45 protein-coding genes, 1 tRNA gene and 1 riboswitch are annotated in these 57,671 nt (G+C 58.9%); of the genes, 33 read left to right on the forward strand and 13 right to left on the reverse strand.

The features are described from left to right. The first annotated feature begins 128 nt into the window (after positions 1–128). The 10 genes from DWW03_RS10750 (at position 129) to DWW03_RS10790 (ending at position 5,821) form a co-directional block, all read left to right on the forward strand. Positions 129–542 carry a hypothetical protein gene (locus DWW03_RS10750; RefSeq protein ID WP_147344305.1) on the forward strand — a complete coding sequence of 138 codons (414 nt, stop codon included), beginning with the start codon at positions 129–131 and terminating at the stop codon, positions 540–542. Between the two features lies 1 nt (position 543). Further along, positions 544–897 (forward strand): hypothetical protein, encoded by a 354-nt coding sequence (locus tag DWW03_RS10755; protein WP_118406744.1) that lies wholly within the window; start codon positions 544–546, stop codon positions 895–897. 125 nt (positions 898–1,022) lie between these two features. Continuing rightward, on the forward strand, positions 1,023–1,409 hold the full coding sequence (locus DWW03_RS10760; RefSeq protein ID WP_118406766.1) for a DUF6908 domain-containing protein: 387 nt from the start codon (positions 1,023–1,025) through the stop codon (positions 1,407–1,409). Then, positions 1,406–1,681 (forward strand): hypothetical protein, encoded by a 276-nt coding sequence (locus DWW03_RS10765; RefSeq protein WP_118406745.1) that lies wholly within the window; start codon positions 1,406–1,408, stop codon positions 1,679–1,681. The genes DWW03_RS10760 and DWW03_RS10765 overlap by 4 nt, the downstream gene beginning before the upstream one ends. Positions 1,682–2,268: 587 nt before the next feature. Next, positions 2,269–2,454, forward strand: a complete 186-nt coding sequence (locus tag DWW03_RS10775) for a DUF2158 domain-containing protein (protein ID WP_118406747.1) — start codon at positions 2,269–2,271, stop codon at positions 2,452–2,454. A 42-nt stretch (positions 2,455–2,496) separates the two neighbouring features. Beyond that, entirely contained in the window at positions 2,497–3,669 is a 1,173-nt protein-coding gene (locus DWW03_RS10780; RefSeq protein WP_118406748.1) for a leucine-rich repeat protein, read from the forward strand. Positions 3,670–3,750: 81 nt separating this feature from the next. Then, the gene (locus DWW03_RS16455; protein ID WP_147344306.1) at positions 3,751–3,996 is read left to right on the forward strand and encodes a hypothetical protein; all 246 of its coding nucleotides are present in this window, start codon (positions 3,751–3,753) and stop codon (positions 3,994–3,996) included. 217 nt (positions 3,997–4,213) lie between these two features. Further along, positions 4,214–4,612 (forward strand): hypothetical protein, encoded by a 399-nt coding sequence (locus DWW03_RS10785; protein WP_253012316.1) that lies wholly within the window; start codon positions 4,214–4,216, stop codon positions 4,610–4,612. A 290-nt stretch (positions 4,613–4,902) separates the two neighbouring features. Then, a tRNA-Lys gene (locus tag DWW03_RS16635) sits at positions 4,903–5,007 on the forward strand. Positions 5,008–5,173: 166 nt separating this feature from the next. Then, a complete protein-coding gene (locus DWW03_RS10790) occupies positions 5,174–5,821 on the forward strand; it encodes a phage integrase SAM-like domain and Arm DNA-binding domain-containing protein (protein ID WP_118406749.1) in 648 nt (215 codons plus the stop codon). Here the strand turns inward: DWW03_RS10790 and DWW03_RS10795 are convergent. Both DWW03_RS10795 and DWW03_RS10800 read right to left on the reverse strand, forming a co-directional pair. Then, the gene (locus tag DWW03_RS10795; RefSeq protein WP_022062591.1) at positions 5,818–6,282 is read right to left on the reverse strand and encodes a lipocalin family protein; all 465 of its coding nucleotides are present in this window, start codon (positions 6,280–6,282) and stop codon (positions 5,818–5,820) included. The two genes, DWW03_RS10790 and DWW03_RS10795, sit on opposite strands and share 4 nt — an antisense overlap. Before the next feature lie 19 nt (positions 6,283–6,301). Continuing rightward, positions 6,302–7,012, reverse strand: coding sequence for a hypothetical protein (locus DWW03_RS10800; protein WP_147344307.1), 711 nt, complete (start codon positions 7,010–7,012; stop codon positions 6,302–6,304). A 56-nt stretch (positions 7,013–7,068) separates the two neighbouring features. Here DWW03_RS10800 and DWW03_RS10805 point away from each other — a divergent pair, with 56 nt between their 5' ends. Genes DWW03_RS10805 through DWW03_RS10815 form a run of 3 tightly spaced genes read left to right on the forward strand, consistent with a single transcriptional unit; the run spans position 7,069 to position 11,733 of the window. Continuing rightward, positions 7,069–8,376, forward strand: coding sequence for an alpha-L-fucosidase (locus DWW03_RS10805; protein ID WP_118406750.1), 1,308 nt, complete (start codon positions 7,069–7,071; stop codon positions 8,374–8,376). Then, entirely contained in the window at positions 8,373–10,994 is a 2,622-nt protein-coding gene (locus DWW03_RS10810) for a transglutaminase domain-containing protein (RefSeq protein ID WP_118406751.1), read from the forward strand. The genes DWW03_RS10805 and DWW03_RS10810 overlap by 4 nt, the downstream gene beginning before the upstream one ends. Positions 10,995–11,001: 7 nt before the next feature. Continuing rightward, positions 11,002–11,733 (forward strand): copper homeostasis protein CutC, encoded by a 732-nt coding sequence (locus DWW03_RS10815; protein WP_118406768.1) that lies wholly within the window; start codon positions 11,002–11,004, stop codon positions 11,731–11,733. A 197-nt stretch (positions 11,734–11,930) separates the two neighbouring features. On the opposite strand, the gene DWW03_RS10820 is transcribed toward DWW03_RS10815, so the two are convergent. Continuing rightward, positions 11,931–12,545: a nitroreductase family protein gene (locus DWW03_RS10820; protein ID WP_015546327.1), complete on the reverse strand. Its 615-nt coding sequence runs from the start codon at positions 12,543–12,545 to the stop codon at positions 11,931–11,933. A gap of 218 nt (positions 12,546–12,763) precedes the next feature. Between DWW03_RS10820 and dinB the strand changes: the two genes are divergently transcribed. Continuing rightward, a complete protein-coding gene (gene dinB / locus DWW03_RS10825) occupies positions 12,764–13,834 on the forward strand; it encodes a DNA polymerase IV (protein ID WP_118406769.1) in 1,071 nt (356 codons plus the stop codon). Between the two features lie 62 nt (positions 13,835–13,896). Then, entirely contained in the window at positions 13,897–14,115 is a 219-nt protein-coding gene (locus DWW03_RS10830) for a hypothetical protein (RefSeq protein WP_147344308.1), read from the forward strand. A 116-nt stretch (positions 14,116–14,231) separates the two neighbouring features. Here the strand turns inward: DWW03_RS10830 and DWW03_RS10835 are convergent, their stop codons facing one another. The 3 genes from DWW03_RS10835 to DWW03_RS10845 all read right to left on the reverse strand — a co-directional run bounded on the left by DWW03_RS10835 (position 14,232) and on the right by DWW03_RS10845 (position 17,786). Continuing rightward, positions 14,232–15,416, reverse strand: coding sequence for a hypothetical protein (locus tag DWW03_RS10835; RefSeq protein WP_022062230.1), 1,185 nt, complete (start codon positions 15,414–15,416; stop codon positions 14,232–14,234). Positions 15,417–15,551: 135 nt separating this feature from the next. Continuing rightward, positions 15,552–16,844, reverse strand: coding sequence for a threonine synthase (gene thrC / locus DWW03_RS10840; RefSeq protein ID WP_022062229.1), 1,293 nt, complete (start codon positions 16,842–16,844; stop codon positions 15,552–15,554). Positions 16,845–16,859: 15 nt separating this feature from the next. After that, entirely contained in the window at positions 16,860–17,786 is a 927-nt protein-coding gene (locus tag DWW03_RS10845) for a homoserine kinase (RefSeq protein WP_022062228.1), read from the reverse strand. A gap of 870 nt (positions 17,787–18,656) precedes the next feature. On the opposite strand from DWW03_RS10845, the gene ilvD reads away from it, so the two are divergent. The 6 genes from ilvD (at position 18,657) to DWW03_RS10880 (ending at position 26,103) form a co-directional block, all read left to right on the forward strand. Continuing rightward, the gene (ilvD, locus tag DWW03_RS10855) at positions 18,657–20,483 is read left to right on the forward strand and encodes a dihydroxy-acid dehydratase (RefSeq protein WP_015546321.1); all 1,827 of its coding nucleotides are present in this window, start codon (positions 18,657–18,659) and stop codon (positions 20,481–20,483) included. 14 nt (positions 20,484–20,497) lie between these two features. Beyond that, positions 20,498–22,234 carry a biosynthetic-type acetolactate synthase large subunit gene (ilvB, locus tag DWW03_RS10860; RefSeq protein ID WP_022062227.1) on the forward strand — a complete coding sequence of 579 codons (1,737 nt, stop codon included), beginning with the start codon at positions 20,498–20,500 and terminating at the stop codon, positions 22,232–22,234. Between the two features lie 13 nt (positions 22,235–22,247). Next, positions 22,248–22,799: an acetolactate synthase small subunit gene (gene ilvN / locus DWW03_RS10865; RefSeq protein WP_015546319.1), complete on the forward strand. Its 552-nt coding sequence runs from the start codon at positions 22,248–22,250 to the stop codon at positions 22,797–22,799. A 38-nt stretch (positions 22,800–22,837) separates the two neighbouring features. Then, positions 22,838–23,884, forward strand: coding sequence for a ketol-acid reductoisomerase (ilvC, locus tag DWW03_RS10870; RefSeq protein WP_022062226.1), 1,047 nt, complete (start codon positions 22,838–22,840; stop codon positions 23,882–23,884). Positions 23,885–24,018: 134 nt separating this feature from the next. Then, on the forward strand, positions 24,019–25,125 hold the full coding sequence (locus DWW03_RS10875; RefSeq protein WP_015546317.1) for an ROK family protein: 1,107 nt from the start codon (positions 24,019–24,021) through the stop codon (positions 25,123–25,125). Between the two features lie 12 nt (positions 25,126–25,137). Beyond that, entirely contained in the window at positions 25,138–26,103 is a 966-nt protein-coding gene (locus DWW03_RS10880) for a type I phosphomannose isomerase catalytic subunit (protein WP_022062225.1), read from the forward strand. Between the two features lie 77 nt (positions 26,104–26,180). On the opposite strand, the gene DWW03_RS10885 is transcribed toward DWW03_RS10880, so the two are convergent. Genes DWW03_RS10885 through DWW03_RS10905 form a run of 5 tightly spaced genes read right to left on the reverse strand, consistent with a single transcriptional unit; the run spans position 26,181 to position 36,844 of the window. Further along, positions 26,181–28,430, reverse strand: a complete 2,250-nt coding sequence (locus DWW03_RS10885) for a PL29 family lyase N-terminal domain-containing protein (RefSeq protein ID WP_118406753.1) — start codon at positions 28,428–28,430, stop codon at positions 26,181–26,183. Between the two features lie 20 nt (positions 28,431–28,450). Beyond that, positions 28,451–31,027, reverse strand: a complete 2,577-nt coding sequence (locus tag DWW03_RS10890; RefSeq protein WP_118406754.1) for a DUF4955 domain-containing protein — start codon at positions 31,025–31,027, stop codon at positions 28,451–28,453. Positions 31,028–31,040: 13 nt separating this feature from the next. Beyond that, on the reverse strand, positions 31,041–32,579 hold the full coding sequence (locus tag DWW03_RS10895; RefSeq protein ID WP_022062222.1) for a sulfatase: 1,539 nt from the start codon (positions 32,577–32,579) through the stop codon (positions 31,041–31,043). A gap of 6 nt (positions 32,580–32,585) precedes the next feature. Continuing rightward, positions 32,586–35,618, reverse strand: a complete 3,033-nt coding sequence (locus DWW03_RS10900) for a chondroitinase family polysaccharide lyase (RefSeq protein ID WP_118406755.1) — start codon at positions 35,616–35,618, stop codon at positions 32,586–32,588. Positions 35,619–35,629: 11 nt separating this feature from the next. Continuing rightward, positions 35,630–36,844 carry a glycoside hydrolase family 88 protein gene (locus tag DWW03_RS10905; RefSeq protein WP_022062220.1) on the reverse strand — a complete coding sequence of 405 codons (1,215 nt, stop codon included), beginning with the start codon at positions 36,842–36,844 and terminating at the stop codon, positions 35,630–35,632. Between the two features lie 186 nt (positions 36,845–37,030). Between DWW03_RS10905 and DWW03_RS10910 the strand changes: the two genes are divergently transcribed. From DWW03_RS10910 to DWW03_RS10950, 9 genes are all read left to right on the forward strand, one after another. After that, positions 37,031–39,982: a chondroitinase family polysaccharide lyase gene (locus tag DWW03_RS10910; protein ID WP_022062219.1), complete on the forward strand. Its 2,952-nt coding sequence runs from the start codon at positions 37,031–37,033 to the stop codon at positions 39,980–39,982. Between the two features lie 28 nt (positions 39,983–40,010). Then, on the forward strand, positions 40,011–43,148 hold the full coding sequence (locus tag DWW03_RS10915) for a SusC/RagA family TonB-linked outer membrane protein (protein ID WP_015546309.1): 3,138 nt from the start codon (positions 40,011–40,013) through the stop codon (positions 43,146–43,148). 23 nt (positions 43,149–43,171) lie between these two features. Next, positions 43,172–45,001 carry a RagB/SusD family nutrient uptake outer membrane protein gene (locus tag DWW03_RS10920; protein WP_118406757.1) on the forward strand — a complete coding sequence of 610 codons (1,830 nt, stop codon included), beginning with the start codon at positions 43,172–43,174 and terminating at the stop codon, positions 44,999–45,001. A gap of 23 nt (positions 45,002–45,024) precedes the next feature. Next, positions 45,025–46,020, forward strand: coding sequence for a DUF5017 domain-containing protein (locus tag DWW03_RS10925; protein WP_022062216.1), 996 nt, complete (start codon positions 45,025–45,027; stop codon positions 46,018–46,020). 144 nt (positions 46,021–46,164) lie between these two features. After that, positions 46,165–47,262 carry a phosphotransferase enzyme family protein gene (locus DWW03_RS10930; protein ID WP_022062214.1) on the forward strand — a complete coding sequence of 366 codons (1,098 nt, stop codon included), beginning with the start codon at positions 46,165–46,167 and terminating at the stop codon, positions 47,260–47,262. Between the two features lie 3 nt (positions 47,263–47,265). Continuing rightward, positions 47,266–47,910, forward strand: coding sequence for a carbohydrate-binding family 9-like protein (locus tag DWW03_RS10935; protein WP_118406759.1), 645 nt, complete (start codon positions 47,266–47,268; stop codon positions 47,908–47,910). A 247-nt stretch (positions 47,911–48,157) separates the two neighbouring features. Further along, on the forward strand, positions 48,158–50,107 hold the full coding sequence (locus DWW03_RS10940) for a 6-phosphogluconolactonase (protein ID WP_022062213.1): 1,950 nt from the start codon (positions 48,158–48,160) through the stop codon (positions 50,105–50,107). Positions 50,108–50,166: 59 nt separating this feature from the next. Further along, positions 50,167–50,967 carry a glucosamine-6-phosphate deaminase gene (nagB, locus tag DWW03_RS10945; RefSeq protein ID WP_015546304.1) on the forward strand — a complete coding sequence of 267 codons (801 nt, stop codon included), beginning with the start codon at positions 50,167–50,169 and terminating at the stop codon, positions 50,965–50,967. A gap of 160 nt (positions 50,968–51,127) precedes the next feature. Beyond that, positions 51,128–52,153 carry a LacI family DNA-binding transcriptional regulator gene (locus DWW03_RS10950; RefSeq protein ID WP_022062212.1) on the forward strand — a complete coding sequence of 342 codons (1,026 nt, stop codon included), beginning with the start codon at positions 51,128–51,130 and terminating at the stop codon, positions 52,151–52,153. 94 nt (positions 52,154–52,247) lie between these two features. On the opposite strand, the gene DWW03_RS10955 is transcribed toward DWW03_RS10950, so the two are convergent. After that, positions 52,248–53,357: a DUF4465 domain-containing protein gene (locus tag DWW03_RS10955; protein ID WP_022062211.1), complete on the reverse strand. Its 1,110-nt coding sequence runs from the start codon at positions 53,355–53,357 to the stop codon at positions 52,248–52,250. 159 nt (positions 53,358–53,516) lie between these two features. Continuing rightward, positions 53,517–53,720, reverse strand: a riboswitch (cobalamin riboswitch). A gap of 50 nt (positions 53,721–53,770) precedes the next feature. Here DWW03_RS10955 and fabD point away from each other — a divergent pair. From fabD to DWW03_RS10970, 3 genes are all read left to right on the forward strand, one after another. After that, complete coding sequence (gene fabD / locus DWW03_RS10960; RefSeq protein ID WP_015546303.1) at positions 53,771–54,652, forward strand: ACP S-malonyltransferase; 882 nt, start codon at positions 53,771–53,773, stop codon at positions 54,650–54,652. Positions 54,653–54,814: 162 nt separating this feature from the next. Further along, the gene (locus tag DWW03_RS10965; protein WP_022062210.1) at positions 54,815–56,044 is read left to right on the forward strand and encodes an ROK family transcriptional regulator; all 1,230 of its coding nucleotides are present in this window, start codon (positions 54,815–54,817) and stop codon (positions 56,042–56,044) included. Next, positions 56,044–56,574 carry a GNAT family N-acetyltransferase gene (locus DWW03_RS10970; protein ID WP_022062209.1) on the forward strand — a complete coding sequence of 177 codons (531 nt, stop codon included), beginning with the start codon at positions 56,044–56,046 and terminating at the stop codon, positions 56,572–56,574. Before DWW03_RS10965 ends, DWW03_RS10970 begins: the two co-directional genes overlap by 1 nt. A 788-nt stretch (positions 56,575–57,362) precedes the next feature. Here the strand turns inward: DWW03_RS10970 and DWW03_RS10975 are convergent. Beyond that, positions 57,363–57,647, reverse strand: a complete 285-nt coding sequence (locus tag DWW03_RS10975; RefSeq protein ID WP_015546300.1) for a hypothetical protein — start codon at positions 57,645–57,647, stop codon at positions 57,363–57,365. Positions 57,648–57,671: the final 24 nt, after the last annotated feature.

The following is a 57,671-nucleotide window of genomic DNA, read 5'->3' on the forward strand; positions in this document are numbered from 1 at the left end:
CGTAAAATTGGTCTTGTTAAAGATGCTTTATTTTAATTCAACCAACGGGTTATAGATATACATCTCAAGAACAGCAAACAATTTTCAATCTTGCTACTCTACTTGGGTTTTATGTATCTATCTATGGATTGGCTGTCGCTTTATGGCAGATTATGGCTCTACAAAATATAACAAAAAGCACTCAATCTGCGGTTGCCCAAACGAGAGAAAAAGTAGAGCAAATTTTATCCATATCTGATATAGCTAAAATCGTAACCACTATTCGGATTATTGAGGAATATATAAATAGTGAAAAATATGAACTCGCAAAATTAAGGTTATGCGATGTAAAAGATTTTATGATGCGAGTTGAGTTCATTGGAAAGATCGAATTGGATATTGAAGAATTTGGGCGATTAAAGAAAAGAGTAGAAATTGATCTGAATAGTATCGACAAACAAATAAGCAATAAAGCTAAACTTGATAAGATTATTTTTTGCCAAGACATGGAAGAAATTGCCTCAATGTTAAGTAGAATTGAAAATCAATTAAAATCTAAATAAGATGGAAAAGAAATATTCTGAATTAATACAACGGTTATATAAGTTGACGAAAGAACGGAAATTGGAATGGCGTAAAACAAGTTCAGAAAACGAATATATGTTGGAATTGAATGCCGCAACTTTTGCAATATCTAAAGGCATTGAATACTATGACAATATTGCTTCTGAATTTATTGCTGTAAGCATGTATAATGACAAAAACATGGTGATTCCCATTGTTTCCGTAATGGCAGGTGATAATGAGTATCCTTTCCTTGAAAGCCTATATAACGAGGCTGTTGATTCATGCACTAAAGAAACAGAAACATTAGAAAAAGTATTAGAAGAATTAGATCGATTAGATTTGCCATTCTAAGTATTTCTCTTACATCTAAAACTCCAACAATGCAACTGTTGGAGTTTTTTGTCTATATACAGCCCACGAGCAGATACATGAATCAAAGCCCCCTCCCCATTGTCAAATGTAAAACCGTTTCATATATGAAAACACTTGACAGGAGAGCGGCGGAAATTTTCCGCAAAATGTTAGCTTTGCAAACAACCAAAATCGACAATTCGGACGGTACATATATGCCCGTATATCTTGAACTGATCGGGCGTATCGACAAGTACGACTTTTTTTCACTGACTCATTACGGACAGCAGAACGGTGATGCCATGCGAGACCCCGAAATGCTCTTTGCCCTGCACAATGAAACTCGGCAATTCATTCCCTACTACTATCGCAACGACTATTGCGGTATCGAGGAAAACAGCGTCAGATGGTCGGAAGATGGAATAGCGTTGAACCCGCGCTTGCAAGCAGAACACACCACATTCGCTAATCAATGGTTACGCAACATAGCCGCTCAACAAGGAATCCAATGACAGCACAGCGATTGGTGGAGAACTGCGTACTGACGAATCAAACCGCAGTCGTGGATGAAATGCTCGACAAAAATCTGCTACCCGAAGAATATATCTATCCCTTTGTGGGTGATGTCATGGAATGGTGGTTGATTGATTCGTGGCTGGCAGAACGACTGAAACGGGAGGGAGAGGTTATTATCGAGGAATACGGTTGCTGTTGGTGGGGAAGATTAGCCAGCGGACAGGCTATCTGTATGGACAGCGTTATACAAAAGATAGCAGCAGAATAACGTGCGGGACACTCTATATACTCGGTTGGTTGGTCAGCTGATTATCGACTGCTTGTAATCCTTACAGCTATTACCAAACCGTCAAAACAGATTTTAAGTCGGCATATTCTCGATAATTGAGGGTTGGAATGATTTGCAACTCCCGATTAGAGGGAATATGTCGGCTTGTTCTTTATAATGGAATATCCCAACCAATGAAGAACTTTTTAGAATATCAATCTTGATTTTCTGAAACTTTAGCGCGTTCTTTGTAACTACAATACCCCACGAGTGTTGCGTATTGAGAAACATTTTCTAATTTTGTGGCATCGACCCATACGGGCGGTAACATATTAACTTAGTGAAAGTGTTTCGCTAATCCTTGTACCGAAATCTGACAGTTTCTACAAAGACGAGGATAACGACAACGCTCATCACCGCATATAGGCATATATCATCTGATATATTCTATTCGGTGTGGGGTATTGTTTCTTATTCGTCTTTGGGTTTTGTCAGAACCTCGGTACAGATAACGAACAACTCCACACTTTCTTTTTGCATATAACCCACCGCAGCAGGAGTTGATACGGTAAGAAATTTTTGCAATTATGGATTTTAAGATTGGCGATGTCGTCGTCCTCAAATCGGGAGGGCCCAAAATGACGGTTTCAGAGTATCCAATCAAGATGATTGATGGCTCTGAAAACTACACGCAAGTTCAATGCAAGTGGTTTAATGAAGATCATCATCTTAGACATGGAATGTTCAATATCGACGAAATCGAAAAACTATGAACTGCTGGCGTGTGATTTAGAAATTTAAAATTCAAACTCATTATGAGAAAACTATTCTTATTTGCCTTGTCCGCAATACTTGTCTGCGGATGCACGGACAATGATACGGAAGACAATAGTGTCGCGTTCATTTCCCTTTCGACCGATGATTTGACTTTCGATGCCGCAGGAGGGGAATCCTCTGTGACGGTAGAGCTTTTTTCCAGCAGCGGCAGATACAAAGCTTCGGACTGGGAACTGACAGGCGGCGAATCATGGTGTACACCATCGACAATCAGTGGACACACTAGTATTTCAAAAGTAAGGTTCAATGTGCAGGCGAACACTTCTCCCAATGAACGAACCGCCGCTTATACTTTCACTTGTGGAAATGCAAGTACCCAATTGGTTATCTTTCAAGAGGCATATACTATGGTTCACAACCCGCGAAAAGGGGAATTGAAATCCGTCTTGACCGAACTGGGATTTGTTGGCGCACCTATCAAATCGTTAAAAATTACGGGCACCTTGGACGACAATGATTTTTCGGTAATACGAAATATGACTCATTTGATAAATCTCGACATCGGGGAGGTCGATGTGACCATACTGCCTACAAAGGTGTTTCGTCAATCGGACATCGAAAATATAATCCTGCCAAATAACTTGAGTGAGATAAAAGAGAGTGCTTTTTATAACAGCAAGTTGCTGTCCATCAGGATTCCCGCGAGCGTGGAGACGATTGAAAGATATGCTTTCGGAGGTTGTACCTCCTTGGCGACCGTGACCTTTGAGAAAGAATCGAAACTGGCAACTATTGGAAGCGAGGCTTTCAAGCAGTGCTTTGACTTACGATCGATCGAGATTCCCGCAAGAGTGGAAACCATCGGAAATTATGCTTTCGAAGACTGTGGATTGTCGACCGTGACCTTTGAAAAAGGGTCAAATCTGACAACTATTGGCAAGTACGCTTTTCGTAGGGATTCGATTATTATTTATAGTTCTTTAGAAGTGGATATGTCGGAATGTACACAAGTTAAAGAATTGGGAGACTATGCTTTTGCAGGTAAATTATGGAGATTCAAAATAGGAACGATAACACCGCCTAAATTGGGTAGCGAGGTTTTCAAAAACAGTTCCAATGTCGTGCTGAAAGTGCCTGCTGAAAGTGTGGAAGCGTACAAAAACAGCGCTTGGAAATTCTATTTTTCAAGCATTTCCACATTGGATGAATAAACGAACCTAACATCTTAATAAATGTCAAACTATTCTCCTGCTGTGTTTCGGCATGGCAGGAGAGATTAAAAGGAAAAGACTATGGAAAAATTAAGAAAAATCGAATATTACACATCGGATAAATATGACCCCCAAGCAGGTTTTATGGATAGTGGAGATGATAATGATAATAGAACTGCAATAGGCTTGTTTCACAGATTTGCAGATTCTTATCATATTGATAATGGGCAATATTATCCTTTAACAGTAGCTATTGTTGAAAATGAAAAGACAGGAGAAATTGGCTGTATAGAGTGTAAACGCATTATACGATTTGTCAACGAGTGAGAATATCTTAATTGCCCCCTAATAGGCCAGACTTGTGCAAAAGGGTTAACTTATAGACCCTCTGCACAAGTTTGTCCTTTCTTTTTTACTTGCATAAGTCACAAATTTTTCGTATATTTATATCATAATCAAATATATAATAACAACATAAATTTTAGCTAAAATGAACAAAACACCAAAAACAGAATGAAAAATTGGCAAGGAAAAACAGGATGATTTGCAAATATCCTACATTGCCAAATCCGTATCCTATGATGATTATGACGGAGTTTGCCTATTCGTCGGGAGAAAAGAAGATGAAACCGTCCCGTTTACCTTTTACTATTTCTTTGCATTGGACATAGACCAGCAGAAACCCGTAAAAATGACATTTCAAAGACGAGGGAAGCCGATAGTTTCAATGTCTTGTCCGTTAGAAGATATAAAAGGAGATATAACGCTAATCATGCCTAACGTTATTGAGTTTTCAAATTCCGCAGAGAGCGTAAACCTGTTTGCCGTTCACAACAAGAGCGACGCCGTTAGCTTTACATATACAGCAACAGACGGAACACTGAAAGATTTCAAATTCCCGTTAGCGGGGTTCAATGAAAAGTATTTAGAGCAGTTCATATAAAGATAATCCTCGGCCATGCGGTCGGGGATTTTTTATTTATAGAAATCAAAGCTACTGAAAATTGATAAAAACGGGAAAGCGGCAGGAGGGGAAAATTTTGCGCCGATTTTCTGCCCAATATTCAGCCCATAACTCAAAAAACATGAATGACACAAGCTAAATCATCGACAAGCCCCAGCACAACAACTAATTCATTAACCAGCAGAAGATTATAATAAAATTACTGTTTACCCTTTTGTTTACCCTACCCCCAAAAACACAGAGTTACTCGCAATCGGATAACGATTGATGCCTCTTTAGCTCAGTTGGTTACGGACGAAAACGCAGTTTTTGTCCGCGAAGGAGACACGACACTCTTAATGTTGGGGTCCAGGGTTCGAGCCCCTGAGGGGGTACAAAGCAAAAGACTGATAATCAATGATTATCGGTCTTTTTTGCGTTTATACCATTCCTTTCTCTTTGGCATTTTCAGGGCAAAAACAGCCCGTTTGAGGGTGCAGGGTACACATTAGGCTCCACATAGGGAACTACACATCCAACTGCATATAACAATGTAATCAAATGACATTCAGAGTTATATGCCGCAAAGAAATTATTTATAAAAATTCCACCTCTCCATTGTGCCTTTTATTCTTTCAAGGCAAACGCAAAAAGGCAGTCGGATTGGGTGTTTCCGTTGCGCTTAAACATTGGGACGCAGAAGCACAAAAGGTAACAGACGACTGCCCCGACAGGGACAATATTCAGTTTCAGATAACAGCCAAAGTAAAAGAGTACGAGAAGAAAATCCGACGTTTAGAGATTATGGATATTCCCGTAACCTTTGAAAATCTCTTTGAACAGAACAGCAAACGACTGAATTGTTCCATAGGCGAATATCTAAAACAAACAATAGAAAGACTTGAAACGCTCGGCAAATACGGCTCGGCATCCAAACACCGTTCCCTACTTTCCCGCCTGTCTGAATTTAGGTCGCTGAACACTCGGTTCGATGAAATAGATTTAGCGTTCCTGCGTGATTTTGAACTGTTCCTGCGTAAAGAGGGCAATGTAAACAATAGTATAGCCACCCAATACGCCATTTTGCAATGTTTGTGTATTCGTTGTCATGGAGGCCTGTGTCCCCTTTTTCGCACCCATCAGAATCAACGCAAAAGCAGCCTGACCATATGGTCAGGCTGCTTTTGGACTTCAACGTCGTCGTATTAGAAAATCCGCAGCAACGCACCGGAAAGCGCGGAGCGCACTTCGGGAGCGTTCCGCACCTCTTCGGGAATGGCAGTTCTCGTATAGACGCTCTCCTCGGCCTTATCGGTCTGGCTGATCATCGTCAGCGTTTTTCCGTCTCCGCTCAACTCAAAGGCGTAGCTGGCGCCCCAAGGCTCACCGTCGCGGTAACGGCCCGAAAGCTGCGCACCGTTGACCGCAAAATCGCCGGAATAGCACACAAAGGTCGGAGTTTCCACCTTCTGGAAGATGTTGAACGTCCCGTCGGACAGAAACTCGACGTAGACATCGAAATCCGCATATGCCTCGTTGCTCCACTTCGTCTGGTGCCACTCGCCCACAACACCCGAATCAATGTTTTTCGAGCCGTCGTCATCCTTCGAACAACCGGCTGAAAACAGGAACAAAACAGCCGCAAACAGGGAATAAATATATTTTTTCATTGTATTTTAACTCTATCGTTTATAACCAGCCTCCGTTTTCAGCACCCGTTTCGCGGGCAATGACGGCAAACGTCTTGGTAATTTCGATGCCGCCCATAACCGATCCTGTTCCGGGCCTGTTGCCGCCGCCCACCGCCTTCACGGTGATGTGCGCAACTCCCGGCTTCGTACATTTGATCATCAACTGACCGTTGTACATCTTTGGTTCCACGGCCATGCCGAGTTTCTGCATATCTTCCGCCGAGACTTCGACACCCATATAGGTCAGATCCTTGGCCGAACCTCCGAAATGTTTCGTAAGGGTGACAAGCTCCAGTTTGCCGGTCTTGACTTTCAGACAGGGCGTTCCTTCGATCTGCATCAGCAACTGGTAGGCATCGGTCAAACCCGTACCCATTTTGCCGCGGTATTTTTCGAGATTGATCGTCCCGCCGGAGGTTTTGGACCCTTCAAACCGCGAGTCGATGTCGTTCACCGAGGTGAGCAGCATCGAAACAAACTCCTCGCGCGTGAAGTGTTTGCCCTTGGCCAGCGCATAGGAAAGCCCCAGAGCGGCCTCTCTCGAAACATGCGATCCGAGCCTGCGATTTTGCTTCCGGGGGAGCGAAGGGCGGAAGGAAGATCGTAAGCCCGACAGTTGCGCCCGAACATCGCAATAAAAAGTAACTTTTTCGACGTTAAAAAGCTCCGATTGTAACAAACGAAAAGAAAAAACGGGAAAAAGCGGCATGATTGTCGCGAATTTGTATTACTTTTGAATAAAGTATATAATCCGAACCAAATACGATGAAAAACCGCTGGATCGTTGCGGCCTGCGCCGCCGTTTGCTGGACGGCCTCCGCGCAGACGACTGCGCCCTATGCCCCGGCGCCTGAAAACCTGCAAGCCCGGACGGCGTTTCAGGACGCCAAATTCGGCATTTTCCTCCACTGGGGACTTTACTCCATGCTCGGCTCGGGCGAATGGACGATGACCAACCGGGACATCAACTACCGGGAGTACGCCAAGCTGGCCAATGCGTTTTATCCACATGATTTCGATGCCGCGGAGTGGGTCTCGGCCATCAAATCCTCGGGTGCAGGATACGTCTGCTTCACGACGCGCCACCACGACGGCTTCTCGATGTGGGACACCGCGCAGACGGATTACGACATCGTGGACGCCACGCCGTATAAACAGGATATTGTAAAGGCGCTCTCCGACGAGTGCGCCCGCCAGGACATCCGGCTGCACCTCTATTATTCGCTGATCGACTGGTACCGCGACGACTGCCCGCGCGGCAGGACCGGGCTGGGAACGGGCCGCCCCGGCACGGCGATCAGCTACGAGCGTTACTACGACTTTATGAAACGCCAACTCACGGAGCTGCTGACGGGCTACGGCCCGGTCGGCGCCATCTGGTTCGACGGGGTGTGGGACCAGGACCGGAACCCGGATTTCGACTGGAAACTCCGCGGGCTGTACGACCATATCCATGCCATCAGGCCGGCCTGTCTGGTGGGTAACAACCACCACCTGGTCCCGTTCGAAGGCGAGGACATCCAGATTTTCGAGCGCGACCTTCCGGGCGAGAACACCGCCGGGCTTTCGGGGCAGGAGATCGGCCGCCTGCCGCTTGAAACGTGCCAGACGATGAACGGCATGTGGGGCTACAAGATCACCGACCTCGATTACAAATCGACGAAGACGCTGATCCACTACCTCGTGCGGGCTGCGGGCCGCAACGGGAACCTGCTGCTCAACATCGGTCCCCAACCCGACGGGAAACTGCCTGCGACGGCCGTCGAACGGCTGCGGGAGATGGGCGAATGGCTCGCCCGGTACGGCGAAAGCATCTACGGAACCCGCGGCGGCGACATCCCGCCCCACGGCTGGGGCGTAACGACGCGCAAGGGCGACAAGCTCTATGTGCATGTGCTCGATTTGCAGGACGATGCGCTGTACCTGCCGCTTGCGGAAAAAGTCGGGGAAGCCCGGTGCCTGAACAACGGCGAGCGGGTGAAGTTCGACACGCTCCGGGGAAAAGGGATCGTCCTGAATCTGGAGCATGTTCCCGAGGATACCGACCGAATCATAGAACTCACTTTACGATGAAAAAAACGACACAGCTATTCGCCGGTCTGCTTATGCTCACGGGCGTGTTGTCGGCGTGCTCCCCGGCCGGCAACGAGGGTTTCATGCGGCGCGTGGAGACCGATTTCCGTCACAAACAGGAACTGCTTTCCCGGGGCGATCTGTTCGGGATATTCGACGAACCGATGACGCGGCAGGAGCGCGAGGCCATGATGTTCCTTTATGCCTATATGCCCGTGGGGGACATGACCGACTACCCGGGCGATTTTTATCTGGAAAACGTGCGCAGCGCGCTGGCCACCCGCCGGGAAATGCCGTGGGGAGACATCGTTTCCGACGAACTGTTCCGGCATTTCGTGCTGCCCGTGCGGGTGAACAACGAGAACCTCGACGATTCGCGCCGGGTGTTCCACGACCAGCTGGCGCCGCGCGTCGAAGGGTTGCCGATGTACGACGCCATCCTCGAAGTGAACCACTGGTGTCACGAAAAGGCCAACTACCAGCCGTCGGATGCGCGGACCAGTTCGCCGCTGGCCACCGTGCGCACGGCCCACGGCCGCTGCGGCGAGGAGTCGACGCTGCTCGTCGCTGCGCTGCGCTCGGTGGGCATTCCGGCCCGGCAGGTCTACACGCCCCGCTGGGCGCACACCGACGACAACCACGCCTGGGTCGAGGCCTGGGCCGACGGACGGTGGCATTTCCTCGGGGCCTGCGAGCCGGAACCGGTGCTCGACCTGGGGTGGTTCAACGCCCCGGCCAGCCGCGGGATGCTGATGCACACCAAGGTCTTCGGTTATTACGACGGCCCGGAGGAGGTGATGAAAACCACGGCCAACTACACCGAAATCAACGTGATTTCGAACTATGCCGCATGCGCTCCGCTCACCGTGACGGTCACCGACACGGCGGGCAGCCCCGTGGAGGGTGCGACCGTGGAGTTCAAACTTTACAATTACGCCGAGTTCTTCACCGTGTCGCGCAAAACGACCGACGGCCGGGGACAGGCGTCGCTGTCGGCAGGACTGGGCGACATGCTCGTCACGGCCGTCCGCGACGGGCGGTTCGGCATCCGGAAGGTCTCTTTCGGGCGGGAGCCGCAGGCGACGGTGGCGCTGGATCATGCGATCGGCGACGAATTCTCCTTTCCCGTCGACATCGTTCCCCCGGCCGAGAGCGCGAATTTGCCGGAGGTGACGGCCGCCCAGCGCGCGGAAAACGACCGCCGCTTCAACCGCGAAGACTCCATCCGCAACGCCTATATCGCCACGTTCCCCGCACAACCGGCCGTCGATTCGTTCGCCCGCGCCATCGGAGTGAAGCCCGGCCAGATCGCCCGGTTCATAACCGCATCGCGAGGCAATCACGGCGAGATCATGGATTTCCTGCGCGAAGCGAGCCGGAAAGGATGCACCGGGCGGGCGCTGCAACTGCTCGCCACGCTGTCGGAAAAGGACCTGCGCGACACGCCGTCGGCGGTGCTCGCAGACCATCTTTATAATACGGACAAGGATGCCGACGCCGCGACCGTGCTGGCTCCGCGTGCGGCCAACGAGATGCTCACCGCCTACCGGTCGTTTCTCCGGCGTGAAATCCCGGCGGCCGATGCCGCGGCATTCCGCAACGATCCGCAGCTGCTCGCAGCGTGGTGCCGCGACAGCCTGACGCTGCGGCCCGAACTCTGCACCGTTTTCACAACCGTCTCTGCGGAGGGCGTATGGCGCAGCCGCGTAGCCGACAAACCCTCGCGCAAGATCTTTTTCGTTGCCGCAGCCCGTTCGCTCGGCATTCCGGCGTGGATCGACCCCGTGACCGGGAACCTCTTCTACCGCCACGCCGGAAAGGATGTGCCCGTCGATTTCGAGTCGGCGAACGACCGGCAGATGGAAACCGGCCGGCTGAAACTGCGCTACGAGCCGATTCCGCGTCTCGACGATCCGGAATATTTCAGACACTTCACGCTCTCGCGCTTCGACGGGCAGTCGTTCGCGCTGCTGAACTACCCCGATTTCGAGCCATGGAGCGCGCGCTTCGACACACCCACCGACCTGGAAACCGGCTACTACATGCTCGCAACGGGCAGCCGCCTGGCCGACGGCAGCGTGCTGGCAAACGTGTCGTTCCTCAACATCGGGCCGAACCGGACGACCGAAACCGATCTACCGATGCGCGACAACTCGGAAGCGGTCCGCGTGATCGGCAGTTTCAACTCCGAATCGAAATTCACCGACGCCCGGACCGGCCGGGAGACCTCGGTGCTGCTCACCGCGGGACGCGGCTATTTCGTGGTCGGACTGGTCGGCGTCGGGCAGGAACCCACCGATCATGCGCTGAAGGACATCGCCGCCAAGGCCGCCGAACTGGAGCAATGGAGCCGTTCGATCATCCTGCTCTTCCCCGATGAGGGGGCGTACCGGAAATACATGGCGTCGCCCGCCGCACCGCTGCCGGCGACCGTCACGTTCGGCATCGACCGCGACGGCTCCGTCCGCAGACAGATCCTCGACGCGATGCATCTGCCAGGGAACGTTCCGCTTCCGGTGTTTATCGTCGGCGACACGTTCAACCGCGTCGTGTTCGAATCGCACGGTTACACGATCGGCCTGGGCGACCGTTTCCTGCACACCATACACCAATTATAACCGGATGATGACGACTGAACTCTGCACCTATACCCGCAATGCATGCGACATCGCCCGGCGGACGGGCGTCGAGCGCATCGAACTCTGCGCCGCTCCCCTCGAAGGCGGCACGACCCCTTCCGCCGGACTGATCCGCTATGCCCGGAGCCTGCCGGGCCTGCGGCTGAGCGTGATGATACGCCCCCGGGGCGGAGATTTTCTCTACACCGACGACGAGGTGGCGCTGATGGCCGAAGAGATCCGCCTCGCCCGCGAATACGGAGCCGACGGGGTGGTTTTCGGGCTGCTGACACCGGACGGAGAGGTGGACGAGACGCGCACGGCGCAGCTTGTCCGCGAGGCCGAGGGGATGGAGGTGACGTTTCACCGGGCGTTCGACATGACGCGCGATTCCCGGCAGGCGCTCGAAGCGGTCATCCGCACCGGATGCCGCCGGGTGCTCACCTCCGGAGGCCGCAACACGGCGCAGGAAGGCATCGAAACGTTGCGTGCGCTGGCGGCACAGGCTACCGGGCGCATCGAAATCATGGCCGGAAGCGGCGTCGGTCCGTCGAATGCCCGGCTGCTGGCCGCCACAGGGGTCGACGCCCTGCATTTCAGCGCCCGCCGGGAACGCGAAAGCGGCATGCGCTTCCGCAATCCGCAGGTCTCGATGGGCGGGTGCGCCGGCGTTCCCGAATACACCCTGACCGATGCCGACGAGAGCGTCGTGCAGCAGATCCTTACCGAGCTCGGCTGACGCAGGAGATTCGGGCATCGGATGCCGCGGCACCCCGGCAGAAAAAGACTAACAGCACGGCGGAAACGACTCCGAGGAGGTCTCCGGCGCGTTTATCCGTCCTCGGAAACCAACGCCCCGTTCACCCACAACAAGGAACCTGCGCTGTTCAGCGGGCCGCCCCGAGGGGGGGGGCAGCGGGCGGCGTAAAATCCGACTTACCCGATAATCAGATCTTCCACACGGACTTTAGGGACATAGTGTATGCCGTCCTTGCGGAAATAACGGTGATCGTCGTTTTCGGAAATCTCCACCAATTCGATTTTCTCGATGCCTTTGCCGATGGCCAGGATCAGCAGCGGCTCGGACTCCAGATGGAATTTCTGCCGGATCCGCTCTTTGTCAAACGCGCCGATACAGATGCCGTTCAGTCCGATTTCAGCCGCCTGGAGCAGCATGCTCTGAACCGAAATACCCAAATCAATATCGACATAACGATCTTCCGGAACCGTCGAGCAGACGATGATGAAAGCGTTCGGCCCGGTTCCCGGAAGCGGTAAATGAAGCTCGGGCAAGGCCCCTCCGAGGCGGATTTCGGCCAAGACCCCGGGCGCTTCGTCCGCCAGGACGGGCCGGAATCGCAGGACCTGCTGATTCCGCGCCGAGGGGATGCGGGTATTGACCCCGATAATGCGGCGAAGCTGGTCTTCGCGCACGATGAAGCGGGGATCGTAGCCGCGATGGCTGCGGTTTTTCAGCAACAGCCGGCTCAATGTTACCAGCGGCCGGCGACTGGCCTGGCCGGATGCCGAACGGGCCAGGTACTCTTCCATTTTTCGGCCTAAATAATCATCTGCCATTTTTCATCGGATATATAAACGAGGACAAAGATACGCAATCCGTTCGCATTCCCTCAATCCGGAAGAGATTTTCAACCGCCAATACGCGCCGGCAGCCAACCGGGCCTCAACCTGCCGGTATGAAACGCCGGATTCGACCGGCAAAAAAGAAATAATTTGCATTATCTTTGCGTCCGTCCGACAAACGCCCGATGTCCCAACGCAAGATTATCCATATCGACATGGATGCCTTTTACGCATCCGTAGAGCAGCGCGACCGCCCCGAATACCGGGGCCGTCCGATCGCCGTCGGATATGACGGACCGCGCGGGGTCGTCGCCACGGCAAGCTACGAAGCCCGCCCCTATGGGGTTCATTCGGCCCTCTCGTCCGTGCTGGCGAAGCGGCTGTGTCCGGAACTGATCTTCGTTCCGGCACGGTTCGATGTCTACAAAGCCGTTTCCCGACAGATCCGCGCCATCTTCGGCGAATACACCGAACTCGTGGAGCCTCTCTCGCTCGACGAAGCGTTTCTCGACGTGAGCCACGTCCGTTCGGCGACGCTGGTCGCCCGCGAAATCAAAGCCCGCATCCTCGCCGAAACCGGACTGACGGCCTCGGCCGGAATCTCGGTCAACAAGATGCTGGCAAAGATCGCCTCCGACTATCGGAAACCCGACGGACTGTTCACGATCCCGCCGGGGCGGATCGAGGAGTTCGTAGCCGGACTGCCCGTCGAACGCTTTTTCGGCATCGGCGAAGTGACGGCCGAAAAGATGCACCGCCTCGGCATCCGTACGGGAGCCGACCTGCGGCTCTGGAACGAAGCGGCACTCGTGCAGCAGTTCGGGAAGGCCGGACACAGCTATTACGGCTATGCCCGGGGCATCGACGAACGGGAGGTCACGCCGAACCGGGTCCGCAAGTCGCTCGGAGCCGAAACGACCTTTGCCGAAGACACGGACGACCGGGAACGGCTGCGGCTCGAACTGTCGGCCGTGCGCGAGGAGGTCTGGAACCGGGTGATGCGGCATGAATTTCGGGGCAAGACCGTCGTCCTGAAGCTCAAGTTCGACAACTTCCGGCAGATAACCCGCTCGAAAACCCTATTCACGCCCGTCGATTCGGCAGAAACCCTCCGGCGCGTGTCGGAAGAACTGCTGGCCGCGGCGGATTTCCACGGGCGTAAAATCCGGCTGATCGGCCTTACGGTCGGCAACTCGCCGGAGGCCTGCCCGGAGTGCGTGCAGCTGCGGTTCGACTTCGGGAACCCGGAACCGTAAAGGCGCCCGCCATCACCGGAAACGGTATGGCCTTTGCAAGGCTCCCGTCCAAAAAGGGAGCCATGAAACATACCGATAGAACAGGGGCGGAACAAACCGCCGCCCGGCAGCCGGAACCGACGCAGGAAATCACCGTAACGCAAGTCACCCCCGACGACATTCTCAACGACGGAGGTCCGATCACACCTGCAACCGGGGACGGGACGCCCACAGAACGGCAGCTGGAACAGGACGTGGTGACGGTCAACCCGTCGGTCGACAGCATGGAAAGCCGGGGATAACCCGGCAACATGCAGGCTTACCCCGCAGCATTCGCTGGCTGCCCCTCATGCAGCCGACAAGAAGACGCCCGGCCGCTCCTGCGAGCGGCCGGGCGCATGGCACAACCGGAGAGGGGCTATTCGACCGGCCGGAAGGGGGCATCCGCATCGCCGGTCCACCGATAGAGGCGAACGGTGCTGCTCTGCTGTTTGGTCTCCTTCGAACGGGCGTTCTGCGAAATATAGAAATAGCCGCCGCCGAGCGGACACAGTCCCGTCGTTCCCCATTTGAAATCCCACCCGTAGATGCCGCCGGCCAATTTCCCGGCGGGAACCAGCGAGAGCACCTCACCCTCGGCGGGCGTATCGAATCCCTGCAAAAGCTCCCTGCGAGCCGGTTTGCCGCCGTCGATCACAAAGAGCGAATAATTGGGGTACTGGGATTTTTTACCTTTGTAAACCGCGGCATAGCAGTTTCCCGACGCGGGATCATAGGCCAGGTTCTGAATTCCCCACGAGGTATTGCCCGTGCGGACGAAATACTTGTGATCGGGCGCCGCAGGGCCGCTTTTATGCAGACTTCCCTGCGAGAGCGGCTGCTCGAAACGCTTCCAGTCCTTCGTGTCGTAGGCGAGCAGCACCTGGTAATCGTTGTCCGTGCGCAGGGTGTCGCCGTAAACGCCGTAGGCCACATAGAGATAATCGCCGCCCTCCTTCGCTCCGAACCGGGGCGCGAAGGTCACGCCGTCGATGCCCGAACAGCCGAACCGGTGCTCGACCGTCCGTCCGCCGTTCTCCGCCGTTGCGAAATAGTCGTCGACGGCCTCCTTGATATAGACCGTGGTCATCACACGATCCTTTTCAGCATCCATGTCCGGACGCGTGATGCGGTCCACGTCGAAAATGGCGACGTAGAATCCCGTCCGGTCCTTTTCGTCTTCAGGCGCCACCTGCCCGGCGTCGAGCGTCCGGCGGATGCCCTTGCCGATCGCATCGTCCTTGTATTCCAGCGAGCCGTAAACGCGGCCGTCGGCAGGATTCATCGTCAGGCAGCCCAGATGGCCCGTCATGCCGTCCACGCTGCCTATCAGATTGCCTTCGAAGTCCATCTTCAGCAGTTTGGTCGTGAAGGAGAAATAGATGTAGCCGCGTTCGAGATCGACGGCAATGCCCTGCACGTGGAACGGACCTTGTTCGCCCGAGCGGATTTCGCGCGGCAGGTTACGCAGATCGGGACCGTTTTTCGTCCGGTTGGCGCCCGACGGGCAGGCCGTCAGCAGCAGCGGAACGATCAGTAAAGGGAGCAGACGTTTGAGGTTCATCGGAAGTTTTTTTACGTTAGTATCGGATTTATTTGCTTTTTCCGCAACAAATATAAACAAAAGCAACCAAAAACACAACCGAAAACACAACAAAAGAAAGAATCCTCCGCCCGATCGGGCGGAGGATTTTCACATTCAGACGTTCGCCACGAACTCTTCGAAGGCGGCAAGATCGGCCGCCAGCGGTTCGGAGCATTGCGGCCGCCGCGTCAGCCGTTCGAGCCGCTCCGGAAGCGGCACCCGCGATCCGGTCACCGATTCGATGACCTCTCCGAACTTGGCGGGATGCGCCGTGGAGAGGTAAAAACCCGGCTTGTCCACGGCCGCCGAGGCCGCATAGCCGACGGCGCTGTGCGGATCGGAGAAATAGCCGTGGCGCTCATACAGCTCGTCGATCGTGCGGCGGATCGAGGCATCGTCGCAGCGGAATCCCTCCAGTTCGGCGCGCAGCATCTCCGGATCGCCGTCGCAGAGCCACAGCATCCGTTCGAAATTGCTCGGTGCGCCGACATCCATCGCATTGGCCGGAGTCCGCACCGACGGCCTCGGGCGGTAGACGCCCGTGCGGATGAACTCGGGCACGACATCGTTGACGTTCGAGGCGGCGACGAAGCCCCCGAGGGGCAGTCCCATGCGCCGGGCCAGCATTCCGGCGGCGAGGTTTCCGTAATTGCCGCTCGGCACGACGACGACAGGACGGTCGCCGCCCGTGGCCTGCCGCCACTGGCAATAACCGTAGAAATAGTAGAACGCCTGCGGAATCCAGCGCAGCAGGTTGATCGAATTGGCCGACGTCACCCGTCGCCGCTTGCGGAACGGGGCGTCGGCGAACAGCTCCTTCACAAGCCGCTGGCAATCGTCGAACGTTCCGGCGACGCGCAGCGGATGGATGTTGCCGCCCAGGGCGGTCATCTGGCACTCCTGCAGGCGGCTGATCTTCCCTTCGGGATAGAGCACCACGACCTCGACGCCCGGCACATTGTGAAACCCGTGCGCCACGGCGCTGCCCGTATCGCCCGAGGTGGCCGTGAGAATCACCAGTTTTTCATCGGCGGCGCCCAGCAGGCCTGTCATCCGGCCCATGAACCCGGCGCCGAAATCCTTGAAGGCGCAGGTCGGACCGTGGAACAGTTCCAGCGTATAGCGTCCCCGGCCGACCACGCGCAGGGGCACGGGGAAGTCGTAAAGGCCGTCCAGTTCACGCTGCACGGCCTGCGAATCGAAATCGCCGCCGAAGAACAACCCCGTCAGATAACCCGCCAACGCGGCATAGGATTCGCCGGCCAGACGCTCCGCAAGGGCCATGTCGGCCTGCGGAATCCGTTCGGGGACGAACAGCCCCCCGTCGGGGGCCAGCCCCATCATCGCGGCCTCGCGCAGCGAACAGCCGTGCGCCCGTTCCCGATCTCTCGTACTGTAATAATTCATCGTCCTTCGCTTTTGTTATTCGACAACCCGCGCCCCGGCATTCGACACGCGGCCCGCATAGCTATTACAACCGATTCCCAACCCTTCGAAATGCCGCTTCATCTCCCCGGAGATCCGCACGGCAGCCTCGTAATTGGAGGCCAGCGCGAAAACCGAGGGGCCCGATCCGGCGATGTTCATGGCCAGCGCGCCTCCGGCCAGCACCTGCTCCTTCAGCGCGTCGTACCCGGGGATGAATCCCTTGCGGTACGGCTCCGCCACGACGTCGTGCATCGAACGGCCGATCAGCGCCACGTCGCGCAGCGCGAACCCGGCGACCAGTCCGCCGACGTTGCCCCACTGCGCAACGGCATCCGACAGAGGAATCCGCTTCGGAAGCGCCTCGCGCGCCTCCCGGGTGCTGACCACGATGCCGGGATGCGCCACGGCGTAGAAAAAGTTGTCGGGCACGGGCAGCCGCACGATGTCGAACGGCCGGTAGCCGCGGACCAGCACCACGCCGCCCAACAGCGCGGGGCCTACATTGTCGGCATGGGGCGTGCCGCCCAGCAACGCCTCGCCCATCATGGCGAACTCCACCAGCTGCTTGCCCGAGAACGGGCGGCCCAGCAGTTCGTTGACCCCGTAGACGGCGGCGGCCGACGAGGCGGCGCTCGACCCGATGCCGCTGCCGGGAGCGATCTTTTCGAGGATCTCCACCTCGATCCGCACCGGACGGCCGTAAGCTTCGAGCAAGGCCCGTACGGCGGGCGTGATGACGTTTTCTTCGACATTTCCGGGGAGTTCCACCCCGCTGCGGTTACGGATTTCGAATCCTTCGGCATTTTCCGCAACGCCCACTTCCAGCACGTCGCCCACGCCGTCGAGCGTAAGGCCCATCACATCGAAACCGCACCCCAGATTCGCGACCGTTCCCGGCGCGAAAACCTTAATATGTTTCATACCATTTTTTTTTGATGAATTGAACTACCTTTGCCTGATTTTCTGTTTCCGCTCCGGCAGCCTTGGCCGGGATGTGCACACGCAGGTATGCGGACGGAATATTGACTACTGAACCCCCACGGGGGTCGTGGCAGTCGTCGTGGCAGTTGTGGCGGTCGTGAAGAGAGCGGTATAAACACAGCCTACGGGATTGCCGATAAATCCGCAACCTCGCCCTGTCGTCGTGTTATGCCGTTTGGTAACCATCGTCGGCAAATATAAAACAAATATTTTAATAATCCAAATCCATGTAACAATTTGTAAGTGGCCCGCCGTTGCGCAGACGGCCTTTTATTTATATAGGAGCAGCGCAAAAAGGCCGCAACAGAGATTTCGAAAATAAAAATGAAAGCCTTTCGGCCCACACCCGCCGGACCGCGGGAAGAAAACGCCCGGGAACCGCATCCGGAGGCCAAAATACCGGTTTCAAATTGTAAGCAAACACGAGCCGTCACGCACAGTTGCGAACTTCAGGAAAGAATATGCTTCCGGACTGTTACAATATTAAATTTTTTTAGGAAATTATTTGTTCAACTGATTCAATATTCATATCTTTGCCATAGTCAGACAGAAAGCATCCGGCATAACGGGGAGACCCGGCCTGCACGCGGATGCACTGTCGCAGAAAACGAACAAACACGGAAAACCGGCTATGAACGCCCTGAATCATTCGAATATTCACGTCATTACCCTGCTGCTCGTCGTCCTTCGGAGATAACGGGAGAAAGGTGGCGTGCATAGTTGATTGAAAATAAAGCCTTTCTCCCACCGGGGAAAGGTTTTTTTGTTGCAGGACCGGACCCGGCAGGAGACTGAAACGAAAACGGAAAGATGAAACACACACTCAAAAGCGCCGTCACCACGACGGGCCGCCGGATGGCGGGAGCCAGAAGCCTCTGGCGCGCCAACGGCATGCGCGAGGAACAGTTCGGCCGGCCGGTCATCGGCATCGCCAATTCGTTCACCCAACTCGTGCCGGGGCACGTACACCTGCACGAAATCGGACAATATGTCAAACAGCGCATCGAAGCCCTCGGGTGCTTCGCCGCGGAGTTCAACACCATCGCCGTCGACGACGGCATCGCCATGGGCCACGACGGCATGCTCTACTCGCTGCCTTCGCGCGAGATCATCGCCGACAGCGTCGAGTACATGGCCTCCGCCCACAAGATCGACGCGCTGGTCTGCATTTCGAACTGCGACAAGATCACCCCCGGCATGCTGATGGCCGCCATGCGGCTCAACATCCCGACGGTCTTCGTCTCGGGCGGGCCGATGGAGGCCGGAAAATTTCAGGGCCGCAGCGTCGACCTGATCGACGCCATGGTGATGGGGGCCGACGAGACGTGCAGCGACGCGCAGATCGCCGAGATCGAGCGCTGCGCCTGCCCCGGCTGCGGATCGTGCTCGGGCATGTTCACGGCCAACTCGATGAACTGTCTGACCGAGGCGCTGGGTCTCTCGCTGCCGGGCAACGGCACGATCGTCGCCACCCACGTCAATCGCCGCCGGCTGTTCGAAGACGCTGCGGCGCTCATCGTCCGCAATGCCGAACGTTACTACTTCGAGGGCGACGAGCGGGTGCTTCCGCGTTCGATCGCCACGAAGGCCGCCTTCGAAAACGCCATGTCGTTAGACATCGCCATGGGCGGCTCGACCAACACGGTCCTGCACCTGCTGGCCGTGGCCCACGAGGCCGGCGTCGATTTCACGATGCAGGACATCGACCGCCTTTCGCGCCGGGTCCCGGTGCTCTGCAAGGTCGCCCCCAACTCGCACTACCACATCCAGGACGTCAACCGCGCCGGAGGCATCTTCGCCATTCTGGGCGAGCTTGACCGTGCCGGACTGCTCGACACCTCGGTCCTGCGCGTCGACGGGCGCACGCTGGGCGAAGCGATCCCGGCCTGCGACATTCTCAACCCGGCAGCCGCCGACGCCGCGCGACGCCGCGCGCTCAGCGCCCCGGCAGGCCATTACAGCCGCGAGCTGGGCGCACAGCACTCCTACTACGAAGAACCCGACACCGATCGCACGGCGGGCTGCATCCGCGACGTGGAGCACGCCTATTTCCGCGACGGCGGACTGGCCGTGCTGACGGGCAACATCGCCCGGCAGGGCTGCGTCGTCAAAACCGCCGGCGTGGACGAAAAACTGTTCGTCTTCCGCGGCCCGGCGCGCGTTTACGAATCGCAGGAGCAGGCCATGAACGGCATTCTCGCCGACGAGGTGCAGCCGGGCGAAGTGGTCGTCATCCGCTACGAAGGCCCCAAGGGCGGCCCGGGCATGCAGGAGATGCTCTACCCCACGTCGTACCTCAAGTCGAAACACCTCGACAAGGCCTGCGCGCTGATCACCGACGGGCGTTTCTCGGGCGGAACCTCGGGGCTTTCGATCGGCCACGTCTCGCCGGAAGCCGCCTCGGGCGGGGAGATCGCCGTCGTCCGCACGGGCGATGAGATCGAGATCGACATCCCCGGCCGCTCGATCCGCCTCGCGGTCGACGACGCGGAGATCGCCGCCCGCATGGCCGCACAGGAACGCTTCCGCCCCGCCGGCCGCGACCGCCGCGTTCCGGCGTCGCTGCGCGCCTATGCCCGGCTGGTCAGCTCGGCCGACAAAGGCGCCGTACGTATCGTCGACGATAACGAAGAATAAAAAACGGACCCGCAATGAATACCTCTCAAACACTCCGTCCCGAAGAGCGACGCGCGGCCTCCGACCCCTCGATGACGGGATCGAAGGCCCTGATCGAATCATTTCTCCAAGAGGGCGTCGAAACCGTTTTCGGCTATCCCGGAGGCGCGATCATCCCCGTCTACGACGCGCTTTACGACTACCGCGACCGCCTGCGCCACATCCTCGTACGTCACGAGCAGGGCGCCGTGCACGCCGCACAGGGCTATGCCCGCGTCAGCGGCCGCGTCGGGGTCTGTCTGGTGACCTCGGGTCCCGGCGCCACGAACACCGTGACGGGGCTGGCCGACGCGCTGATGGACTCCACGCCGCTGGTGCTCGTCACCGGACAGGTCGGCTCCGCGCTGCTGGGCACCGACGCCTTTCAGGAGACCAATTTCATCGGCATCACGCAGGCCGTCACCAAATGGAACTGCCAGGTCAAGCGCACCGAGGACATTCCCGCGGCCATCGCCAAGGCCTTCTACATCGCCCGCTCGGGCCGTCCGGGTCCCGTCGTGGTCGACATCACCAAGGACGCACAATGCGGAACAGCTCCGTTCCGCTACGAAAAAATCACCTCGATCCGCAGTTACCTCCCCGCGCCCGCACCCGACGCGGAACGCATCGCCGAAGCCGCACGGCTGATCGACCAGGCCCGCCGTCCGCTGGTCATGGTGGGTCAGGGCGTCATCCTGGGCAACGCCGAAGCCGAGCTGCGGGCGCTGCTCGACAAGAGCGGCATGCCCGCCGCCTCGACCCTGCTGGGTCTCTCGGCCCTGCCGACCGACCATCCGCAAAACGTGGGCATGCTGGGCATGCACGGCAACTACGGTCCCAACATCAAGAACCAGGAGTGCGACCTGCTCGTGGCCGTGGGCATGCGTTTCGACGACCGCGTGACGGGGAATCCCGCGCATTTCGGCGCCAACGCCAAGGTGATCCACCTGGAGATCGACCCCGCGGAGATCGGCAAGATCATCCCGGCCGACGTGGCGGTCGTGGGCGATGTGAAACGCTCCCTGCCGCTCATCACCGAGCGTATCCGCAAACGCGACCACAGCCAATGGATCGCCGGATTCCGCGCCTGCGACCAGATCGAATACGAAGCCGTCATCCGCAAGGCCGTGCATCCCGCCGAGGGGCGTATCCGCATGGGCGAGGCGGTCGCCGCCGTGGCCCGGGCCTACCGCAACGACGCGGTGCTGGTGACCGACGTGGGCCAGCAGCAGATGAACGCCGCGCGCTATTTCGGATTCCGCCGCACGCGCAGCGTGGTCACCTCGGGCGGTCTCGGCACGATGGGATTCGGACTTCCGGCGGCCATCGGGGCCAAGCTGGGCGCCCCCGACCGCGAAGTCGTCCTTTTCGCCGGCGACGGCGGCCTGCAAATGACCATTCAGGAGCTGGGCACGATCTTCCAGTCGAAGATCCCCGTGAAAATCGTCCTGCTGAACAACTCGTTCCTCGGCATGGTGCGCCAATGGCAGGAGCTGTTCTACGACCGCCGCTACTCCTTTACGGAGATGGTCAACCCCGATTTCGGGCTGATCGCCCGCGGCAACGGCCTTTCGTACCGCTGCGTCGAACGGCGCGAGGAACTCGACGAGGCCATCGCCGCCATGAAAGCCTCCGAAGGCGCCTTCCTGCTGGAGGTGCGCGTCGAGGGCGAAGAGAACATTTTCCCGATGGTCCCGGCGGGCGCCCCGGTATCGGAAATCCGGTTCGAATAAAACGAAACAGCGTATGGAACAGGAATACATCATCACCGTGTTTTCGGAGAACAAGGTGGGCCTGCTGAGCCAGATCACCACCGTCTTCACCTGCCGCGACGTGAACATCGAGAGCCTCACGACCTCGGAATCGGCGTTGCAGGGCATCCACAAATTCACCATCGTGGTCCGCACCACACCCGATCAGGTCGACAAACTCGTGCGGCAGGTCGAGAAAAAGATCGACGTGCTGAAGACCTTCGTCTACACCCCCGACGAGGTCGTGCAGCAGGAGATCGCCCTCTACAAGGTGACCCGCAGCCGGGGTGTCGAACAACTCGTCAGGGAACACAACGTCCGCATTCTGGAGATCGACGAGGACTACATCGTCGTCGAGAAGACCGGTCACAAAGCCGACACGCAGGCGTTGTTCCGCCTGCTGCAACCCTACGGCGTACAGCAGTTCGTGCGCAGCGGCACGGTGGCCATCATCAAGTCGCGGCGCGAGCTGCTGAACGAGTACCTTGAAGAAATCGACCGTTTAAGGGCCGAATCCGATGAAGAAGGGAGCAAAAGCGAAAAATAACTTTCAGAACATATAACAAACTCAAAATCACGAAAATCATGGCAAAGATCAATTTCGGCGGCGTCGAAGAGAACGTCGTAACCCGCGAGGAATTTCCTCTGGAAAAAGCGCTCGAAACACTCAAGGACGAGACCATCGCCGTCATCGGCTACGGCGTGCAAGGCCCCGGACAGTCGCTCAACCTGCGCGACAACGGATTCAGGGTCATCGTGGGCCAGCGCGAAGGCTCCGCGAGCTGGGACAAGGCCGTAGCCGACGGCTGGGTGCCGGGCCAGACGCTTTTCGGCATCGAGGAGGCCGCCGAGCGCGCCACGATCATCCAGTACCTGCTCTCCGACGCCGGGCAGATCGCCGTATGGCCTTCAATCAAAAAGCACCTCACGCCGGGCAAGGCCCTCTATTTCTCCCACGGCTTCGGCATCACCTACAAGGAGCGCACGGGCATCGTGCCCCCGGCCGACGTGGACGTGATCCTGATCGCCCCGAAAGGCTCGGGAACCTCGCTGCGGCGCATGTTCCTCCAGGGCCGCGGACTCAATTCGAGCTATGCGGTGTTCCAGGACGCCACGGGCCGCGCCTTCGAACGCGTCGTGGCGCTGGGCATCGGCGTGGGTTCGGGCTACCTGTTCGAAACCGACTTCAAGCGCGAGGTCTACTCCGACCTCACGGGCGAGCGCGGCACGCTGATGGGCGCCATCCAAGGCATCTTCGCCGCCCAGTACGACACGCTGCGCGCCAACGGCCACACCCCCTCGGAGGCCTTCAACGAAACGGTCGAGGAGCTGACCCAGTCGCTCATGCCGCTGGTCTCGGAGAACGGCATGGACTGGATGTACGCCAACTGTTCGACCACGGCCCAGCGCGGCGCGCTGGACTGGTGGAAGAAGTTCCGCGACGCCACGAAGCCCGTCTTCGAAGAGCTGTACAGGGAGGTGGCCGCCGGCAACGAGGCCCAGCGTTCGATCGACCTGAACAGCAAACCCGACTACCGCGAGAAGCTCAACGAGGAGCTGCGCGAGATGCGCGAAAACGAGATGTGGCAGACCGGCGCCGTCGTGCGCAAGCTGCGTCCCGAAAACAACTGACACAAGGCAAGGTCCTGAAAAAGGCCGGCGGCAGCAGTCGCCGGCCTTTTTCGCGCAATTCGGTTTTGCACCCGTTCAATTTTTATGTATCTTTGCCTACCGGAACACCGACAATCCAAACAAAACTACTCAATATGTACAGCCATGACAACCGGGTGGTCATCACCCTCGACGCCGGCGGCACGAACCTCGTTTTCGGCGCCATGCAGGCCAACAAATTCATTGTGGAGCCGATCACCCTCCCGTCGCATGCCGAGAACCTCGACAAATGCCTCGCGACGATGGTCGAAGGGTTCCAGGCCGTCATCGACCGTCTGTCCGAAAAACCCGTAGCCATCAGTTTCGCATTCCCCGGCCCGGCCGACTATCCGAACGGCATCATCGGCGGTTATCTGCCCAACTTCCCGTCGTTCCGCGAAGGCGTGGCGCTGGGTCCGTTCCTCGAAGCGAAATTCGGCATCCCGGTATACATCAACAACGACGGCGACCTGTTCGCCTACGGCGAGGCGCTGGGAGGCGCCCTGCCCGAGGTCAACGCCCGGCTCGAAGCGCTGGGAAGCCCGAAGAAATACAAAAACCTCGTCGGCTACACCTTCGGCACGGGACTCGGCGTGGGCCTTGTGATCGACAACCGGCTGAACCGCGGCGACAACTCATGCGTCGAGACGTTCTGCCTGCGTCACAAGAAAATGCCCGAAATCATCGTCGAGGACGGGGCGTCGATCCGTGCCGTGAAACGCGTCTACGGCGAAGCTTCGGGCGACGTGAACCACACCTTCGAACCGAAAGATATCTGCGAAATCGCCGAGGGTAAACGCCCGGGAGATGTCGAGGCCGCGAAGAAGGCTTTTGCCGAAATGGGCGAGATCGCCGGCGACGCCATGGCTACGGCCGTGACGCTGGTGGACGGCCTGATCGTCATCGGCGGCGGCATCACGGCGGCCCGCAAATGGATCATGCCCAGCCTGCTGAACGAGCTGCGTTCGAAGATGCACCAGCTCAACGGCAACGAGTTGAACCGCGTGCAGATGAAGGTTTACGATCTGGACGACGAGACTGAATTCCGCGAATTCGCCAAGGGCGCGCAGCGGCCCCTGAAAGTCTACGGCACGGACCGCTACGTGGCCTACGACCCGCAAAAACGCATCGGCGTGACCATTTCGAAACTCGGCGCGAGCCAAGCCATTTCGGTCGGAGCATACGCTTTCGCCTTGAGCCAGCTCGACACGGAAAACGCATAAAATAGATCGACCATGTATAAATTTCAACCGATTCTGAAATCCCTGATCTGGGGCGGCGAGAAGATCGCCCCTTACAAGGGAATCGCCACCGACCAGCGCAACATCGGCGAAAGCTGGGAGCTTTCGGGCGTCAAGGACAACGAGTCCGTCGTCGCCGAAGGCCCCGAAGCCGGGACATCGCTCCCGGAACTGATCGCCCGCCACGGCGCGGCGCTGTTGGGCAAAGCCAACTACGGGCGTTTCGGCGAGGAGTTCCCGCTGCTGATCAAGTTCATCGACGCCCGGCAGGATCTCTCGATCCAGGTGCACCCGAACGATGAGCTGGCATGGGAACGCCACAAATCCAAGGGCAAGACCGAAATGTGGTACGTGGTGTCGGCGGATAAGGACGCGCACCTGCGTTCGGGCTTCTCGAAGCAGGTAACGCCGGCCGAGTACGAGGCCAGCGTCGGGGACAACACCATCACGGACATCCTGGCCGACTACAAGATCGCACCGGGCAACGTGTTTTTCCTGCCCGCGGGACGTGTGCACTCGATCGGCGCGGGGTCGTTCATCGCCGAAATCCAGCAGACCTCGAACATCACCTACCGCATCTACGATTTCAACCGCCGCGATGCCAACGGCAACACCCGCGAACTGCACACCGAACTGGCGAAGGGCGCCATCGACTACACCGTGCTGCCCGATTACCGGACGCATTACGAGCCGGCGCAGGACACGCGCGTAGAGCTGGTGTCGTGCCCTTATTTCACCACGTCGCTCTACGATCTGACCCGCCCCGAGACGCTCGACCTCGCGTCGCTCGACTCGTTCGTCGTGGCGATTTGCATCGAGGGCCGCGGTACGCTCACCGACGACAGCGGCGCAGCGGTTCCGGTGCACCAGGGCGAAACGGTCCTGATTCCGGCTTCGGCCCGTTCGCTCGCCTTCACGCCCGACGGCGGCATGAAGATTCTGACAAGCTGGATCGGCTGATCCGCCTCTTCGGCTCAACGAAAAAACTCCGGCCTGCGAAAATGCAGGCCGGAGTTTTTCGTTACGGCAAGCCGGAATTACTCCGCCTTGAACCACGCCTTCGTGTCGTAGGTCGCTCCCGCACCCGTCTTCACCACCGAAGCGTCGACCGGGAAATACCCCTTCGCCGCATCCATCGAAGAGAACGGAGCTTCCACGCCGTCGCCCATCTGGTTGTTTGCAGGCGTGTAGCTTCCGGTATGCTTCGCCGACCAGAAATTCGTATCGCTGACCGGCGCGGTGTAGAGGTAATTATAGGTTACCTCCGCCTTGTCAGCCGTAAATCCGGCCGTGTCATACACACCCGTCAGATAATTTTTCGCGGTAACACCGGTATAATACCCGACATTCTTGGTCACGGTCAGCCCTGCGAGGACATAAGCCCGGATCATAATGTTCGGCTGGTAAATGTTATAAATCGTATTGTTCGTCACCTCGACCTGAAGCCGGGTCGTCTGGAATGCCTGCGACCTGTCCCCGCAGTTGATCAGGTAGTTCTGCAAAGGCGTTTCGGCATAGAAGACATTATTCTCCAAACGGATCGACTGCTGCGTATAGGCTCCTTTCGATTTGGTCGAATAGAACGGCTTGTTGGCGACGGTCATCTTCACGATCGAATTCCCGAAATAGACACTCTTGAAATTCTGCGTATTGTGCGAATCGTAAACCACATTGTAGGCGGCATCCACGGTACAATCCTCGACATGCAGCGTCGGATCATAGGTGGCATTGGTCGTCGTAAAGAGGTTGTAATTGCCCGAAGCCGCGATATGCAGGTTCTTGAAAGCCGCATTGTACTTGCAACGCAGTTCCAGCCCGGAGATCGTCGCCTGCGCACGTTCGGGATAACGGCCGATCAGCACGATGTCGCCCATATTGATCGACGCGCCCGAAATCGTGAACGACAGATCGGCAGCATCGGAGTTGTCGACGAAAATCAAACCTCCGGCCGTAATGATCGCAGCGGTCAGTTCGGAGGGCTTGAGCAGCTGCGCTTCCGGATAGACCGTCTTATTGATCGTCAGGTCGCCCAGCGCGATGTCTTTCCCGTCCTGATAATCCTGATAGTAGTCCGTCTCGGCGGTAACGGGAGCCGCCGCCGTCGTGTTCTGCACGCTTGCCACCTCGCTCGTCAGATCGCCGGCATAGGCGACCACGTAGATCGTATAGGCCGTATTGGCTTCGAGATTCCTGACCGTCACGCCCGTACCCGTACCGGCCGTGCCTTCGGCAAGAACCCTGGCGGCGTCGGGAGCCGCTTCCGTCGATTTGAGGCAGAGGTATTTCCAGCCGTCGGCATTGGCCGAGGGCGCAACGTCGAAGGTCAGCGCCGACTGCGTGGGCTCGACCGTCGCGGAGTTGGTCACCGCAACCGTCGGAGCGACGGGAGCCGTTCCGGTGCTCTCAACCTGGATTTTGGCCACCGTCGAAAGCCCGCCGGCCGCAAAGGCCTCGATCGCCACGTCCTTCGACGTGTCGGCCGTGGCGCGGGTCACGGCTGCGGGGGCCGTCACGATCAGTTCGGCCCTCTCATCCACGGCATCGGTCAGGCGTGCCGACCAGCCCTCGGGAGCCGACAGTTTCACCTGCTCGACACCTCGGATCTCCACCACGAAACGCTTGGTGGCCCCGGCGTCGAACGTCTGCACGCCCTCGGTCGGCGTGACGATCCGGCAGAAGAAATCGTTCACGATCGGAATGCGCAGTTCCTCGCCGCCGAGCAGCCTGATATAGAGGTCGCCGCCGTCGACCTTCACCTCCTCGAAGAACTTGTCGGTCACCGTACCCGAGCCGATGGCCTTGACGGGCTGCCCCTTGGTGTCCTTCACATTTTCGAAGGAGGTGCCGCCGTCGTAGCTCACCTGCCAGTAGCCGGTGGCCTCGTCGATGCGGAACCGGGGCGTCGTGCCGTCCTCGGCCACGGCCTTCACGCCGAGCGAGGTGAACGTGGCTCCGTTGTCGGTCGACACCTGCCACTCGCCCTTGTCGTTGATCGAGACGATCGGAATCACGGCCTCGGCCTCGCTGCCCTGCACCAGTTCGATGGTCTCGCCGTTGGTCAGCGTGATGAGATATTTGCCATCGGAGGTCTCGACCTTGGAGATCGTGGCGCCGCCGTAGAGTTTCTGCAACGCCTCGATGTTGCCGTTCAGCGCGTCGACCTGCGTTTCGAGCGCCTGCACGCGGCTCTTCAGGTCGTCGATCGCATCCCACAGGTCGTCGTTGTTGTCGCACGACTGGAAAACCGCAGCCAGCGCGACGAAGATCAGGATCAGATACTTTTTCATAATATGTTTGGTTTTTTATTCTATTTCAATGAATTGAGCCATGCGGGGACATACCCTAACCGCTGGCGCAGCTGCGCTTCGTAGAGCGACAGCGGCTCGACGGCCGCGCCGTTGCTTTCGAGGTATTTCACCTGTTCGGCGCTCTCGTCGAAGGTGACCGCCGCGCCGTGGAATCCGACGATGATCGGCGGCATGGTCTTCCACCACTTGTCCGAGGAGAGCCACCACTTGAACGGTTCGGCCCCGAAATCGTGCGCCGCACGCGTGGCGTTCAGATTCCAGATCGTCAGGTCGCCCAGGTGGTTGGGCACGTTGGTTTCGTCGCCGCCGAAACGCCATTGCACGAATCCGCCCGTGCAGCGGTCGACGAGCGTGGCGCGCGGCTGCCTGGAGTGCGACTCGAAGAAGGCGTCGTCACCCCACGTGTTGTTCCACAGCACGGCCCCCAGCGAGGTGTTCGACACACCCGAGGCGTGGTACTGTCCGGCGTTTTCGAAATACCCCGTGCTCGTATAGGGCGGCGAGACAGCCTGCCCGCGGCTGCGGTCGCAGACCTTGCCGATGAAGATGCGCGACGAGGACTGCGAGCGCACGCCCGAGTGGCCGCGGTTGCCGCTGATCTCGATGTCGTAGGCCGAGCAGTTGGCGCTCGACACGATCGACAACGCCTCGCTGACGCCCCTGAAATCGACGCGGCGAATCCACGAATCGGTCAGACGCATCATGTTGAGCGGCTTGTAAGCCCCGTCGTCCTCCCACGAAGCGTGGTGGCCGAAGTTCTCCTTCGAGCGACCCTCGAACGTGAGGTCCTCGACGCCGACATGTTCATAATGGGGGTATTTACGGATTTTCCAGCCCCATTTGGCCTCCACAGCGTACATGATCGGTTCGGCGAAGGTCACGCGGTTGCCGCTTACGGAAGCCACCTGGTGATAGTCCTCGACCGTAATGGTCTGAATATCGGTCATGTTTCCCTCGACCCGGTGCGGCGCCAGCTCCTGCGCCACCAGCGTCGGGTCGTTGTTCGAAAGCGAAAGGCACACCCAGTCGCCCTTCCCGATGCCGGCCGCCGAAGCCACCTCCACCGAGAACGTGCCGCGTGCGGCGTCGCCCGTCACCGTCGTGAGGTCCGAAAGTCCCGAATTGTGCTTGATATTGATCATCATGGGCGACGACCACATCTGCTCCGAGTTGTTCGGCAGGTTGGGCGTGTCCATGACGAGCGTCGTCTTGCCGCGGCCCGCGCCCTTGAGCACGAAATACCCCCCGCGAATGAAAATCTCCTCGCTGCGGTTGTTCCCCTTCGAATCGGTGTATTTCTGGTTGGCGGAGGTTGGGTCCACCACGTTGTCGTCGTCGTTGTGGAGGACGAAACGCCCCTCGGGGAAATAGATCACCGCCCGGGCATTGGCATTCGCGAGGTTCGCCCCCGCATCGCTCCGCCCGGAAAGTTTCAGCTCCTTGAGCAGCGCAGTCAACGCCCCGCGCGAGGACCTGACGCCCGTGGGATCGGCGCCGTAGTCGACGACGTTGTAAACCTTGTAGCCCAGTCCCCAGACATCGGCCGGAGCCTCCTCGCCGTGCTTGTAACCGGCATACGAATAATCGAGCAGGACGTTATCCGCAGTTCCGGCCTTAAAATTCCGCCATGCCAGAGCGGCGTTGGCATCCACCTGCTCGTCGAGCAGCGTCACGTTCAGCGTGACGAGTTTCCGGTATTTCCTGTCCGAATAGACCGTCACCGAGACCGCCGCCTGCTGCGAAGCGGCGTCGAACGTCGCGGGAGCCTTGACCGTCAGCGTCGTCTCGCCAAGCACGGCCGTCCAGCCCGCAGGAGCGTCGATCACCGCCTCGGCGACGTTGTTCTGCACGACCTCGAAGGCCCGGGTCTCCCCGAGGCGGAAAGTCTCGTTGTCGGAAGCCGTCACCGTCAGTCCGAAATCGTCGAAGACGGGAAGCGTAAGTTTTTCGCCGTCGAGCAGTTCGACCGCCAAAAGTCCGGTCGTCGCGTCGTAAGTCACCGACTTGAAAGCCGAACTGTAACTGACGACGACTTTATCCCCCAAGGCATTGACCGGCTGTCCGTTTTGCAAAAGCGGCGCGTAGGTCGCCCCGCCGTCGAGGCTCACGAGCCACTCCCCGTCGGCCGAAACCTTCAGCTGCGGGGTGACGCCCTCGGCGCCGGGCTTATGGTCGCCGCCCGAAACGGGCCATGCCGAAACGTACTCTCCGCCGACCTTCAGCCGCTCGGAAGTGGCTCCGCCGTCGAGGCTCACGGTCCAGTAGCCCTCGGCGTCGATGCCCATGACGGGAACCAGCGCCTCGATCTTCTCACCGAGGATGACGGGCAGCCGGGTTCCGTCGCTCAACTCGATCTCGTACCCCTTTGCGTTGGGTTTGATCCCGACGATGATCGTCGACTCGTCCATCAACTTGTGGAGCGCCACAATGGAGGTGTTCACGCTGCCGATCTTCGCCTCCAGCGCAATCACCCGGTCGCGCAGGCTCCCGATCTCGTCGCGGATGCCGTCGGTGTTCTCACACGATTGCAGCACAAAGGCCGAGGCCGCTGCAATCCACAAAAACAATTTATTCATATCCGATTGATTGTTAGTTATTCGTATCATAGGGAACCACGTCGGACAAGACGCCCTCGCGGAACCACACGTCGTCGTTGTCGCGCAGCAACACAGCCAGTTCGCGGCACAGCGCGGCGAACAGCGCGGGATGCTCCTCCGGCGCGAGGTTGTGCAGCTGGTAGGGATCGGCCGCATCGTCGAACATCAGCACGCGTTCGAGCGTCCCGTCGCGGCCGATACGCAGCTCCATCGTATGCGTTGCGGTCTTCACGCCGCGCGCCTGGGCGAAGAAGCCGCGGACCAGTCCGTCGGCATCGCGCCCGCCGTCGAGGTTGCGCATGTAAAGGGCAGCGCGCGGGCGTTCGGGCTGCACGGCGTCCTGCCGCAGCACGGCCGAGTAGTCGCGCCCCTCGACACTCGCGGGAATCCGCTCCCCGAGGCCCGCCAGCCCCAGCAGCGTCGGCATGATGTCGGGCGTCGAGAGCAGCAGATCGTCCACACGGTGCGGCACCCGCCCCGGATAGCGCACCAGAAAGGGAATGTTCAGCGACTCGCGCCAGATCGAGTTCTTGGGGTCGTCGGTCGAATGGCTGGTCATCGTCTCGCCGTGGTCCGAAGCGAAGACCACGATCGTGTTCTCCGTAAGCCCCGCCCTGTCCAGCGCAGCGAGCAGGCGGCCGAACTCGCGGTCGATACCGCTCACGTTGGCAAAATAGTAACGCACGGCGGCGGCCTTGGCCATCGTCGTGTCGGCGTTGTCGCGCACGAGCAGTTCGGTCAGCGACTTGTCCTTGTAACGTTCATACCCCTCCAGGTCGCAGTCGTCGGTCGAAGCGTAGGGCGAATGCGGCGGATTCATGCCGATCATCATCAGGAACGGTTTTTCGGGATCGCGCACGCCGCCCTTGTTTTCGATATATTCGATGGCTTTCGAAACTTCGTGCCGCGGCGACCACTCGTCGACATCGTGACGGTTGCCGTCGGTATCCCAGTAATGAGGATGCTTGTGCACGTCGTAGGTGCCGTAGGAGTACCAGTAGTTGAACCCGTGGCGGCGTTCGGGCGGCGTGTAGGCGTCCCACTCGGGAACGGCGTCGCTGACGTAGGTTCCCGGACGCTGGGGGTTGTTCTTCGTCGGGAAGTCGGCGTGCAGCTTGCCGATGTAGGCGCAGTCGTAGCCCGCCGCCGAGAAGACGTCGCCGATACACTCGACGTCCTCGCGCAGCGAACTTTCGGGACGCTCCGACATGCAGTTCAGCACCACGCCGTTCCGCTCGGGATACATGCCCGAAAGCAACATGCCCCGGTGGGGGCTGCTCACGGGGAAATTGCTCACCGCCTCGGTCAGCACCGTGGCTTCGCGGGCGAAGCGGTCGAGGTTGGGCGTTGCGACCGGATCGCCCTTCCACCCCACCTCGGCGGCGAACTCCGGATCGCTCCAGAACCCCAGCGAGGAGTTGCGATACTGGTCCGGAAATACGTAGATCACGTTGGGGCGCCCGGCCTCCGACTGCCCGCAGGCCGTCAGGGCGAGGCCCGCAAACGGAATTGCAATTCTAATTTTCAACATCGTGTCTTATTTCATTTCAATCAGGTTCACTTCGCGCGTCGCACCTTCGCGGCTCGTGAAGATCAAAGCGGTGTTTTCGCCCGCGGGTTCGATCCGGCACTCCGGCCTATCGTCTGCGGACTGCCAGCGGCCGCGGATCACGACCTCCAGCTGCGACTCTCCCGAGGGATTGTCGATCCACTTGCGGGAGTAGACGCTCCGCTCGGCGCGCCTGCCGTCGGCATCGAACACCTCGTCGCTCGGCCCCTCGTAGAAACGCAGGTCGGGGTCCGCAGCGCTCACCGTCAGCCCTTCGCCATCCCCGCCGATCATCACCAGCGAAGGCAGCGAAACGCTTTCCAGCAACCCCTCGCCCACCTTACCGGCGGCAAAAAGGGCATAGCCCGTAATGCCCGACGGCTTGTCGCGCAGGATATGCGCCGAGGCGTCGCGGCGCAGCACCTCGTAGGGAAGTTCCCGCGCGTAGCGGACCGCCTCTTCGTCCGAAGCGTGCACGGCCAGCATGTATTCGTACCCGCCGCCGCTGACGGACCCGCTGCCGTGATCTATCCACGCCGTTGCGAAATTGTTCTGCGTCGGGGCGTCGGTCTCCTCGTCGAGCGAACGCTGAAGTGATTTCGAAACGACTACCCTACCTTTCGGCACGAAGTAAGCGTTGCGCAGGTTGTCGCGCAGGACGGCGCCGCCCGCAAGTTCGGCCCGGTAGGGGAACTGCGTCACCGCCTCGCCGTTCACGACGAGCGGATCGGCCGCGTCCGCCAGAAAATTCTGGAACAGCGTCGTATGCACACCGCCCTCGGCCTTGTTTTCGATGTCGGAACCCATACAGACGATGCGGTTGTCGAAGAAAAACCACGACTTGCGCGCCCGCAACGAACCGTTGTATTTGTCGTGCTCGTGGAGTTCCATCGCGAACACCCCGTCGCGGCCCCTGTGGCTGACGCCTCCGGCGAAGGCCTCGTCGGAGAGGAGCATCTCCTCGTAGCCCGACGCGGTGTCGACGTTCCGGATATCGGCCTTCATCCGCTCCATCGGGATTTTGAGCGCCGTCGTCCCGGGAATGTGCCGCCAGTCCCAGCCCTCCTGCCGGAACCCGCTGCCGAAGGCGCTCACGGGATCGCCGTCTGCAAGCAGCTGCATGCTGCCGTGCGTCAGGTAGCGGCCGTAGTGGTTGGCTCCCTGGTAAATCTCCGCCGACCAGAGATAGCGGCTGTGGCCCGCGACGGTCACCAGCCAGTCGGCGCGCCGGTGCGACACCGAGGCATTGTAGCCGTAGACGCGGTTCCCCGCAGGCGAAGGTTCGGGAGCGAAGCCCTTTTCGGCGAACAGCCGCGTATAAGCGTCTTTTCCTTTGGCCACGCGCAGGTAGGCGGCGGCCAGCTCCGGGTCGATCTCCCCGCGGCCGTCGGGCGTACCCGCGACGGCCAGCCGGGCATAATGCCACGGGACCAGTTCTCCGCGGCCGTCGGGATGACGGCCCGAAAGGGCCAGCGGAAACGACCGCAGATTGCAGTAGAAGCGCATTTCGAGCAGCGCGCGTTTCAGAACGGCATGGCTTTCGGCGCTCACCGCGAACTGCGTCTTCGACAACAGCCACACGGCATTCACGGCCCCGCCGCTGAACCCGTCCACGGCATAGGCCGGGTAGTGACGCCGGTGGTGGAAGACCGTGCCGTCGCTCTTGAAGCAGGGTCCGGTCCCCTCGGTGACCTTATATCCGTTGTCGACCCAACGGGAGAACGCCTCCAGCCAGGCCGCTTTCACCGGGGTGTCCGGGAGCATCACGATGCTCGCCAGACGGCCGACGAGCGAGGTGTTGAACGCGTCGATGTCCATCCCCGGCTCCGCCGGCGGAAGTTTCACCTCGCCCACGCCCGAAAACCACTCCATAGCCTGCTGCACGTCGTGTTCCAGCCCGGCGCGACGCAGCACGTCGCGCATGATGACGGGAGCCGTGTAAAAATTGCGCATGCTGTACCCCAGGTGGTGCAGGGTTCCCTGCGCACTTCCCGCGGCGAAGCCCTGATCCAGAAGATGCCGCGTCAGCAGCACATACATCCGTTCCAGCTCCGCCCGCTCGGCGGCGTCCGCAGCGGCATCGTGGGCCACGGCGACCTGGAACAGGAAGTCGTTGTATTTGCGCAGCGTCTGGCCGTTGTCGTTGAACAGTTTGCCGACATCGGGATGGCCCAGATTGATATAGGTCTCGGCATAGCGCACGAACCAGATCGGCTTGCCCCGAAGCGTCCCGTCGGGATTTTCCGCAATGCCGTATGCGTCGAAGCGTTTACGCAGGGTCTTCATCGCCATCGGCTTCCGGCCTTCGAGCAGCAGTTCGCGCAGACGCCGTTCGACGGTCGCCATATCGCGCCGCTCCCCCTCACCGACCGCGGCGGGGAGTGCGGGCATCGGATTGCGCCACGATTGCAGCAGCGTGAGCCAGTGGCTCGTGGTCGCGGCGTTGATGAACGGCGCCTGGAAATCGGCCGTATGGTGCCGCACGTCCTGAAACGAGGAGAGAATCAGGTGGTCGAAATACAACTCGCCCCGTTCGACGCCCTCCGCCGTGACGACCAGTTCGTCCATCCCCTCCTCGGGCCGGCCCTGCATGTCGCGGTCGAAAGCCACCCATGCCCCGCGCCAGCCGGTGAACTCCAGTCCGTAGTCGAACCACGCGCAGGTGCGCCCCTCCTTGCGGAACTCGAAACGCAGTTTCCCGTCGAGCGCCTTCGGGGCGTAGACCCAGAACACGAAGGTCGAAACGGAGGTCTCCCTGGGATTGGGATTTTCCGACAGGTAACCCACCGGGGATTCGATGCGCACCCGGGCGCCCGCCCGCGACCATTGCCAGCGGAGCGCGTGCGCACCGTGCTTGTAATGGTGGCCCGAGACGGACAGCGACGAGCCTTCCGACGCCGTGAAAGGCGCCGCAGACTCCTCAAACGAAAGAATCCGCGCATCGGCGACCTCCCGCACCGACTGCGCCGGTGCGGCCCACGACCACACCGACGCAGCGGCGAGAAACAACAGTTTATACATGGGCGTCCGGTTTAAAACAAAGGTTCGCCCGCCTCCAAGCGGCCCTTGCGGATCAGCGCCTCAAGGAAATAGTAATCTGCGTAGTTCAGCGGCACGTCGATATTGCTGCCGTGCGGGATGCTGCCCACGGAGTGCATCAGCAGGAACCCGCCGTTGCCGCCCACCGGAGCGCGGTAGGCCGGCGACGAGAGCGACTCGACGATCCGGTCGGCCTTCTGCTTATACAGCCCGTCCCCCGTATAGGTGTACATTTCGTAGAACGCCGAAGCGATGATGGCCGCCGTCGAGACGTCGCGCGGTTCATTGGGAATGTTCGGCGCATCGTAGTCCCAGTAGGGAACCAGATCGGCGGGCATGTTCTTGTCGCCCAGCATGAAACCGGCCACCTTCCGCGCATGGTCGAGGTAGCGTTTGTCGCCCGTGTAACGGTAGCAGGCCGTATAGCCGTAGACGGCCCATGCCTGTCCGCGCGCCCACGCCGAATCGTCGGCATAGCCCTGCGCCGTGCAGCGTCCGCGCACGTCGCCCGTCGTCAGGTCGTAGTCCACGACGTGATAACAGCTGTAATCGTCGCGGAAGTGCTCCTTCATCGTTCGGTCGGCATGCTTCACCGCGATATTATAATAGGTGCTGTCGCCCGAAAACTCCGTGGCCTTGAACATCAGTTCGAGATTCATCATGTTGTCGATGATCACCGGGCACTGCCAGCCTCGCTCGCCCTGCCAGCCGCGGTCGGCGTCCCACGACTGGATGACGCCCGGCACCGGCCGGAAACGCGTCGCGAGCGACTTGGCCGTCTGGACGATCACATCCTCGTAGCCGGGTATGTTTTTCAGCCGCAGTCCGTTGCCGTAGCTGTCGTAGACCATGAAGCCCACGTCGTGATGCCATTGCAGGTACTGCACCGAATCGAGGATCTCGGTATGCTTCCGTGCGCGCGCGGCCCATGCCTCGTCGCCCGTCAGTTCGTACATGTACCACAGCGTCCCGGCGAAGAAACCGCTCACCCAGTCGTCGACGGGCACGTAGTCGATCCGCCCGTTCTTCCAGGTCGAGGGGATGCGGATCACACCGCCCGTCTCGCTCGAATCGGCCAGCATGCCGATCTGCTTTTCGGCGACGGCGATGTTTTCGTCAATGATCGAAGCGCGCTTCGAAGGCTGCGAGCAGGCGGAAGTCCCTGCCAGGAGGAGCACAACGGTCGCATATTTAAATAAGGTCTTCATAAATTAGGTGATTAACATGATTATTTTGGTAAACCAAACCAGCTTTTCGGACAAAGGTAAAGTTTTTTTCGGACATGCAACATATTTTAATAACATTTTCCGATGAATGTAAAATTTTTATTATTTTCTCTTTGAAAAATTTTGGCGAACCAATTTCTTTATTTATTTTTGACCAAATATGAATCTATGAAAAATATATTAAAACACGCTGTACCAGCGATTTGGATACTATTCGGCACGCTTTGGGGCCAGCATGCCGCTGCGGCAATCGACGCCAAAATCAGTTTCGAAACGGAAATTCCCAAGGCTTTCGTATGCGGCGAAAACAGCACGGCCGAATTGAGCGGCCTCCACTACAAGGACGGGAGCCGTTCGCTGCGCTGGTCGTGGAGCGCGCCGTCGACGCTCCGCTTCAACGACTTCGGACAGCTGATGCGCTCGCTGCGGGTCAAGGGCGCGGGCGTCATGCTCTGGATCTACAACCCCAGGGCCGTCGACGCCGACATGCGGTTCTCGTTCGAGACGCCCACCGGCGAAGTCCCCTACCGGTTCGATTTCCACATGGATTTCACGGGCTGGCGCGCCTGCTGGATCAAGTACAACGACATGCCGGGCGACCACGCCTCGCAGCAGGTATCCCGGCTGACAATCTCGACGCCCGCCGGGGTCGAAAGCGGCGAACTGTTCCTCGACCGCCTGACCTTCTCCGAGGTCAAGCTCCACGACCAGATCACCCCCGACAAGCAGATTCCCGGCAACAACTGCAATCTCTCTCGCGAATTGTGGCACTGGGCGCGCCTCTGGGAGTGGGAGCAGTACGAATACGAAGAGCCGCTGCGCGACGTCACGCCCGCGGAAAAGGCCCAGCTCGACGCCGTGAAATCGCGCATCGAAAGCATCGTCGCGGCCAACATGTCGAGCGCCAACTACATCAACGGCACGATCATCCCGCGCGCCCGGGCGACCTTCGAAAAGGCCGCGATCCGCCGCACCGACGACGGCGGGATCATCGGCGCCCCGCTGCTCTCGAACGACGAGTGCAACCGCCCGAAAGGCGAACTGCGCCTGGACGACATCGAGAACATGCTCAACGCCTTCGCGCTGAACAGCCATATCAACAACGATCCGAAATACGACGACGATTTCTTTCTGGTGATGGACCACGCCATCGACCAGGGCTTCGCCTTCGGCCACGGCAACGGAACCAACCACCACTACGGCTACAACATACGCAAGATCTACGACGCCATGTGGCTCATGCGCGACAAGATCGCCGCACGCGGCAAGACCGACGAATACGTCAAGGTGCTGGCCTACTGGAGCGGCCTGGCGGAGACCCGCAAACCCTACGTCTACGGCCGCGACGAGCTGCTCGACTCGTGGCACACGCTGCTCATCCCCAAGATCGTCAGCGCGCTGATGCTGCCCGACGAGGCCGAACAGTACCGCGCCATGAAGAGCCTCGGCGTATGGCTCTCGGGGAGCCTCGGCTTCACGCCGGGCACCATCGGCGGCATCAAGCCCGACGGCACGACCTTCCACCACGGCGGCTTCTACCCCGCCTACTCGACCGGCGCGTTCGCCATGATCGGCTACTTCTGCAAAGCAACCCGGGGAACGGATTTCACCCTCTCGGAGCAGGCGCGCCGCAACTTCAAGCTGGCGCTGATGACCATGGCCAGCTACACCGATCTGCGCGACTGGGGACTCGGCCTGGCCGGCCGCCATCCCTTCGGCAAGAACGGCCGCATCCCCGACGCCGACGTCAACGCATTCGGTTATCTGGCCGCGCTGGGCGACCTGACGGGCAGCGGCAAGGGCGCGGACCCCGAACTGGCGGGCGCCTACCTGCGCCTGAAAGGCACGGACAAGGAGTTGAACAGCCTCTTCAGGAAAGAGGGGATTTCGGCGGGTCCCACGCCCTCGGGATTCTTCGTCTATAACTACGGGGCCGCGGGCATCCACCGCCGCGGCGACTGGATGGTGACGCTCAAAGCATTCAACACCGATGTCTGGGGATCGGAGATTTATACCAAGGACAACCGCTACGGACGCTACCAGAGCTACGGTTCGGCGCCGATCATCGGTTCGGGCAATCCCGTCTCGGCCGCGGCGAGCGGATTCGTGCAGGAGGGCTGGGACTGGAACCGCGTGCCGGGCGCCACGACCATCCATCTGCCCTACCCCGAACTGGAAAGCCCGCTGCCGGGGACGCTCATGGAGCGCAACCCCGAGCGCTTCTCGGGCGCCTCGTCGCTCGAAGGCCGCAACGGCATACTGGCCCTGCACTTCGTCGAAAAGGACCGCAAGAACTTCACCCCCGGGGCCACGGCGTACAAATCCGTCTTCTGCTTCGACAACCGGATGGTCTTCCTCGGCAGCGGCATCGACAACGACAACCAGGCATACCCCACCGAAACGACGCTTTTCCAGCTGCGGATGGACAGCCCGGCCGAACAGATAGAAGTCGACGGCGAGCTTTACGACGCTTTCCCGCTCAACCTCTCCAGAGGCGGCGAGCGGCTGGCGCTCTCCGACACGAAGGGCAATTTCTACGTGGTGAAGAACGCCGCAGCGGTGAACATCACCAAAAAGGAGCAGACCTCGCCTAACGACAAGACCCGCGCACCCCAGACGGGCAACTTCGCCACGGCCTGGATCGACCACGGCCGCGCCCCCAAGCAGGCCGGATATGAATATGCGGTCTACATCCAACCCACGAACAAGGAGATCACGCGCCTGATCAAGAAAGACGGCTACGAAGTGCTGCGCCGGGACAACACGGCCCACGTCGTGAAGGACCTCGCCACGGGCATCACGGGCTACGTCTGCTTCGGGGAATACACGGGCCAGGGGCTTGTGCGCAAAGCGACCGGAGAGTCGATCGTCATGGAGCGCACCGACACGGACGGACAGGTCGTGATGAGCGTCTGCACGCCCGACCTCGGCCTCACGGAGAAGACCTACACCACGCGTCAGGAGAGCCGCCCCATCGAAAAAGAGGTGCTTTTGGACGGCGCATGGGAGCTTGCCGCACAATATCCCGGCGTGGAGGCCGTTTCCCACGACACCGGAACGCTGCTGAAGATAACCTGCCGCCACGGACAGCCCGTGGAGTTCCGGCTCAAGAAGAAATAACCATTTTCACCCACAACCTGATTTATTTATGAAAAAAGCACTTAAACGCATGGCCGCGGCAGCGCTGGTGACCCTATCGGTACTCCGGGGGGGGGACGCCTTTGCGCAGAACGCCGTGGACGGACGCGTGGTTGACGCCAACGGTGCACCGCTGGTGGGCGTAACCGTCCTGATCAAGGGGACGCAGTCGGGAACGGCCACGGGCGCCAACGGCAGCTACTCGATCAAGGCCCGGGAGGACCAGACGCTGGTCTTCTCCTATCTGGGCTACACGACCGTCGAGGAGTATGTCGGCAAACGCACGGCGATCAACGTCAAGATGACCGAAGAGGCGTCGCAGATCGGCGCCGTCGAGATCGTCAACATCGGCTACGGAACCACCACGCGGCGCGACCTCACCGGCTCGGTGGCCAAGGCCGACCTGGGAACGATGATGAAGGCCAACGTCACCAACTTCGACCAGGCGCTGGGCGGACGCATCGCCGGCGTGGTCGTCACCACGGGCGACGGCTCGCTGGGCGCCGAAGCCAATATCACCATCCGCGGAAACAACTCGCTCACGCAGAGCAACGCCCCGCTCTACATCATCGACGGATTCCCGTCCGAAGGGTCGTTCGCCGCGTCGATCAACCCCGCCGACATCGAGTCGATCGACGTGCTGAAAGACGCTTCGGCGACCGCCATCTACGGAGCGCGCGGAGCCAACGGCGTCATCGTGATCAACACCAAACGCGGCAACGAGGGCAAGCCCACGGTGAACTTCAGCGCCTCGTTCTCCCTGAACAAGATCGCCAACAAGGCCGACCTGATGGACTCCTACGAATTCGTCCGGCTTCAGAGCGAACTGATCAGCGAGGAGACGATGAACAAGAGCTATTTCAGCGAGGGACTGACGCTCGACGACTACCGCCACATCCCGGGCATCGACTGGCAGGACCAGCTCTACCGCACGGCTTTCCAGCAGAACTACAACGTCTCGCTCTCGGGCGGCAACAAGGAGGGGCTGCGCTACAACGTGGGCTTCTCGGCGCTCGACCAGGACGGCATCATCATCCGTTCGAACTTCCAGCGCTACCAGGGCAAGGCCAACTTCACGCTGCCCATCTCGAAAAAACTCACGCTGAACGCCAACGCCAACTATTCGCGCACGGCGACCAACGGCGTGACCCCCACCACGGCGCAGACCACCTCGTCGTCGTCGGGCTGGCTGATGTACTCGGTCTGGGGCTACCGCCCCGTAACGCCTCCCGGGCAGGACATCCTCGACTCGATGCTCGACGAAGCCGTAGACGGATCGAACGACTACCGCTTCAACCCGGTGAAGACCGCCAAGAACGAATACCGCAAGACGCTGGTGGACTACCTCAACGCCAACCTGGCGCTGACGTGGAAGATCACCCCCGACCTGACGTTCAAGACCACGGGCGGCTACGTCCTGAACAAACGCCGCCGCGAGGAGTTCAACGGCAGCGAGACCTACACGGGCTACGCCGGCTCGCCCAGCGGCAAGGGCGTCAACGGCGCCATCTACTGGACCGACCAGACGAGCTGGTCGAACGAAAACACGCTCAACTACAAGAAGCGCCTGGGGCGCAGCCACAACCTCGACCTGATGGCGGGACTCTCGCTCCAGGGGCAGAAGAACACCTACGACGGCGTTGCGTCGACGCAGATCACCTCCGAGGAGCTGGGCATCGCGGGCATCCACACAGGCAACTACCAGAAGGTCCAGAGCAACTACTACGACTGGCGGATGATGTCGGCCTTCCTGCGCGCCAACTACAATTTCCGCTACAAATACTACCTGACCTTCTCATTCCGCGCCGACGGCTCGTCGAAATTCCCCTCCGACAACCGCTGGGGCTACTTCCCCTCGGCCGGCCTTTCGTGGAACTTCAACCGCGAGAATCTGCTGAAGAAGAGCGAGTGGATGAGCAACGGCAAGTTGCGCCTCTCGTGGGGCCTGACGGGCAACAACCGCACGCAGACCCCCTATGACTTCTATTCGCAGATCACCGTCAACCCGGGTTCGGGCAACTCGCTCGACTATGTGTTCGGCGGCGAGCGCGTGCCGGGCTACTACGTCTCGAACATGGCCAACGAGCGGCTCAAGTGGGAGACCACCGAGCAGTGGAACGCGGGTCTCGACCTCGGGTTCTTCGAGGACCGCATCAAGGTGACGGCCGACTGGTACGACAAGGTGACGCGCGACCTGCTGCTCTACGCCCTGCTGCCCGCCTCGTCGGGCTTCGAACAGGGGATGCTCAACATCGGCAAGATCCGCAACCGCGGCTTCGAGCTGACGCTCGAAACGGTGAACGTCAAGACCCGTCAGTTCCAGTGGTCCACGTCGTTCAACATCGCCTTCAACCGCAACCGGATTCTCGGGCTGGTCGACGGACAGAACACGCTCCAGAGTTCCGTATCGTGGGAGACGCGCTTCAACTCGCAGTTCCCCTACATCTCGCAGGTGGGCAAGCCCACGGGCATGATGTACGGCTTCATCTACGACGGGACCTACAAGGCCGAGGATTTCGACGACAAGGGCAACCTCGTCAGCGGCGTTCCCTCGTTCAAGGGCAACGCGATGCAGCCGGGCGACATGAAATACCGCGACATGAACGGCGACGGCGTCATCGACGACTACGACCGCACGATCATCGGCTGCGGACAGCCCCTCAACACGGGCGGCTTCGGCAACAACTTCAACTGGAAGAATTTCGACCTGAACATCTTCTTCGCGTGGAGCTACGGCAACGACGTGCTGAACGCCAACCGGCTGGTCTTCGAATCGGGATGGAGGAGCCAGACCAACCAGCTGGCCTCCTACGCCGACCGCTGGTCGCCGGAGAATCCCGCGTCGAACATTCCGCGCGTGAACGCCGTCGGCCGCGAGGAGTACTCGTCGCGCGTGATCGAGGACGGTTCGTTCCTGCGGCTGAAGAACGTCTCGCTGGGCTACACGCTGCCGAGCCGTTCGCTGCGCAAGGCGGGCATCAGCCAGATGCGCGTCTACGTCTCGGCCGACAACATCTGGACCCTGACGGGTTACAGCGGTCCCGACCCCGAGGTATCGACCCGCAACTCGGTGCTGACGCCCGGATTCGACTGGTCGGCATATCCCCGCGCATTCGGCTTCACGGCCGGCGTAAACCTCACATTCTAACGGTTTAAACGCAACATTACGCCATGAAAATCAAAAGCATATTGAAACTGGGAACGCTGGCGCTGCTCACCGCCGCCCTTCCGGCGTGCAGCTTCCTCGACACCGATCCGCAGATCATCCCCGACGACGGCTACTACAACAGCGAACAAAAGCTGATCTACGGTCTGGCGGGCGTCTACGGCGTGCTGAACAGCGAAGCGCTCTACGGCAACTACTACTCGCTGCAAATCGCCAACGCCGACGACCTCTGCTACTTCAACAACTACAACAACAGCGAATCGCGTCCCGACCGCTACAACCACAGCGCCGGCACGGCGGCGATCTACGACACCTGGTCGAAGCTCTACGAAGGCATCAAGAACGCCAACCGCTACATCGAGGCCGTCGAAAAGACGGAGATCGACCCCGGGAAACTTTCGGTGGACATCGGGCTTTACATCGCCGAAGCGCGGTTCCTGCGCGCCTACTACCACTTCCTGCTGGCGCAGGCGTGGGGCGATATGCCCCTGCGCGTCAAAGCGACCACCTCGCCCAACCCCAACGACGTGCAGATGGCCGCAACGCCGCAGGAGCAGGTGCTCAAATGGTGCGCCGACGAGATCGAAGCCACGATTCCCGACCTCTACGAGCCCATCGACAACACCCCCTCGCGCGTCAGCCAGACCGTCGCCCAGGGCATTCTGGCCCGCGTCTATCTCTTCATGGCCGGCGAGAGCGTCAAGCAGATCGACGGACTGGATAAAAAGGAGATGTACCGCCGCGCCGCCTACTGGGCCAACGAGGTGATCGCCTCGCACAAGCACGACCTGAACGAGAGCTACGAGGAGATCTTCATCAACATGATCCGCGACCAGTACGACACGCAGTTCCACGAATCAATGTGGGAGGCCGAATTCCTCGGCGACCGCACCAGTGCGACCGACTGGACGAACGGCCGCATCGGCGACCTGATCGGCCTGCGGTCGCAGTCGGGAACGACCAACTACTCGGAGTGGGCCTGCAACTACTCCTACGGCTACTACAACGGCTCCTACACCCTCTGGCAGCTCTACTGGGAGAACGACCGCACGGCAGACGAAACGGCCAGCGCCACGGTCATCGACAAGCGGCTGACGTGGAACCTGCCGGGCTACAACTACCGCGGAATGAACAACCAGAAAATCTCGTACAAGAACAAGGCGGGCGAGACCGTGACGCGCTACTTGCAACAGACGCAGAGCATGTTCAAGACGCCGTGGGTCTACAACAACAATTTCGCCATGCCCGACATCGAGGGGCTGGACCAGACGATCGAGGACGCGTTCGACCCCGCCGATCTGGTTTACGACCCGACGGTGATGTGCGCCGTCCGCAACGCCGGCAAATGGCGCCGCGAGACGGTCTACGAGAAACAGATGTCGGCCAAGAGCCTCTACACGACGATCAACTTCCCGATCCTTCGCTACGCCGACGTGCTGCTGATGTACGCCGAGGCGATCAACGAATACGCCGGGGCGCCGGACGACCAGGCCAAGGAGGCCATCCGGGAAATCCGCAAACGCGCGGGCGTCAAGACCGACGAGAGCCTGCTGGGCGACTACCGTTCGTTCCGTGACCTGGTGCGCAACGAGCGCGGACGCGAACTGGCTTTCGAGGGGCTTCGCAAGTGGGACCTGATCCGCTGGGGCACGTTCGTCGAGAAGATGCACAACGCCGGGACCAACCAGCCGACGGAGAACAAGTACCGCAACGTCAGCTATACGAACTATGCGTCGGCGAACTACGCCAACGTGACGGCACGCCACATCTACCTCCCGATTCCGACCAAGGAGCTGGCGGTGAACCACGCGCTCCGACAGAACCCCTTATGGTAAAACGCTTAATTGCAGAGCATACGATGAATACGAAACGAATCACATACCTCGCGGCGACGCTGGCCCTCGCAACCGCGGCAGCCTCATGCGAACACGAAGAGATCTACGAGCCGCTGGAGTTCTCGGTGCAGCTGGCGCCGACGAACACCTACCGCACGGGCGACCCGGTGGTCTTCAACTTCAGCGGCAACGCCGACTTCATCACCGTCTGGACGGGCGACACGGGACACGAGTACAAGCACCGCAACCGCACGAAGGTCGACATCGCCGACATCGAGTCGTGCGAACTGGAGATCGAGATCAGCCAGCAGTACGGCACGCTGAACAACCTCGTCCTGTTTGCGGGCAACAAATTCGCGGGGCTGAACGGCAGCGACGCCGCCACCGACCGCCCCGTGGTCGAAGCCATCGCGGCGAACGACTGCGCCGACTGGACCAAACTGGAGTTCACGCCGAACAACGCGAACAAGTTCGAAACCTACACCTACGACATCACCCGGTTCGCCGACCGTTTTTCGTGGGGCATGCACCTTTTCTATCCGGACCCCAAGACCACGATGCGCACCTATCGGATCAATCCGAAGATCACGGTCAAGTTCAAGGGCCACGACACGCAGGTCTACAACTACCCGGACATGGAATTCGTCCCCTTCTCGCTGGCTTCGCAGCACGCCGACAACCCCTATATCCATAATGTATCGGGCAACGGCAACCTGAAATTCCAGGGCCGGCCGGGAGCGAACAACACCGCCAATATCGTCTTCCAGGGCTTCAGCGCCGGAGCTTTCCCCGAGATCGACCAGTGGGCCTTCATGCAGCCCGTCGCGCTCAACACGATCTCGCCCGACACGGGCCTGAACATCAAGGGCGTGACCGACGACCTGCCGAGCTACTCGTACACCTACACCGAGCCGGGGACCTACACGGTGACCTTCATCGTCGCCGGGGGCAACTACCAGGGACAGTCGGCGCCCGCTCCCTACGAGGTGACGTTCACGGTGATCGACCCGATCGAATAACCCGTCCGAAAGTTTTCGCAAGCCCGCCCTTCAGCAAGAAAGGCGGGCTTTTTCACAATATCCGGTTGCATTTCTGCGTTTTTTCCAGTAACTTTGGAGGTGAAACTTAACCTTTAACAACCAAAACCGAAACAACCTCATCGTATGAAGGCTGAATTACAGGAAATAGCGTCGCAGTTCGCGCTGGAAGGCGCTATCACGGCAATCGACTCGCTGGGCGAGGGATTCATCAACGACACGTTCATCGTCCGCACGGCGGGCGATGCGCCGGATTACATCCTCCAGCGCAAAAACAAGAGCATCTTTCCCGACGTTCCGGCCATGATGGAGAACATCCGCAAAGTGACGGATCATATCCGCCGCCGCGTCGCAGCCGCCGGGGGCGACCCCAGACGCGAGGCGATGACCGTGGTTGCGACCCGCGACGGAAAGCTCTATCACGTGGACGCACAGGGCGAATATTGGGCCGTTTCGGTTTTCATCAGCGACACGATCGCCTACAACAAGGCCGACTCCCCGGAACTGGCCCGCAAGGGCGGCGAGGGCATCGGCAAGTTCCAGGCCCAGCTGGCGGACTTCACCGAGCCGCTGGCCGAGACGATCAAGGGCTTCCACAACATCCGCCACCGCTTCGTGCAGTGGGACGAGGCGCTGCGCCGCGACGCCGCAGGCCGCGTGAAAGACCTTGCGGAGGAGATCGGCTGGATCGAATCGCGCCGCGACGAGATGCTCTCGTTCTGGTCGAAGGTCGAGGACGGCACGATCCCCACGCGCGTGACCCACAACGACACGAAAATCAACAACATCCTCTTCAACAAGCAGGGCGAGGTGCTGTGCGCCATCGACCTCGACACGGTGATGAACTCCACGTCGCTCAACGATTTCGGCGACGCCATCCGCTCCTACGCCAACACGGGCGACGAGGACGACCGCGACCTTTCGCGCGTGGGCATGTCCCTCGAAATGTTCCGCGCCTATACCGAAGGCTATCTGTCGCAGCGGGCCGGACAGCTCAACCAGGCCGAAATCGACCACCTGGCATTCTCGGCCCGTTACATCACCTTCGAGCAGGTGCTGCGTTTTTTGATGGACTACATCGACGGCGACACCTATTACAAAACGAAATACCCCGAGCACAACCTCGTGCGCACCCGCGCCCAGTACAAACTGTTGCAAAGCATGGAAGAGCAGTACGGCACGATGTGCGAAATCGTACGGGAAACCGTCGCCAAATACAAATAAGGAATGGAAATTCGCAAGATAGCAGGCATCGCGCCCGACGACCGGGCCGCCGTGGACGAGGCATTCGCCGGAATCGAGCCGCTGCCGGTGGCGTGCTGCAACTGGCCCGCGGAATTTCCCTACGCCCCGGAAGTCAGCTTCCGGATGTTCCATACGGGCGACTGGCTGATGCTGCGCTTCGACGTTGCCGAACGTTACACGGCGGCGCTCGTCACGGAGGACAACGGCGAGGTGTGGACCGACTCGTGCGCGGAGTTCTTCATCGCACCCGACACAGGGATGTACTACAATTTCGAAACCACCTGCATCGGACGGATGCTGCTCGGGGCGCGCAAATCCCGGACCGAGGCCGAGCACGCCTCGCCCGAGGTGCTGGCGGGCGTGAAACGCTACACGACGCTTCCCTGCGGCGAGCCTTTCGCCGAGCGCGAGGGCGACAACCGCTGGTCGCTCACGCTGGCCATCCCCCCGCAGGCGCTTTTCCGCCATGCGCTGACCGACTGGAGCGGTCTCAAGGCCCGCATGAACCTCTACAAATGCGGCGACAAACTCTCGCACCCCCATTTCCTCTCGTGGCGGCCGATCCGGACGGAGAAACCCGATTTCCACCGTCCCGAGTTTTTCGGGGAGGTGACGTTCGAGAAGTGAAAAAGTGAAAAGCTGAAAGCCAAGAGACAATCCGGTCGCGATGCGACAACTGCGGGCAACAGGCGAGCGCAATCGCTTGCGAATTGCCGAGCCGCCACAGCAGTCAAGGCACGTGTTTTTGCGCCTTAAGTCCCCTCCCGAGGGAGGGATTTGGGGTGGGGTCAGACTTGTAAACGACGCCAACGGCGGCGACAACACGATCGGCAGCAAACCGACAGAGAGAAAGATTAACAAATTACATAAACGTATGAACAACAAGTATTCACTTCCCAAAGACGGCGGCCTGATTTCCGAATCGGCTCCGCGCGACATCATCCATCGTTACGAGAAGATCCACACCAAGGTCTACGAAAACGAGTACGAAGGCGTGCAGTACGTCGCCGACAACATCGTCAAGGCGATCCGCATGTACAACGAAATCCACTGCTCGAACGAGGTCTACGAGGAGTCGCAGCCCTTCGTGCTGGGCCTCACGACGGGCCGCACGCCGCTGGGTCTCTACCGGGAACTGGTGAAACGCCACCACGAAGGGCAGATCAGCTTCCGGAACGTCGCCGTTTACAGCCTCGACGAGTTCTACCCGATCCGGTCGACCGAACAGCAGAGCCGCAACTACCGCATCCACGAGGAGTTCCTCAACCACATCGACATCCTGCCCGAGAACGTGCACATCCCCGACGGTACGGTTCCCGAGGACCGCGTTTCGGAATACTGCGCTTCGTACGACCACTCGGTACGGCGCATCGACCTGATGATCATTGGCGTCGGCGAGGACGGGCAGATCGGCTTCAACGAGCCGGGGTCCTACTCCCGTTCGCGCACGCGGCTGGTGCAGCTGACCTACAACACCCGCAAAATCCAGTCGGGCGCTTTCTTCGGGCTGGAGAACACGCCCAAGATGGCGGTCACGATGGGCATCGATACGATCATGCGCGCCAACCGCATCATCCTGATGGCCTGGGGCGAGGAGAAGGCCCACATCGTGCAGCGGGTCGTCGAGGGCGAGATCACGGATCAGGTTCCCGCCTCGTACCTCCAGGCGCACCAGAATATCGAGGTGGTGATCGACGAGAATGCCGCGCAGCTGCTCACCCGCGAGCAGACGCCGTGGATGGTGGGTCCCTGCGAATGGACGCCGAAATTCGTCCGCAAGGCCGTGGTATGGCTCTGCGGCGTGGTGAAGAAGCCCATCCTGAAACTCACCTATAAGGATTACATCGAAAACTCGCTGGGCGAACTGCTCGAACAGGGCCACGCCTACGACCAGATCAACATCGACGTCTTCAACGACCTCCAGCACACCATCACGGGCTGGCCGGGCGGCAAGCCCAACGCCGACGACTCGACGCGCCCCGTACCTTCGTCGCCCTTCCCCAAACGGGTGATCGTCTTCTCGCCGCATCCCGACGACGACGTGATCTCGATGGGCGGCACGTTCATCCGCCTCGTGCAGCAAGGTCACGACGTGCACGTGGCTTACGAAACCTCGGGCAACGTGGCCGTGCACGACGACGTGGTGCTGCAAAACATCGACACGGCCCGCGAACTGGGCTACGGCAACCACTACGCCGAAGTCGAAAAGGTCATCGCCGGCAAGAGGAAGGGCGAACCCGAGCCGCGCCCGCTGCTCGACCTGAAAGGCGCCATCCGCCGCGCCGAGGCGCGTGCCGCCGTGCGCTCGTTCGGACTGAACCCCGACACCAACGCCCACTTCCTCAACCTGCCGTTCTACGAAACGGGCGGCATCAAGAAGGGCCAGCTCACGGAGAAGGACATCGAAATCATCGTCAAGCTGCTGCGCGAGATCAAGCCCCATCAGATCTACGCCGCCGGCGACCTTGCCGACCCCCACGGCACGCACCGCACCTGCATGGAGGCCGTGCTCGGCGCCCTCGAAGTCGTGAAGGACGACGAGTGGCTGAAGGAGTGCCACCTGTGGCTCTACCGCGGCGCCTGGATGGAGTGGGACCTCGGCATGGTGGACATGGCCGTGCCCCTGTCGCCCGACGAGCTGATTATGAAACGCCACGCCATCTACCGCCACCTCTCGCAGAAGGACATCATGCCTTTCCCGGGCAGCGATCCCCGCGAGTTCTGGCAGCGGGCCGAGGAGCGCACACAGAACACCGCGAAGCTCTACGACCAGCTCGGCATGGCCGAATACCAGGCTATCGAGGTGTTTGTGAAGATGTTTTAGCGCATCTTCACAAAAACTTCGATTAAAAAATGAAGCATTGAACATTAAAAAATCACCCCATGCGCTTAATCATTGAAAATACCCCCCAGCAGGTAGCCCAGTGGGCCGCCAATTACATCATCGCCCAGATCAAGAACAAGGAGCAGCACACCTCGTCGCCCTTCGTGCTGGGGCTGCCGACCGGCTCGACCCCGCTGGAGACCTACAAGGAACTGATCCGCCGCCACAAGACGGGCGAAGTGTCGTTCAAGAACGTCATCACGTTCAACATGGACGAGTATGTGGGTCTCCCCGAGGAGCATCCCGAAAGCTACCACTCGTTCATGTGGAACAATTTCTTCAAGCACGTCGACATCAGGCCGGAGAACGTCAACATTCTCGACGGCAACGCCGACGACCTGGCCAAGGAGTGCGCCGACTACGAGGCGCGCATCGTCGAGGCCGGGGGCATCGACCTCTTCATGGGCGGCGTGGGCGAAGACGGACACATCGCCTTCAACGAGCCGTTCTCGTCGCTCAACTCCCGCACGCGCCTCAAGACCCTGACGCAGGACACGATCCAGGTCAACGCCCGGTTCTTCGGCGGCGACATCTCGCTCGTGCCGAAAACCGCGCTGACGGTCGGCGTGGGCACGGTGCTGTCGGCCAAGAAGGTGCTGATCCTCGCCACGGGCCACAAGAAAGCCCGCGCGGTGCGCCACGGCGTCGAAGGCTCCTACAACCACCAGTGGACCATCTCGGCCCTCCAGGTGCACCCCAACGGCATTCTGGTCTGCGACGACCCGGCCGCCGAGGAGTTGCGCGTAGCCACCTACCGCTATTTCAAGGACATCGAGCGCGAAAACCTGATCTCGAAATAAGCGCATTCCCGATACGAAGCTTCCCGCAGGGCCTGCCCTGCGGGAGGCTTTCGCTTCCACGCCCCGGATACAGAACTCCCGGCGTCATTTTACGGCCGGATTATTTGCCGAATGCCGGAAAAATTTTATCTTTGTAGAGCATTGCTTATACGGATAAATCGTGGGAGCGTCACTCAAGGACATAGCCTGCAAGCTCAACCTCTCGAAAACGACCGTTTCGTGGGTCCTCTCGGGGCAGGGCGACAAAAAAGGGATCAGCGCGGAGACACAGAGCCGCGTGCTCGCCTGCGCCCGCTCCCTGGCATACGAACCGAACCTGCTGGCCCGAAGCCTCAACACGGGCGTATCGAAAACCATCGGACTGATCCTCCCCTCGATTTCGGACACCTTCTTCGCCCACATCGCCGACCGGATCGAGTCGGAAGCCGAGCGGGAAGGCTACTCGCTGATGATCGCCGGTTCGAACTCCGAAACCGAACGGGAAAACGCCCTGATACGGCTTTTCCGGTCGAAAAAGGTCGACGGCATCATCATCGCCCCGGCCGACGCTTCGGGACGCGAGGTCGGCCGCCTTGCGGAGAGCGGCTGCCCGGTCGTGCTGTTCGACCGCGGCCTCGCGAAAACGGACGCCGGCTGCGTGGTGATCGACAACGAGGCGGGCAGCCATGCGCTGGTCCGTCATCTTGCCGCCCGGGGATTCCGCAAAATCGCCATCATCACGACCTTCCCCCACCTCCCGACGATGGAACTGCGGCACAGGGGCTACCTCCGCGCGCTGGCGGAAGCGGGACTGCACGCCGATCCCCGCCTCTACGGAGAGGTCGCCTATGCCGGCTACCGGCAGCACGTCTGCGATACGCTCGACCGCATTCTCGCCATGGTTCCCGACACCGACGGCTTTTTCTTCACCACGCATATCCTCGCCACCGAGGCCCTGCGCTATTTCCACGACCGGGGCATCGACATCAGCGACGGCCGTCTGGGGCTTGCCTGCATGCACGAAGACCCGCTTTTCCGCCTGGCCGCCCCCCGGATGAGCGTCGCCCGCTTCCCCGTCGAAGAGATCAGCGCCCACGCCGTGCGCCTCCTGCTGCGGCAAATCCGCGAAAGCCAATCGCCCGGCTCCGTCCGCCCGGCACCCGAATCGGTGGTGCTGCCCTGCCGCATGGAGTTCCGGGACGAATAAGCCCGTTCCGTCCGGACATCCCTCCCCCCCCGATACGAAAGCCCCGCAAAACGATGAAGTCCTGCGGGTCTTTCTCCGGAAACTAATCTCTAAATTACTTCTCGGCAATCAGTCCGATTTCGTCGATGGCAAAATAAGCGGGAACGAGCAATCCGTAAGCATTCGCCTCATTCGAAGCAGGCGAGAAAGTCAGACAGTCGACCTTGCCCAAAGCGGAAAGATCGACCTTTTTCCAGTCCGACAACTTTTCCGAACCGTTGATCAGGAAGCACTCCGCACTACCGGTCTCCTTGCCCTCAAGCGAGCCGGTAATTTTCACTTTATAATAATACGAAGCCTCGTCAACCTGCGTCGGCTTATAAGGGTAGGTAATCGCGCTGTTGGCCATATACAGATAGCTGACCTGACGCGGTTCCACAAATTCGATCATCGGAGTTGCATAACCGCTCGTATATCCGTCGAAATAACCGATCATGCAGTTCGACGAACCGTTTGCTCCCTTATCGGCCCATACCATAAACTGGTTCGCATAATTGACGCTCGTAGCCGTTCTCCCGTAATTGGCAGACAAGACGAAACCGCCCCAATAGTCTCCGTAGCCGATGTCGGCTGAAAAATAGGTTCCGAACCAAATCTTCTCATCCGAGGTCGAACAAAGATACCCGTTGTAAACGCCACCTACGGCCAGATCGTCGTAGCTGCCGCCCTTCGCCCAAAAGACATTATGGTGATTTCCCGCCGCAGAACCGCCGCTAACGGTAATGTCGCCGAGCTGTACAGCCTTGCCGTCGATAGCAAGCATCCCCTCGCTCGTTTCGAAAGAAATCAAATTAGACGGTTCCGGCTCCGGATCGGGATTGGGGTCCGGATCGGGTTCCGGATCGGGTTCGCTCACATGCACGGTACAGGTTGCCGACACCGAACCGTATGTCGCCGAGATTTTGGCGGTTCCGGCAGCCACGGCCGTCACAAGACCCGATTCGGAGACCGTCGCGAACTCCTCGGCATCCGAAGACCACACCACGTCGTCGGTGGTATTCGCCGGCGCCGGCGTTGCGGTGAGTTGCAGGGTTTCGCCGACTGCAAGTTCTTTTTCCGTACAATCGAGCACAACCGCAGTCGCAGGGACGCGGGAATCGCCGTCATCGTCCGAGCAGGCGGCCAAAGCGCAGGCCGCAAATGCGAAAAGCAAGAGTTTTTTCATCGTTCGTCTGATTTTAAGTATGTTCGTAAAATAAAAAATCCGGTCCCGGAACCTCTCTGAATCGAACCTTTTTCACGTCCATACCCGTATTTCAGCCACGAAATACCAAGACTTGCGATGCTCCGTTCTCCGCAGACACACCCCGAAAAAAGATTCTTCCTCGTCGGGAAGCTGCAAGGCAGGTCTTCTGGCTCGTTCCTGCCGCAACGCCTTCCCGGCCCTCTCGGACCAGTGGCTTTCAGCGTGTCGCGGCAACTCTCGGAACTTACAGCAGCGGGAACTGCTGCCGATTTTCACGGCATTCCCATTTAATCACACGGGGCCTTGCCCGGCCCTTTGTGAACCATTGCGGTGCAAATTTAGGAAATAAATTCGTATCTTTGCCTCCGCAAACATAAAATTCGCAAAAAATTATGAAGCACGCATACGTATTCCCGGGCCAGGGCGCCCAGGCCGTCGGAATGGGCAAAGACCTCTACGACAACGTTCCGGCTGCGAAGGAACTCTTCGAGAAAGCCAACGAGATCCTCGGTTTCCGCATTACCGACATCATGTTCGCCGGTACGGACGAAGAACTGAAGCAGACCCGCGTCACCCAGCCCGCCGTATTCCTCCACTCGGTGATCATGGCCAAGGCGCTGGGCGTGAAGCCCGATGCCGCCGCCGGACACTCTTTAGGCGAATTCTCGGCCCTCGTGGTCGCCGGAGCGCTCTCGTTCGAGGACGGTCTGAAGCTCGTTTCGAAGCGCGCCATGGCCATGCAGGCCGCCTGCGAAGCGCAGCCCGGAACGATGGCCGCCATTCTCGGTCTGGAAGACAAGGTCGTGGAGGAGATCTGCGCGTCGGTCGACGGCGTGGTCGTCGCCGCCAACTACAACTGCCCGGGCCAGCTGGTGATCTCGGGAGCCGTGGAGGCCGTAGACGCCGCCTGCGAGAAAGCCAAGGCCGCCGGAGCGCGCCGTGCGCTGCGCCTGCCGGTGGGCGGAGCGTTCCACTCGCCGCTGATGGAGCCTGCCAAGCAGGAACTTGAGAAAGCCATCGCCGAAGCGCCGTTCCAGACGCCCGTATGCCCCGTTTACCAGAACGTCGACGCCAAGCCCTATACCGATCCCGCCGCCATCAAGGCCAACCTGATCGCCCAGCTGACGGCCCCCGTGCGCTGGACCTACATCGTGCGCAACATGCTCTCCGACGGCGTGACGGAATTCACCGAACTCGGCCCCGGCAGCGTGTTGCAGGGACTCATCCGCAAGGTGGACCCCAACACAGTCGTGGAATCGAAATCGACGCTGTAAAACAAAAAGTTTCGCTTAAAAATTAACGCCCTGAAAATCAGGGCGTTAATTTTTTTACCCCTCATTTTGAAACAAAATTTATTAAATTTTATTAAAAACTTATTGCATTTATTAAAGATAGTGTATATATTTGCAGAGTTAGTTAAAAATGAGCCTGGAAGGATGACATCACTTACCGAATTTTTCAACAAACACGAAGACGACGCCCTGAAGGGCATTACGCACAAAAACAGCATCATCAAGCGCAACATCATCGCGCACATGGCTGTCAACGGAGAATGCACGCTTTCGGAGCTTACCAAAGAGCTTCACATCAGTGTCCCCACGATCACCAAACTGGTTCAGGAACTGGTCGACGAGAACATCGTGACGGACCTGGGCAAGGTGGAAACCCCGGGCGGACGGCGCCCCAACATCTTCGGCCTGGCCAACTCGGCAATCTATTTCGCCGGGGTGAACGTCGGTCGTGACAACATGCGCTTCCTGATCACCGATCTGCAAAACAACATCATCAAAGAGGAGAACGACTTCACGTTCGAGCTGCTCGACCGTCCGCAGTGCATCGAGCGCATCTGCTCGGGCATCGAGAACTTCATCGCCGCATGCGGCATCGACCGGGGCAAGATTCTCGGGCTGGGCGTCTGCATGACGGGACGCGTGAACCCCGACACGGGCCGCAGTTACAAATACTTCACGTCGAGCGAACAGTCGCTGCGCGACTTGCTCGAAGAGCGCGTCGGCATCCGCGTACTGCTGGAGAACGACACCCGCGCCCGCTGCTATGCCGAATACACCTGCGGCAAATCGAAGGACGAGAGCAACGTGCTGTACCTCCACATGGGCCGCGGCGTGGCCATCGGCATCGTGGTCGACGGACAGCTCTACTACGGCAAGAGCGGCTTCGCCGGCGAGTTCGGCCACATTCCCTTCTTCGACAACGAGATCATCTGCTCGTGCGGCAAGAAGGGCTGCCTCGAAACCGAGGTTTCGGGCATCGCCATCGAGGACAAGATGTGCCACCTGATCCAAAAGGGCGTGAACACCATCCTCAAGGAGAAATACGACCAGCAGAAGACCATCCACATCGACGACATCATCACTGCGGCGAAGAACGACGACAACCTTTCGATCGAACTGATCGAGGAGGCGGGCGAGAAGGTCGGCAAGGCCGTGGCTTTCCTGATCAACACGTTCAACCCCGAGACGGTCATCGTCGGCGGCAACCTCGCGGCGGCAGGCGACTACATCATGCTGCCGCTCAAATCGGCGACGAACAAATATTCGCTCAACCTGGTCTACAAGGACACCAAATTCCGTGTGTCGAAGATGACCGAGAACGCCAACGCCTGGGGCGTGGCCATGCTGATCCGCAACAAGATCATCGGATTGTAATGAACATCGAGGGCCGCACCATCCGCCTGCGGGCCGTGGAGCCGGGCGACGTCGACCTGATGTACGAGTGGGAGAACGACTGCGACATCTGGCCGGTCAGCGGGACGACGGAGCCGTTCTCGCGTCATCAGCTGGAGCGCTTCGTCGAACGGCATCAGGACATCGTCGGGGTGCTCTGCGACGGACAACTGCGGCTGATCATCGAAACGCTGTTGAGTTCCAAGCCGGTCGGGGCGATCGACCTGTTCGAATACGACCCGATCCACCGCCGGGCAGGCATCGGCATCCTCATCTACGAACAGAGCGACCGGGGACGCGGCTACGCCTCCGACGCCGTGGAAACCCTCTGCCGCTACGCACACGATACGCTGCGCGCGCATCAGCTGTGGTGCAACGTCGGTGCCGACAACGAAGCGAGCCTGCGCCTGTTCCGCAGCGCGGGATTCACCGAGATCGGCGTCAAACGCGACTGGCTATGGCGGCCCGACGGCTATCACGACGAGGTGATGCTGCAAAAGATATTCGACTGAAACAGCGGACCCCGTCGGGGTTCGGGATTATAATGATGTAACAACTTGATAAATCAAGTTGTTACATTTTTGTATAAGATAATAGGTAACGAGAAAGCAACGGTTTATTTTCAACTTCTTGCACTCAAATACTGTATTTCAAATAACCTATCACAAAATACGAAAAATTTTGGGGATAGGCAAATTAGACAACGTATCGAAAAAAGCATGTTTTTTATACGACATTTGTTGTAAAAAATCTCAATATTACTAATGAAAGTTAAGAATGGTCACTCTATTTATAGTACCATTAAAAAAGTCTAACTAATATTGTAACAAAGGTAACGCATTACCCGGTGTAACTTCTCAACAAGAAGAGTGGAGATTTCGAAGCCTCGACCGGAATCGGATTGGCAATAGACGTATACTGAAATTGAGTAAAGACCAACCGGATTTTGACATTTGTCCGCAGAAGCTTCGATTTGAGTCGCGACGCTTACAAGGGTTTTCTCTGGTAACCTGTTTTATCGTCGTATCAAGTAGGATGATCAGTGGCGTGTGAGTAGGTTGAGAGACGATTGAAAGGTAAGGTTATGAAACATATCACTATAACTTTATAGGTAGAATCAAGAGTATCCTGTTCTATCCTTTGAAATCATCGGTTGAGAGATGTTTTAGACAAGACGATAAATTAGCTTTTGTCCAAGTTTCTATAGTCCGAACTGTAAAGAATTCAGCTTCGTTTGTTTTGTTAAAGTAGGAATTTTTAGAATACAGAATTGCATGCCTGAATATCTGTCCGGAAGAAATCACTCGTCATCCTTATTCAAGGAATAAAGTAATGCTTCAGTAAATTTCGTGCGATCCTTCTTGCATTCCAAGACACGGCATTTAACATCGGTTGGATTACCGAATTTAATATGTAATGTGTCCTCAAAAACTCGAACGACCAAATTGAACAGAGCTGCCGAACTATCTGCCAGAGCGAAAGGTGGTAAAGCCATCCGATCGAGTTTGCAAAGTATCTTCGAAACACTGATTGCCGAATACTCTTTCGACCAATAAAGCGGCAATGAAATCGGAACTTTATCCATGATAAAATGTTCTTGCAAAGTTCG

Origin of the sequence: Alistipes sp. AF14-19 (assembly GCF_003461645.1) — a bacterium.
Taxonomy (GTDB): Bacteria; Bacteroidota; Bacteroidia; order Bacteroidales; family Rikenellaceae; genus Alistipes; species Alistipes shahii.

What these genes read in the sequence shown, in the direction of transcription:
- DWW03_RS10755 (WP_118406744.1), top strand. Translation starts at nt 544, where the DNA reads ATGGAAAAGAAATATTCTGAATTAATACAACGGTTATATAAGTTGACG.
- DWW03_RS10760 (WP_118406766.1), top strand. Translation starts at nt 1,023, where the DNA reads ATGAAAACACTTGACAGGAGAGCGGCGGAAATTTTCCGCAAAATGTTA.
- DWW03_RS10765 (WP_118406745.1), top strand. Translation starts at nt 1,406, where the DNA reads ATGACAGCACAGCGATTGGTGGAGAACTGCGTACTGACGAATCAAACC.
- DWW03_RS10775 (WP_118406747.1), top strand. Translation starts at nt 2,269, where the DNA reads ATGGATTTTAAGATTGGCGATGTCGTCGTCCTCAAATCGGGAGGGCCC.
- DWW03_RS10780 (WP_118406748.1), top strand. Translation starts at nt 2,497, where the DNA reads ATGAGAAAACTATTCTTATTTGCCTTGTCCGCAATACTTGTCTGCGGA.
- DWW03_RS16455 (WP_147344306.1), top strand. Translation starts at nt 3,751, where the DNA reads ATGGAAAAATTAAGAAAAATCGAATATTACACATCGGATAAATATGAC.
- DWW03_RS10790 (WP_118406749.1), top strand. Translation starts at nt 5,174, where the DNA reads ATGACATTCAGAGTTATATGCCGCAAAGAAATTATTTATAAAAATTCC.
- DWW03_RS10795 (WP_022062591.1), bottom strand. Translation starts at nt 6,282, where the DNA reads ATGAAAAAATATATTTATTCCCTGTTTGCGGCTGTTTTGTTCCTGTTT.
- DWW03_RS10800 (WP_147344307.1), bottom strand. Translation starts at nt 7,012, where the DNA reads ATGCCGCTTTTTCCCGTTTTTTCTTTTCGTTTGTTACAATCGGAGCTT.
- DWW03_RS10805 (WP_118406750.1), top strand. Translation starts at nt 7,069, where the DNA reads ATGAAAAACCGCTGGATCGTTGCGGCCTGCGCCGCCGTTTGCTGGACG.
- DWW03_RS10810 (WP_118406751.1), top strand. Translation starts at nt 8,373, where the DNA reads ATGAAAAAAACGACACAGCTATTCGCCGGTCTGCTTATGCTCACGGGC.
- DWW03_RS10815 (WP_118406768.1), top strand. Translation starts at nt 11,002, where the DNA reads ATGACGACTGAACTCTGCACCTATACCCGCAATGCATGCGACATCGCC.
- DWW03_RS10820 (WP_015546327.1), bottom strand. Translation starts at nt 12,545, where the DNA reads ATGGAAGAGTACCTGGCCCGTTCGGCATCCGGCCAGGCCAGTCGCCGG.
- dinB (WP_118406769.1), top strand. Translation starts at nt 12,764, where the DNA reads ATGTCCCAACGCAAGATTATCCATATCGACATGGATGCCTTTTACGCA.
- DWW03_RS10830 (WP_147344308.1), top strand. Translation starts at nt 13,897, where the DNA reads ATGAAACATACCGATAGAACAGGGGCGGAACAAACCGCCGCCCGGCAG.
- DWW03_RS10835 (WP_022062230.1), bottom strand. Translation starts at nt 15,416, where the DNA reads ATGAACCTCAAACGTCTGCTCCCTTTACTGATCGTTCCGCTGCTGCTG.
- thrC (WP_022062229.1), bottom strand. Translation starts at nt 16,844, where the DNA reads ATGAATTATTACAGTACGAGAGATCGGGAACGGGCGCACGGCTGTTCG.
- DWW03_RS10845 (WP_022062228.1), bottom strand. Translation starts at nt 17,786, where the DNA reads ATGAAACATATTAAGGTTTTCGCGCCGGGAACGGTCGCGAATCTGGGG.
- ilvD (WP_015546321.1), top strand. Translation starts at nt 18,657, where the DNA reads ATGAAACACACACTCAAAAGCGCCGTCACCACGACGGGCCGCCGGATG.
- ilvB (WP_022062227.1), top strand. Translation starts at nt 20,498, where the DNA reads ATGAATACCTCTCAAACACTCCGTCCCGAAGAGCGACGCGCGGCCTCC.
- ilvN (WP_015546319.1), top strand. Translation starts at nt 22,248, where the DNA reads ATGGAACAGGAATACATCATCACCGTGTTTTCGGAGAACAAGGTGGGC.
- ilvC (WP_022062226.1), top strand. Translation starts at nt 22,838, where the DNA reads ATGGCAAAGATCAATTTCGGCGGCGTCGAAGAGAACGTCGTAACCCGC.
- DWW03_RS10875 (WP_015546317.1), top strand. Translation starts at nt 24,019, where the DNA reads ATGTACAGCCATGACAACCGGGTGGTCATCACCCTCGACGCCGGCGGC.
- DWW03_RS10880 (WP_022062225.1), top strand. Translation starts at nt 25,138, where the DNA reads ATGTATAAATTTCAACCGATTCTGAAATCCCTGATCTGGGGCGGCGAG.
- DWW03_RS10885 (WP_118406753.1), bottom strand. Translation starts at nt 28,430, where the DNA reads ATGAAAAAGTATCTGATCCTGATCTTCGTCGCGCTGGCTGCGGTTTTC.
- DWW03_RS10890 (WP_118406754.1), bottom strand. Translation starts at nt 31,027, where the DNA reads ATGAATAAATTGTTTTTGTGGATTGCAGCGGCCTCGGCCTTTGTGCTG.
- DWW03_RS10895 (WP_022062222.1), bottom strand. Translation starts at nt 32,579, where the DNA reads ATGTTGAAAATTAGAATTGCAATTCCGTTTGCGGGCCTCGCCCTGACG.
- DWW03_RS10900 (WP_118406755.1), bottom strand. Translation starts at nt 35,618, where the DNA reads ATGTATAAACTGTTGTTTCTCGCCGCTGCGTCGGTGTGGTCGTGGGCC.
- DWW03_RS10905 (WP_022062220.1), bottom strand. Translation starts at nt 36,844, where the DNA reads ATGAAGACCTTATTTAAATATGCGACCGTTGTGCTCCTCCTGGCAGGG.
- DWW03_RS10910 (WP_022062219.1), top strand. Translation starts at nt 37,031, where the DNA reads ATGAAAAATATATTAAAACACGCTGTACCAGCGATTTGGATACTATTC.
- DWW03_RS10915 (WP_015546309.1), top strand. Translation starts at nt 40,011, where the DNA reads ATGAAAAAAGCACTTAAACGCATGGCCGCGGCAGCGCTGGTGACCCTA.
- DWW03_RS10920 (WP_118406757.1), top strand. Translation starts at nt 43,172, where the DNA reads ATGAAAATCAAAAGCATATTGAAACTGGGAACGCTGGCGCTGCTCACC.
- DWW03_RS10925 (WP_022062216.1), top strand. Translation starts at nt 45,025, where the DNA reads ATGAATACGAAACGAATCACATACCTCGCGGCGACGCTGGCCCTCGCA.
- DWW03_RS10930 (WP_022062214.1), top strand. Translation starts at nt 46,165, where the DNA reads ATGAAGGCTGAATTACAGGAAATAGCGTCGCAGTTCGCGCTGGAAGGC.
- DWW03_RS10935 (WP_118406759.1), top strand. Translation starts at nt 47,266, where the DNA reads ATGGAAATTCGCAAGATAGCAGGCATCGCGCCCGACGACCGGGCCGCC.
- DWW03_RS10940 (WP_022062213.1), top strand. Translation starts at nt 48,158, where the DNA reads ATGAACAACAAGTATTCACTTCCCAAAGACGGCGGCCTGATTTCCGAA.
- nagB (WP_015546304.1), top strand. Translation starts at nt 50,167, where the DNA reads ATGCGCTTAATCATTGAAAATACCCCCCAGCAGGTAGCCCAGTGGGCC.
- DWW03_RS10955 (WP_022062211.1), bottom strand. Translation starts at nt 53,357, where the DNA reads ATGAAAAAACTCTTGCTTTTCGCATTTGCGGCCTGCGCTTTGGCCGCC.
- fabD (WP_015546303.1), top strand. Translation starts at nt 53,771, where the DNA reads ATGAAGCACGCATACGTATTCCCGGGCCAGGGCGCCCAGGCCGTCGGA.
- DWW03_RS10965 (WP_022062210.1), top strand. Translation starts at nt 54,815, where the DNA reads ATGACATCACTTACCGAATTTTTCAACAAACACGAAGACGACGCCCTG.
- DWW03_RS10970 (WP_022062209.1), top strand. Translation starts at nt 56,044, where the DNA reads ATGAACATCGAGGGCCGCACCATCCGCCTGCGGGCCGTGGAGCCGGGC.
- DWW03_RS10975 (WP_015546300.1), bottom strand. Translation starts at nt 57,647, where the DNA reads ATGGATAAAGTTCCGATTTCATTGCCGCTTTATTGGTCGAAAGAGTAT.